Source organism: Brevundimonas bullata (assembly GCF_003350205.1).
Lineage (GTDB): Bacteria > Pseudomonadota > Alphaproteobacteria > Caulobacterales > Caulobacteraceae > Brevundimonas > Brevundimonas bullata.
Genome location: NZ_QLLC01000001.1, coordinates 1 through 55,820, shown reverse-complemented (window position 1 = coordinate 55,820; position 55,820 = coordinate 1). Strand labels below are relative to the sequence as shown.

At 67.9% G+C, this 55,820-nt stretch carries 53 protein-coding genes; 33 read left to right on the top strand and 20 right to left on the bottom strand.

The features are described 5' to 3' along the window. Window positions 1-21: 21 nt before the first annotated feature. A complete protein-coding gene (gene rpoD / locus DXK21_RS00260; protein WP_114815790.1) occupies window positions 22-1,959 on the top strand; it encodes an RNA polymerase sigma factor RpoD in 1,938 nt (645 codons plus the stop codon). A gap of 133 nt (window positions 1,960-2,092) precedes the next feature. On the opposite strand, the gene DXK21_RS00255 is transcribed toward rpoD, so the two are convergent. From DXK21_RS00255 to DXK21_RS00240, 4 genes are all read right to left on the bottom strand, one after another. Next, a complete protein-coding gene (locus tag DXK21_RS00255) occupies window positions 2,093-2,440 on the bottom strand; it encodes a DUF1428 domain-containing protein (protein ID WP_114815789.1) in 348 nt (115 codons plus the stop codon). A 34-nt stretch (window positions 2,441-2,474) separates the two neighbouring features. After that, complete coding sequence (locus DXK21_RS00250; protein ID WP_114815788.1) at window positions 2,475-2,822, bottom strand: DUF1428 domain-containing protein; 348 nt, start codon at window positions 2,820-2,822, stop codon at window positions 2,475-2,477. Window positions 2,823-2,955: 133 nt separating this feature from the next. After that, window positions 2,956-3,447, bottom strand: a complete 492-nt coding sequence (locus DXK21_RS00245) for a VOC family protein (protein WP_114815787.1) — start codon at window positions 3,445-3,447, stop codon at window positions 2,956-2,958. A gap of 3 nt (window positions 3,448-3,450) precedes the next feature. Continuing rightward, window positions 3,451-3,894 carry a VOC family protein gene (locus DXK21_RS00240; protein WP_114815786.1) on the bottom strand — a complete coding sequence of 148 codons (444 nt, stop codon included), beginning with the start codon at window positions 3,892-3,894 and terminating at the stop codon, window positions 3,451-3,453. A 59-nt stretch (window positions 3,895-3,953) separates the two neighbouring features. Between DXK21_RS00240 and DXK21_RS00235 the strand changes: the two genes are divergently transcribed. After that, window positions 3,954-4,643 (top strand): winged helix-turn-helix transcriptional regulator, encoded by a 690-nt coding sequence (locus tag DXK21_RS00235; RefSeq protein WP_114815785.1) that lies wholly within the window; start codon window positions 3,954-3,956, stop codon window positions 4,641-4,643. A 147-nt stretch (window positions 4,644-4,790) separates the two neighbouring features. Here the strand turns inward: DXK21_RS00235 and DXK21_RS00230 are convergent, their stop codons facing one another. Next, window positions 4,791-5,003 (bottom strand): flagellar hook protein FlgE, encoded by a 213-nt coding sequence (locus tag DXK21_RS00230; RefSeq protein ID WP_114815784.1) that lies wholly within the window; start codon window positions 5,001-5,003, stop codon window positions 4,791-4,793. Between the two features lie 223 nt (window positions 5,004-5,226). On the opposite strand from DXK21_RS00230, the gene DXK21_RS00225 reads away from it, so the two are divergent. Together DXK21_RS00225 and DXK21_RS00220 are read left to right on the top strand one after the other, a co-directional pair. Further along, window positions 5,227-7,179, top strand: a complete 1,953-nt coding sequence (locus tag DXK21_RS00225; protein ID WP_114815783.1) for a DEAD/DEAH box helicase — start codon at window positions 5,227-5,229, stop codon at window positions 7,177-7,179. A 50-nt stretch (window positions 7,180-7,229) separates the two neighbouring features. Continuing rightward, window positions 7,230-7,568 carry an Mpo1-like protein gene (locus DXK21_RS00220; protein ID WP_114815782.1) on the top strand — a complete coding sequence of 113 codons (339 nt, stop codon included), beginning with the start codon at window positions 7,230-7,232 and terminating at the stop codon, window positions 7,566-7,568. A 237-nt stretch (window positions 7,569-7,805) separates the two neighbouring features. Here DXK21_RS00220 and DXK21_RS00215 read toward each other — a convergent pair whose 3' ends face one another. After that, window positions 7,806-8,360, bottom strand: a complete 555-nt coding sequence (locus tag DXK21_RS00215) for a 3D domain-containing protein (protein WP_114815781.1) — start codon at window positions 8,358-8,360, stop codon at window positions 7,806-7,808. Window positions 8,361-8,762: 402 nt separating this feature from the next. Between DXK21_RS00215 and DXK21_RS00210 the strand changes: the two genes are divergently transcribed. The 4 genes from DXK21_RS00210 to DXK21_RS00195 all read left to right on the top strand — a co-directional run bounded on the left by DXK21_RS00210 (window position 8,763) and on the right by DXK21_RS00195 (window position 11,545). After that, the gene (locus DXK21_RS00210) at window positions 8,763-9,794 is read left to right on the top strand and encodes a phospholipase C/P1 nuclease family protein (RefSeq protein ID WP_114815780.1); all 1,032 of its coding nucleotides are present in this window, start codon (window positions 8,763-8,765) and stop codon (window positions 9,792-9,794) included. A 36-nt stretch (window positions 9,795-9,830) separates the two neighbouring features. Continuing rightward, complete coding sequence (locus DXK21_RS00205) at window positions 9,831-10,619, top strand: RNA methyltransferase (RefSeq protein ID WP_114815779.1); 789 nt, start codon at window positions 9,831-9,833, stop codon at window positions 10,617-10,619. Between the two features lie 154 nt (window positions 10,620-10,773). Next, window positions 10,774-11,076 (top strand): GIY-YIG nuclease family protein, encoded by a 303-nt coding sequence (locus tag DXK21_RS00200; protein ID WP_245944991.1) that lies wholly within the window; start codon window positions 10,774-10,776, stop codon window positions 11,074-11,076. Window positions 11,077-11,221: 145 nt separating this feature from the next. Further along, complete coding sequence (locus tag DXK21_RS00195; protein WP_114815778.1) at window positions 11,222-11,545, top strand: YnfA family protein; 324 nt, start codon at window positions 11,222-11,224, stop codon at window positions 11,543-11,545. On the opposite strand, the gene DXK21_RS00190 is transcribed toward DXK21_RS00195, so the two are convergent. Next, window positions 11,542-12,252: an NAD-dependent deacylase gene (locus tag DXK21_RS00190; protein WP_114815777.1), complete on the bottom strand. Its 711-nt coding sequence runs from the start codon at window positions 12,250-12,252 to the stop codon at window positions 11,542-11,544. The genes DXK21_RS00195 and DXK21_RS00190 overlap by 4 nt on opposite strands. A gap of 202 nt (window positions 12,253-12,454) precedes the next feature. Here DXK21_RS00190 and DXK21_RS00185 point away from each other — a divergent pair, with 202 nt between their 5' ends. The 8 genes from DXK21_RS00185 to DXK21_RS00150 all read left to right on the top strand — a co-directional run bounded on the left by DXK21_RS00185 (window position 12,455) and on the right by DXK21_RS00150 (window position 20,010). Beyond that, entirely contained in the window at window positions 12,455-13,561 is a 1,107-nt protein-coding gene (locus DXK21_RS00185; RefSeq protein ID WP_114815776.1) for an S-(hydroxymethyl)glutathione dehydrogenase/class III alcohol dehydrogenase, read from the top strand. A 16-nt stretch (window positions 13,562-13,577) separates the two neighbouring features. After that, window positions 13,578-14,042 carry a GFA family protein gene (locus DXK21_RS00180; RefSeq protein WP_114815775.1) on the top strand — a complete coding sequence of 155 codons (465 nt, stop codon included), beginning with the start codon at window positions 13,578-13,580 and terminating at the stop codon, window positions 14,040-14,042. 90 nt (window positions 14,043-14,132) lie between these two features. After that, window positions 14,133-14,519: a VOC family protein gene (locus tag DXK21_RS00175; protein WP_114815774.1), complete on the top strand. Its 387-nt coding sequence runs from the start codon at window positions 14,133-14,135 to the stop codon at window positions 14,517-14,519. A gap of 11 nt (window positions 14,520-14,530) precedes the next feature. Then, window positions 14,531-15,079, top strand: a complete 549-nt coding sequence (locus DXK21_RS00170) for a hypothetical protein (protein WP_114815773.1) — start codon at window positions 14,531-14,533, stop codon at window positions 15,077-15,079. A gap of 19 nt (window positions 15,080-15,098) precedes the next feature. After that, window positions 15,099-15,932: an S-formylglutathione hydrolase gene (gene fghA / locus DXK21_RS00165; RefSeq protein WP_114815772.1), complete on the top strand. Its 834-nt coding sequence runs from the start codon at window positions 15,099-15,101 to the stop codon at window positions 15,930-15,932. Between the two features lie 6 nt (window positions 15,933-15,938). Further along, window positions 15,939-16,184, top strand: a complete 246-nt coding sequence (locus tag DXK21_RS00160) for a hypothetical protein (RefSeq protein WP_114815771.1) — start codon at window positions 15,939-15,941, stop codon at window positions 16,182-16,184. Between the two features lie 113 nt (window positions 16,185-16,297). Next, complete coding sequence (locus DXK21_RS00155) at window positions 16,298-18,133, top strand: DUF885 domain-containing protein (RefSeq protein WP_114815770.1); 1,836 nt, start codon at window positions 16,298-16,300, stop codon at window positions 18,131-18,133. A gap of 86 nt (window positions 18,134-18,219) precedes the next feature. Further along, window positions 18,220-20,010, top strand: coding sequence for a DUF885 domain-containing protein (locus tag DXK21_RS00150; RefSeq protein ID WP_114815769.1), 1,791 nt, complete (start codon window positions 18,220-18,222; stop codon window positions 20,008-20,010). Window positions 20,011-20,066: 56 nt separating this feature from the next. Here the strand turns inward: DXK21_RS00150 and DXK21_RS00145 are convergent, their stop codons facing one another. Further along, window positions 20,067-21,221, bottom strand: a complete 1,155-nt coding sequence (locus DXK21_RS00145; protein WP_114815768.1) for a DUF1176 domain-containing protein — start codon at window positions 21,219-21,221, stop codon at window positions 20,067-20,069. A 140-nt stretch (window positions 21,222-21,361) separates the two neighbouring features. Here DXK21_RS00145 and DXK21_RS00140 point away from each other — a divergent pair, with 140 nt between their 5' ends. Beyond that, the gene (locus DXK21_RS00140) at window positions 21,362-22,582 is read left to right on the top strand and encodes an NADP-dependent isocitrate dehydrogenase (RefSeq protein WP_114815767.1); all 1,221 of its coding nucleotides are present in this window, start codon (window positions 21,362-21,364) and stop codon (window positions 22,580-22,582) included. A 343-nt stretch (window positions 22,583-22,925) separates the two neighbouring features. Next, entirely contained in the window at window positions 22,926-23,480 is a 555-nt protein-coding gene (locus tag DXK21_RS00135) for a DUF2939 domain-containing protein (protein ID WP_114815766.1), read from the top strand. A gap of 266 nt (window positions 23,481-23,746) precedes the next feature. On the opposite strand, the gene alaS is transcribed toward DXK21_RS00135, so the two are convergent. The 7 genes from alaS to DXK21_RS00100 all read right to left on the bottom strand — a co-directional run bounded on the left by alaS (window position 23,747) and on the right by DXK21_RS00100 (window position 34,729). Then, a complete protein-coding gene (gene alaS, locus DXK21_RS00130; protein ID WP_114815765.1) occupies window positions 23,747-26,392 on the bottom strand; it encodes an alanine--tRNA ligase in 2,646 nt (881 codons plus the stop codon). Between the two features lie 286 nt (window positions 26,393-26,678). Continuing rightward, a complete protein-coding gene (rraA, locus tag DXK21_RS00125; protein ID WP_114815764.1) occupies window positions 26,679-27,161 on the bottom strand; it encodes a ribonuclease E activity regulator RraA in 483 nt (160 codons plus the stop codon). Between the two features lie 376 nt (window positions 27,162-27,537). Then, complete coding sequence (gene recA, locus DXK21_RS00120) at window positions 27,538-28,617, bottom strand: recombinase RecA (protein ID WP_114815763.1); 1,080 nt, start codon at window positions 28,615-28,617, stop codon at window positions 27,538-27,540. 144 nt (window positions 28,618-28,761) lie between these two features. Continuing rightward, window positions 28,762-30,288, bottom strand: a complete 1,527-nt coding sequence (locus DXK21_RS00115; protein WP_114815762.1) for a CYTH and CHAD domain-containing protein — start codon at window positions 30,286-30,288, stop codon at window positions 28,762-28,764. Between the two features lie 240 nt (window positions 30,289-30,528). Further along, on the bottom strand, window positions 30,529-31,278 hold the full coding sequence (locus DXK21_RS00110; protein ID WP_114815761.1) for an SDR family NAD(P)-dependent oxidoreductase: 750 nt from the start codon (window positions 31,276-31,278) through the stop codon (window positions 30,529-30,531). 124 nt (window positions 31,279-31,402) lie between these two features. Then, complete coding sequence (acs, locus tag DXK21_RS00105) at window positions 31,403-33,343, bottom strand: acetate--CoA ligase (RefSeq protein WP_114815760.1); 1,941 nt, start codon at window positions 33,341-33,343, stop codon at window positions 31,403-31,405. A 27-nt stretch (window positions 33,344-33,370) separates the two neighbouring features. Beyond that, on the bottom strand, window positions 33,371-34,729 hold the full coding sequence (locus tag DXK21_RS00100; protein WP_114815759.1) for a DcaP family trimeric outer membrane transporter: 1,359 nt from the start codon (window positions 34,727-34,729) through the stop codon (window positions 33,371-33,373). A gap of 172 nt (window positions 34,730-34,901) precedes the next feature. On the opposite strand from DXK21_RS00100, the gene DXK21_RS00095 reads away from it, so the two are divergent. Beyond that, a complete protein-coding gene (locus DXK21_RS00095) occupies window positions 34,902-35,516 on the top strand; it encodes a response regulator transcription factor (protein WP_114815758.1) in 615 nt (204 codons plus the stop codon). 171 nt (window positions 35,517-35,687) lie between these two features. Here DXK21_RS00095 and DXK21_RS00090 read toward each other — a convergent pair whose 3' ends face one another. Both DXK21_RS00090 and DXK21_RS00085 read right to left on the bottom strand, forming a co-directional pair. Then, window positions 35,688-39,071 carry a hybrid sensor histidine kinase/response regulator gene (locus DXK21_RS00090; protein WP_245944990.1) on the bottom strand — a complete coding sequence of 1,128 codons (3,384 nt, stop codon included), beginning with the start codon at window positions 39,069-39,071 and terminating at the stop codon, window positions 35,688-35,690. A gap of 237 nt (window positions 39,072-39,308) precedes the next feature. Continuing rightward, entirely contained in the window at window positions 39,309-40,982 is a 1,674-nt protein-coding gene (locus tag DXK21_RS00085) for an MFS transporter (protein ID WP_114815757.1), read from the bottom strand. Between the two features lie 251 nt (window positions 40,983-41,233). Between DXK21_RS00085 and DXK21_RS16660 the strand changes: the two genes are divergently transcribed. Then, on the top strand, window positions 41,234-41,386 hold the full coding sequence (locus DXK21_RS16660; protein WP_170136940.1) for a hypothetical protein: 153 nt from the start codon (window positions 41,234-41,236) through the stop codon (window positions 41,384-41,386). Window positions 41,387-41,407: 21 nt separating this feature from the next. Here DXK21_RS16660 and DXK21_RS00080 read toward each other — a convergent pair whose 3' ends face one another. The 3 genes from DXK21_RS00080 to DXK21_RS00070 form a co-directional block, all read right to left on the bottom strand. Then, the gene (locus DXK21_RS00080; protein ID WP_114815756.1) at window positions 41,408-42,859 is read right to left on the bottom strand and encodes an NAD-dependent succinate-semialdehyde dehydrogenase; all 1,452 of its coding nucleotides are present in this window, start codon (window positions 42,857-42,859) and stop codon (window positions 41,408-41,410) included. A 66-nt stretch (window positions 42,860-42,925) separates the two neighbouring features. Further along, the gene (gene fixJ / locus DXK21_RS00075; RefSeq protein WP_114815755.1) at window positions 42,926-43,531 is read right to left on the bottom strand and encodes a response regulator FixJ; all 606 of its coding nucleotides are present in this window, start codon (window positions 43,529-43,531) and stop codon (window positions 42,926-42,928) included. After that, a complete protein-coding gene (locus DXK21_RS00070; RefSeq protein WP_245944988.1) occupies window positions 43,528-44,928 on the bottom strand; it encodes a sensor histidine kinase in 1,401 nt (466 codons plus the stop codon). Before DXK21_RS00070 ends, fixJ begins: the two co-directional genes overlap by 4 nt. A gap of 443 nt (window positions 44,929-45,371) precedes the next feature. Between DXK21_RS00070 and DXK21_RS00065 the strand changes: the two genes are divergently transcribed. The 13 genes from DXK21_RS00065 to DXK21_RS00005 are packed head-to-tail and all read left to right on the top strand — an operon-like array spanning window position 45,372 to window position 55,749. Next, on the top strand, window positions 45,372-46,094 hold the full coding sequence (locus DXK21_RS00065) for a TorF family putative porin (RefSeq protein WP_114815754.1): 723 nt from the start codon (window positions 45,372-45,374) through the stop codon (window positions 46,092-46,094). Window positions 46,095-46,128: 34 nt separating this feature from the next. Then, complete coding sequence (locus DXK21_RS00060) at window positions 46,129-48,069, top strand: methyl-accepting chemotaxis protein (protein ID WP_114815753.1); 1,941 nt, start codon at window positions 46,129-46,131, stop codon at window positions 48,067-48,069. Further along, window positions 48,069-48,350, top strand: a complete 282-nt coding sequence (locus DXK21_RS00055; RefSeq protein ID WP_114815752.1) for an STAS domain-containing protein — start codon at window positions 48,069-48,071, stop codon at window positions 48,348-48,350. Before DXK21_RS00060 ends, DXK21_RS00055 begins: the two co-directional genes overlap by 1 nt. Next, complete coding sequence (locus tag DXK21_RS00050; RefSeq protein ID WP_114815751.1) at window positions 48,347-48,712, top strand: response regulator; 366 nt, start codon at window positions 48,347-48,349, stop codon at window positions 48,710-48,712. The genes DXK21_RS00055 and DXK21_RS00050 overlap by 4 nt, the downstream gene beginning before the upstream one ends. 13 nt (window positions 48,713-48,725) lie before the next feature. Then, entirely contained in the window at window positions 48,726-51,026 is a 2,301-nt protein-coding gene (locus tag DXK21_RS00045) for a chemotaxis protein CheA (RefSeq protein ID WP_114815750.1), read from the top strand. 5 nt (window positions 51,027-51,031) lie between these two features. Continuing rightward, a complete protein-coding gene (locus DXK21_RS00040; RefSeq protein ID WP_114815749.1) occupies window positions 51,032-51,505 on the top strand; it encodes a chemotaxis protein CheW in 474 nt (157 codons plus the stop codon). Continuing rightward, the gene (locus DXK21_RS00035) at window positions 51,502-52,368 is read left to right on the top strand and encodes a CheR family methyltransferase (RefSeq protein ID WP_114815748.1); all 867 of its coding nucleotides are present in this window, start codon (window positions 51,502-51,504) and stop codon (window positions 52,366-52,368) included. Before DXK21_RS00040 ends, DXK21_RS00035 begins: the two co-directional genes overlap by 4 nt. Beyond that, entirely contained in the window at window positions 52,365-53,408 is a 1,044-nt protein-coding gene (locus tag DXK21_RS00030; protein WP_114815747.1) for a protein-glutamate methylesterase/protein-glutamine glutaminase, read from the top strand. The genes DXK21_RS00035 and DXK21_RS00030 overlap by 4 nt, the downstream gene beginning before the upstream one ends. 9 nt (window positions 53,409-53,417) lie before the next feature. Further along, window positions 53,418-53,807: a response regulator gene (locus tag DXK21_RS00025; RefSeq protein ID WP_114815746.1), complete on the top strand. Its 390-nt coding sequence runs from the start codon at window positions 53,418-53,420 to the stop codon at window positions 53,805-53,807. Next, window positions 53,804-54,349 (top strand): chemotaxis protein CheD, encoded by a 546-nt coding sequence (locus DXK21_RS00020; protein WP_114815745.1) that lies wholly within the window; start codon window positions 53,804-53,806, stop codon window positions 54,347-54,349. The genes DXK21_RS00025 and DXK21_RS00020 overlap by 4 nt, the downstream gene beginning before the upstream one ends. Continuing rightward, entirely contained in the window at window positions 54,349-54,705 is a 357-nt protein-coding gene (locus DXK21_RS00015) for a hypothetical protein (RefSeq protein WP_114815744.1), read from the top strand. Before DXK21_RS00020 ends, DXK21_RS00015 begins: the two co-directional genes overlap by 1 nt. Window positions 54,706-54,709: 4 nt before the next feature. Next, window positions 54,710-55,300: a response regulator gene (locus DXK21_RS00010; protein ID WP_114815743.1), complete on the top strand. Its 591-nt coding sequence runs from the start codon at window positions 54,710-54,712 to the stop codon at window positions 55,298-55,300. Next, window positions 55,297-55,749, top strand: coding sequence for a chemotaxis protein CheE (locus tag DXK21_RS00005; RefSeq protein WP_114815742.1), 453 nt, complete (start codon window positions 55,297-55,299; stop codon window positions 55,747-55,749). Before DXK21_RS00010 ends, DXK21_RS00005 begins: the two co-directional genes overlap by 4 nt. Window positions 55,750-55,820 lie beyond the last annotated feature (71 nt).

Sequence of the window (55,820 nt, the reverse complement as noted above, 5' to 3'; positions counted from 1 at the left end):
GCGGTCGTGGAGACTGACTGAATGAGCGCGCAGACCGAGACGCAGGATGCAGAAGCCAACACCGACGGGCCGCTGCTCGATCTGACGGACGCCGGCGTCAAGAAATTCATCAAGCAGGCCAAGGCGCGCGGCTATGTCACGATGGAGGAACTGAACAAGGTCCTCCCCAGCGAAGAAGTCACCCCCGACGCCATCGAAGACACGCTGGCCATGCTGTCGGAGATGGGCGTCAACGTCGTCGAGGCCGAGGAAGACGCCGCGGAATCGACCGGCACCGACGTGGCCGCCGCCGCCGAGACCTCGGTGGCCGAGGCCCCGGCCAAGGCCGCCTATGATCGCACTGACGACCCCGTGCGCATGTATCTGCGCGAGATGGGTTCGGTCGAACTGCTGAGCCGCGAGGGCGAAATCGCCATCGCCAAGCGGATCGAAGCCGGCCGCGACGCCATGATCTCGGGTCTGTGCGAAAGCGCCCTGACCTTCGAAGCCATCATGGTTTGGCGCGAAGAGCTGGCCAACAACCGCATCCTGCTGCGCGAAGTGATCGACCTGGACGCCACCTACGGCATCCTGAATCCGTCGTCGCTGCCGCACAATCAGCCGCCCGCCGCCCTGCCGGGCGCCGCCCCCGCTCCGAGCGAGGACAAGCCTGAGGGTGAAGACGACGACGAAGACGACTTCGACGACGGCGGCGGCATGTCCATCTCGGCTCTGGAAGCCGAACTGCGCGACGGCGTCATGGAAGTGCTGGACGCGATCGCTGCGGACTTCGGCGGCTTCCGCAAGTTGCAGGACAAGCTGGTCGAGGCCCGCCTGAAGGGCGAGGTGCTCAGCGCCAAGGACCACAAGGCCTATGAGACGCTGACGACGACGATCTCGGATCGTCTGAAGACGATGAAGCTGAACAACAACCGCATCGAGGCTCTGGTTGAGCAGCTTTACGCCATCAACAAGCGTCTGATCGGTCTGGAAGGGCGTCTGCTGCGCCTGGCCGACAGCTACGGCATCTCGCGTCCTGAGTTCCTCAAGGCCTACTTCGGCTCCGAGCTGGACCCCAACTGGGCCGAGCGCGTCAAGGAAATGGGCGTGCGCTGGACCAAGTTCAGCGACAATGAAGCCGCCCAGATCGCCAAGATCCGCACCGACATCGCCGCCGTGGCGACCGAGGCCGGTCTGCCGATCGACGACTATCGCCGCATCGTCCAGACGGTCCAGAAGGGCGAACGCGAAGCCCGTCAGGCCAAGAAGGAAATGGTCGAGGCCAACCTGCGCCTCGTCATCTCCATCGCCAAGAAATACACCAACCGCGGCCTGCAATTCCTGGACCTTATTCAGGAAGGCAACATCGGTCTGATGAAGGCGGTCGACAAGTTCGAGTACCGTCGCGGCTACAAGTTCTCGACCTACGCCACCTGGTGGATTCGTCAGGCCATCACCCGCTCGATCGCTGACCAGGCGCGGACCATCCGTATTCCGGTTCACATGATCGAGACGATCAACAAGATCGTCCGCACCAGCCGCCAGATGCTGCACGAGATCGGCCGCGAGCCGACCCCGGAAGAGCTGGCCGAGAAGCTGGCCATGCCGCTGGAGAAGGTCCGCAAGGTCCTGAAGATCGCCAAGGAGCCAATCAGCCTCGAAACGCCCATCGGCGACGAGGAAGACAGCCACCTGGGCGACTTCATCGAGGACAAGAACGCCGTCCTGCCCATCGACGCCGCCATCCAGTCGAACCTGCGCGAAACCACGACCCGCGTCCTGGCTTCTCTGACCCCGCGGGAAGAACGCGTCCTGCGGATGCGCTTCGGCATCGGCATGAACACCGACCACACCCTGGAAGAAGTCGGCCAGCAGTTCAGCGTGACCCGCGAACGCATCCGTCAGATCGAGGCCAAGGCCCTGCGCAAGCTGAAGCACCCGTCCAGAAGCCGGAAGCTGCGCTCGTTCCTAGATTCGTAAGCCTTCAGCCCTCGGGCTTGACCCGGGGGTGCGGTCCTTCCTGGACAGCTGATCAACGAAAACAAAGGGCGGCTCGCAAGAGCCGCCCTTTTTACTTTGTGCTTCTCGCCGCGCGACCGAGGCGGGGCGCGTCTCAGTTCTCGGCGACCAGTTCGAAGCCGGCGAAGATCATGCGCTTGCCGTCGAACGGCATGTCCATGCCGGCCATGCGTTCGTCCTGCATCAGGGCCTCCCAGGCGGCGTCGCGGGTCGCCTTGTCCGGCCAGGTGATCCAGCCGACGGCCACGCTTTCATCCGCTTGCAACTGAACGGCCTTCTTGAAGTCGGTCAGCTTGCCGTCAGGCACGTCTTCGCCCCAGGTTTCGGTGACGGCGGTCGCGCCCTTTTCTCGGAAGAACGGACTGGTCTTGGCTGAATGCTCCAGATAGGCGGCCTTGTTGGCGTTCGGCACCGGAATGACGGTGATATCGAGAAAGGGCATGGGGCCTCCTTGTTTGGGTGAGGGTAGGCGGCGGTCAGTTCTGGAAGACGGTTTCGAAGCCGCCCCACATCATGCGCTTGCCGTCGAAGGGCATGTCCATGTCGGCCATGGCGGGGTCCTTCTCCATCTTGGCCCAGGCGTCGTCGGCGGTCTTCTTGTCGGGCCAGATCAGCCAGGAGAAGACCACGACCTCGCCCTCTTCCAGCTTCACCGCCATGGGGAAGCTAGTGACCTTGCCGTCCGGCACGTCCACGCCCCAGTTCTCGACATGGGCCAGGGCGCCGTAGCCCTTGAACAGCGGCCAGGCGACGCGGGCGGACTCGATATAGCGCTCCTTGTTCTCGGCCTTCACCGGGGTCAGGAAGCCTGTGACATAGCTCATGGTCGTCTCCTCTTTGTTGTTGGCCCCTCTCGCTCGCTGATTGAGGGGCGGGGGCGGATGGTCGTTGAAGGCGCAGGCTTAGGCTTGGTGGAAAGCGACAGTTTTCTGTGGTCGGGCGACTTAGCTTGGCCGTTCACCCAGCCTTGTCAGCAGCGGCCTCCAGGGCTGCGATGTCGATCTTTTTCATGGTCATCATGGCCTCAAAGGCGGCCTTGGCGCGGGAGGGATCTGGGTCGTCGTAGAAGGCCATCAGGCGGCGCGGCGTGATCTGCCAGTTGACGCCCCAACGGTCCTTGCACCAGCCGCACTGGCTTTCCTGACCGCCGGCGCTGACGATGGCGTCCCACAGGCGGTCGGTTTCGGCCTGGTCGTCCGTCATGATCATGAAGGAGACGGCCTCGGTCTGGGGGAAGATCGGCCCGCCGTTCAGACCCATGTAGCGCCGCCCGGCCAGGGTGAACTCGACCACCAGTTCGGCGCCTTCGGGGTTGGACGGATTGTCGGCCGGGCTGGTCACGACCCGGTCGACGTGGCTGTCGGGCAGACCCAGCGAGACATAGAATTCCGCCGCCTTCTTCGCCTGGCCCAGATCATACCAGAGGCAGGGAATGATCTTGTCGGCCATGGCTCAGCCTCCGCCCACCTGGGCGGCGAAGGCTTCAGGGCCCTGGGCGGCGGCTTCGGGGTCCATCCACATGACTTCCCAGATATGGCCGTCGGGGTCGGCGTAGGCGCGGCTGTACATGAAGCCGTAGTCCTGGACCGCGATGGCGTCGGCCCGACCGCCCGCCTGGACCGCGCGGTCATGCACGGCGTCCACGGCCTCGCGGCTGTCTTCCGAGACGCAGATCAGCACCTGGGCCGTCTGGTGCGCGTCGGGAATGGCGCGGTCGGTGAAGCTGGCGAACTTCTCGTGGGTCAGCAGCATGGCGTGGATGGTGTCCGAAAACACCAGACAGGCGGCGGTGTCGTCCGAGAACATCGGGTTCTTGGTCGCGCCCACGGCCTCGTAGAAGGCGACCGACCGGGGCAGGTCCGTGACCGGCAGATTGACGAAAATCATCTTTGACATGGCCTTCTCCCTCTCTCTGATGATGCAAGTCTTGCGTCTCGATGTTATGTTAGTCAACCATGAAGTTAGAAAAAGTAACTAAAGAACCTGTCGGTCGGTCGCGCCGCTATCACGACGCCTGCGGCGCGGCGCACGGGCTCGACCTGATCGGCGAGCGCTGGGCGCTGCTGGTGATACGAGAACTCATGATGGGGCCGCGACGTTTCAGCGACCTGCGCAAAGACCTGTGCGGCCTGTCGGCCAACGTCCTGACGCAGCGGCTGGAGGGGCTGGAGGCATCAAGCATCGTCCAGCGCCGCAAGCTGCCGCCGCCCGCCTCGGTTCAGGTCTATGAGCTGACCGACTGGGGTTATGAGATCAAGCCGGTCTTCATGGTTCTGGGGCGCTGGGCCGCGCGCTCGCCGCAGCACGACCCGACCCTGCCGATCAGCGCGGTCTCGGTCATGCAGTCGTTCGAGACCATGTTCGATCCGGCGAGGGCGAGCGAGGCGGCCATGCGTCTGGGTTTTGCGATGGACGAGGATCGGATGGTCGTGACCGTGGCGGACGGCGTCATCACAACGCGGCGCGGCGCGGTTGAGGATGGCGACGTGGTGGTGCGTGCAGCCCCGCCGGTCGTCGCCGCCGCCGTCTACGGCAAGGTTCCTCTGGCGGCGCTGGAAGGCGAGGGGGCGATGACCATCGAGGGCGACCGCGACGTCTTCGCCCGCTTCATCGACTTCTTCCATCTGCCGGAAAAGGCGGGGTGACGTTGTGTTTATTGCGCCGTCATCTTCGGGCTTGACCCGAGGATCGAGCGTAGGGGCGTGCTCGTCCTTGCTGACGTTGCGCAGGCGGACAACCCGATCCTCGGGTCAAGCCCGAGGATGACGGTGGTTGGACGCTGGTGGCGAAGTCTAAACCAGCACGTCCAACAACGTGCCCATCATGTCGTCCGCCGTCCGCGCCACGGCGGCATTGGCCGAGAAGTCCTGCCTGGCGCGGATCTGCTCGACCGCCTCGACCGCCAGATTGTCCAACGAACCTTCAGCCGTGCGACGGGCGCTGGCCTCGAAACGGTTGGCGGCGTTCTGCATTCCGGCGGCGGCGATGCTCAGGGGCGGGATCATGGCGGGCTCCGTGCGAAAATCGAACTCTGCTGACGGTCAGGATCGTGGCTTTGCGGTCAATGTCGCCTGAACAAGCGTGGTGAACGGCGGTCTTTTTCCGGAAACACGCCGCATCGGGGCCAATATTGGTGTATAGAGGCGGTCTTCTCCTCGCCCGGCCGGCTGTTTGCCTTGGCCGGGCGCGGTCGTTTCGGCGGCCGCATTGCTCTTTTTCAGGTCGTATATGCCCTTTCCCGCGATCCACCCCGCGCTAGACCGCGCTCTCGTCAACAAGGGCTATGCTGAGCCCACGCCCGTCCAGGCGGCGGTTCTGGACGGCCACGGCGAGGCCGACATGCTGGTCTCGGCCCAGACCGGATCGGGCAAGACGGTGGCCTTCGGCCTGGCGGCGGCCTCGACCCTGCTGGGCGATAACGAAAGCTTCGGGCCTGCCGACGCGCCGCTGATGCTGGCGATCGCCCCGACGCGCGAACTGGCCTTGCAAGTCTCGGCCGAGCTGGAATGGCTGTACGGCCAGTCGGGCGCCAAGATCACCACCTGCGTCGGCGGCATGGACGCCCGCAAGGAAGCCCGCGCGCTGAACTTCGGCATCCACATCGTCGTCGGCACCCCCGGCCGCCTGAAGGACCACATCGACCGCGGCAACCTCGACCTGTCGGCGCTGAGAGTACTGGTGCTCGACGAGGCCGACGAGATGCTCGACATGGGCTTCCGCGAGGACCTGGAATACATCCTGGAGCAGTCGCCGCCCGAGCGCCGCACCCTGCTGTTCTCGGCCACCATCGCCCGCGACATCGCCTTGCTGGCCAAGCGCTATCAGCGCGACGCCGTGCGCATCGACACCGTCGACCGCAGCGCCCCGCACAGCGACATCGAATACCGCGCCCTGCGCATCGCTCCGAACGAGATCGAGCACGCCGTCGTCAACGTGCTGCGCTTCTATGAAGCGCCCGGCGCCCTGGTCTTCTGCTCGACCCGCGACAGCGTGCGTCACCTGCAGTCGTCGCTGCTGGAGCGCGGCTTCTCGACCGTCTCCCTGTCCGGCGAGATGGGCCAGCGCGAGCGCACCGACGCCCTGCAAGCCCTGCGCGACGGCCGCGCCCGCGTCTGCGTCGCCACCGACGTGGCCGCGCGCGGTCTGGACCTGCCCGACCTGGGCCTGGTGATCCACGCCGAACTGCCGATCAACAAGGCGACCATGCTGCACCGTTCGGGCCGTACCGGCCGCGCGGGCAAGAAGGGCGTCTCGATCCTGCTGGTGCCGCACACGCGCCGTCGCAAGGCCGAGATGCTGCTGAACTCGGCCGGCGTGGACGCCACCTGGGCCGGCGCGCCGACGGCCGAGGAAATCCTGGCCAAGGATGAAACCCGCCTGTTGGGCGGCGACATCTTCGAACAGGCCGTGACCGAAGAGGACATGGTGCTGGCGCGTCGCCTGATGAGCGAGCGCACCGCCGACGAAATCGCCGCCGCCCTGATCCGCGTGATCAAGAAGGACCTGCCGGCGCCGGAAGACCTGCTCGATCCGGGTGCGATCCATCAGCCTCGCGGACGCGACCGCAATGCCGCCGGCGGCGGCGGTGAGGACTTCTCGCCGACCCCGTGGCCGGGCGACCGCCTGCAGGCCGACGAAGTCGTCTGGTTCCGCATGGATGTGGGCCGCAACAAGAACGCCGACCCGAAATGGCTGATCCCGCTGATCTGCCGCGTCGGTCATATCACCAAGAAGGAAATCGGCGCTATCCGAACCTTCCCGGACGAGACCCGCTTCGAGATCGCCAAGACCCACGAAGGCCTGTTCCGCGACGCCCTGAAGAACAGCCCGCGCGACGACGTCACCATCACCCCGTCGGAAGCCCCGACGCCGGGCGGCGGCGGCGGCTTCAAGAAGCCCTTCAAGAAGCGCGATGACGACCGCGGCGGCGACCGTCCGCCCTTCGCCAAGAAGCCGTTCAACCGCGACGAACGCACCGGCGACGGCCCGCGCCCGGACTTCAAGAAGAAGCCCTACGCCCCGCGCACCGACGCCGAGCGCAGCGCGCCGCGCGCGGACGGCGACAAGCCTTACGCCAAGAAGCCCTTCGGCGCGAAGCCGGGCGGGTTCAAGCCCGGCGGAAAACCGGCCGGCGCCAAGCCGTTCAACAAGGCCGGCAAGCCCGGCAAGCGCTTCGACTAACCACTGATCTCTGACTTGCCCCCGGTCCGATCCGGGGGCAGGCTGCGGCCATGACCGCAGGCGATCCCCAGACTGGCCGCGACCCTGGAGAGCGATACGCCTCCTTTGCGGCCTTCTATCCCTATTACATCCAAGAACATTCCAACCGGACCTGCCGCCGCATCCATGTGGTCGGCACAGGGCTGGTGATCACCGCCTTTGCGGCCTTCTGCGTCACGCTGAACGCCTGGTGGCTGCTGGCCATGCCGCTGGTCGGCTACGGCTTCGCCTGGGTCGGGCATTTCTTCTTCGAGAAGAACCGACCGGCGACCTTTCAATATCCGCTGTGGAGCCTGATGGGCGACTTCCGCCTCTTCTTCGAGACGGTGAGCGGCAAGCGCCGGTTCTAACGCCTCTTTCCTCCCCATTTCATGGGGAGGGGGACCACGAAGTGGTGGAGGGGGCGGCGGTGTCTTTTGCCGTGTGGTTCAAAGTTCGCCCCGTCGCGCCGCCCCCTCCGTCACGTCGCCTTCGTCGACGCGCCACCTCCCCATTCGCTTCGCGAACAAGGAGGAAAGGTCTCGCCTAAACAAAAAGGCGACCGGATCGCTCCGGTCGCCTTTTTTGTCGGTAGGGCTGTGCGCCCGTTAGTTCGAGGCCGTTTCCCAGGCCGGGGGGCAGCCGTCGAAGTCGCCGGCGTCAGCGATGGTCAGGGTCTTCATGTTCAGGTTCATGGCCTGGCGCATCGAGCCGCGGCCGTGGCCGGTGTAGAGGTCGATCTTGGCGCCCTTGATCGCGCCGCCGGTGTCCGAGGCGTACCAGTAGCCGTCGTGGACCGTGCCGTCGCTCATGCGCAGGCCGACCGTTTCGCGGATGAACAGCTTGGTGCGGCGCGGGATGACGCGGGGGTCGACGGCGACCGTACGCATGGCGATGGGACGGCAACCGAGCGAATCATTGCCCGTCGCCCCGCCGCCGCCGGCATGATAGAGGCGCGCCGATGCGCGCCAGTCGGGATCGCCCGCCATCAGCTCGGCCTGTTCGGCGGAGAGGGCGGACGCATCGAGGGAACTTTCAGCCGCCGCGGCGGTTTCCATGGCAGCCGTCTCGATAGCGACAACGGCGTCATAGGGTTGAGGCTCTCCGGAACCGGAGAAGGCCATCGTCCAGAACATGGCAAGCGCAGCGGCTGTGTTCAGCATCGAACAAACTCAGGAAGCACCGGCCCCGACACGATCCGGCGACGGGTTTTTGACCGTCAATTGTGGCAAAAACGCGGCGAATGAGATCAGGCGCGGTCCTGCGTCACGATCATCGTTCGATTAGTCCACAGGTCAGAGAGCATATCTCTCAAATGTCACAGCATATGTGGCAGCAACGAAATCAGTATTCGATGCTTATGGCTTCTATACTGTGCGGATCAGCTGTCCGGTTAACACCTATGTCTGACCATGTAACACTTTATTGCGAAGAAAGACTGCGCGCGGGCCTAAGATAACGGCGGCGTGATCGCGCCGCCACGTCGTGGGCCGCATGGGTGGAGGCGGGGCCGGGAATGGGATAAGCGGTCGTTTCCCTTCGAAATTTTCCGCCGGTGTCCTTCGATGAAGCGTCAAGTCAAACGCCTGATGATCTCCGCCGCCGCCCTGATGCTGGTCGCGGCCCCCGCCGTTCAGGTCGACGCCTGGGGCAATACCGGCCACCGCCTGATCGGCGTCGCGGCCATGCGAGCCTTGAGCGACGACCTGCCGGCCTTCCTGCGGACCCCGGCCTCGATCGCCGACGTCGGCGAACTGGCGCGCGAGCCGGATCGCTGGAAGGGCGCCGGCCAGCCGCATGACCGTGAGCGCGACACGGCCCACTTCATCGACTTCGACGACAACGGCTTCGCCATGAACGCCAACGGCCCGTCCATCGACGCCCTGCCTCGGCTGAAGTCGGACTATGACGCGGCCCTGACCAAGGCGGGCCTCAGCGTCGACGACGCCGGCTATCTGCCCTACGCCATGATGGACGCCTATCAGAACCTGGGCCGCGACTTCGCCTACTGGCGCGTGCTGACCGCCGCCGAGGGACGCGAGACGGACCCCGGCAAGAAGGCCTGGTACCGCGCCGACCGTGAACGCCGCGAGGCCCTGATCCTGCGCGACATCGGCGTCCTGGCCCACTATGTCGGCGACGGCTCGCAGCCGCACCATATGTCGATCCACTTCAACGGCTGGGGCGATCACCCCAACCCCGAGGGGTTCACCAACTCGCGCCGCACCCATGCGATCTTCGAGGGCGAGTTCACCTCCCGCGTCGCCCGCCTGGACACGGTCGAGGCGGCGATGAGCCAGCCTCAGGTCTCCGGTCTGGACCTGCGCGCCCGCACCGCCGGCTATCTGAAGACGACGCTGGGCACGGTCATTCCCTTCTACCGTCTGGAGAAGGCGGGCGGCTTCCGCGACGCCGACCCGCGCGGCGCGGCCTTCGTCACCGAGCGCCTCGCGGCGGGCGCCTCGGAACTGCGCGACCTGATCATCCTCAGCTGGCGTGAAAGCGGCACGGCCGCCATCGGCTGGCCAGCCGTCAAGGTGGCCGAGGTCGAGGCCGGCACGGTCGACCCCTGGACCTCGATGATCGGCGAGGACTGACTTTCGCTGGATGGCACGGAGGGGTAGGGGACGGTCATGACTGAACTCACGCCCCCCGTCGTCATCCTCGACAAGTCCCAGATGGCCGAGAACATCGGCGCGGTCGCCCGCGTCATGGCCAATTTCGGCCTGTCGGAACTGCGGCTGGTCACGCCGCGCGACGGCTGGCCCCAGGAGCGGGCCTGGGCCACCGCCTCCGGCGCCGACTGGGTGCTGGAGGGCGTGCGCGTCTTCGACAGCGTGGCCGAGGCCGTTCATGACCTGAACACCGTCTTCGCCACCACCGCCCGCCCGCGCGAGACGCGCCAGCCGGTGCGCACGCCGCGCGAAAGCGCCCGAATCCTCTATGACGACACGGCCTCGGGGCTGAAGACCGGCCTGCTGTTCGGCGGCGAGCGCGCGGGTCTGGAGACCACCGACATCGCCCTGTGCGCCGGGATCACCACCATCCCCATCGACCCGCGCCATCACTCGTTGAACCTGGCCCAGGCCGTGGCCATCAACGCCTATGAGTGGCGCACCCTCATCCTCGACGCTCCCCCGCCGCGATTCAGGGAAGGCGATCCGCCCGCCTCGAACGAGCTGCTGGTCGGCATGTACGAACACTTCGAGGCCGAGCTGGACGCCGGCGGCTTCTTCCATCCGCCCGACAAGAAGCCCTCGATGAGCCAGAACCTGCGCGTCATGCTGGGCCGCGCGGCCTTCACCGAACAGGAAGTCGCCACCATGCGCGGCGCCATCCACGCCCTCGCCAAGGGCCGCGGCCGCGTCCTGGCCAAACTGGCCGAAAAGCGCGCGGCGGAAGAAGCAAAGAAGGGCGAGTAGCTTCCTTTATTCCGTCATCCTCGGGGCGGCGCAGCCGAACCCGGGGACCCAGACGTCGGCTGTATCGCCGCCTTGTCCTGTCGCCGCCCTGCGTGCTGAATGGCCTGGGTTCCGGGTTCGCTACGCGCCCCGGAATGACGGAGGGGTGGGGTCAGTGCGAAATCCAGATGCGATCATCGCCGCCTACATCATGGCCAACCGCCGTAACGGCGCGATCTATACCGGCGTCACTAGCGACCTTCATGCTCGCGTCTGGAAACACAGGCTGGGGACGTTCAAGGGCTTCACCGACGACTACGGCTGCAAAGGGTTGGTCTGGTTCGAGCCACAGCTCGGCATGACCGAAGCCATCGCGCGCGAAAAGCAGATCAAGAAATTGCGGCGTGCGTGGAAGCTGGAACTGATCGAAGCCGCCAACCCTGTCTGGGAAGACCTGGCGGCGGACTGGTATGACTGACTCCTCAATGCCGGCATCCCGGGGCGCGAAGCGAACCCGGGACCCAGGGGGTTGATATGACTGTGCCTTGTCCTGTCGTCGCGCCGCATGTTGAACGGTCTGGGTTCCGGGTTCGGCTGCGCCGCCCCGGAATGACGGAGATGAAATGAAGCTCGCCCTCATCTACCCGTTGGCCGCCCTGGCCGAGATCGGCGGTTGTTTCGCCTTCTGGGCCTGGTTGAAGCTGGATCGGTCGCCGGTCTGGCTGGTTCCGGGCGTGATCAGTCTGATCGCCTTCGCCTGGCTGCTGACCCTGGCGCCGGCCGAGGCGGCGGGGCGGGCGTTTGCGGCCTATGGGGGAGTCTATATCGTCGCATCGCTGGTCTGGATGGCGCTGGTCGAGAAGACGACGCCGGACCGCTGGGACCTGATCGGCGGCGCGGTTTGCCTGATCGGGGCCGGGGTGATCCTGTTCGGCCCGCGAGCCTAGAGGTCCGCGACGAAGGCAGGCACGGCCTCGGTGGCGGGGCCATAGACGCCCTCGTCGAACAGGCGCGCGCCTTGCGTCGGCTGCAGATTGATCTCCACCGTCCGGGCGCAGGCCATCCGCGCCAGTTGGACGAAGCCCGCCGCCGGATAGACGGCGCCCGAGGTGCCGATGGAGACGAAGAGGTCGCAGCGTTCCAACGCCGCCTCGATCCGCTCCATCGCCAGAGGCATCTCCCCGAACCAGACGATGTGCGGGCGCATTCGTCCCCGCGGATGATGCGGCGAGGCCTGCTCGGCCTCCAGATCGCCGGTCCAGTCACAGACCACGCCGGACGCGGTGCAGCGCGCCTTGTTCAGCTCGCCATGCATATGGATCAGCTCAAACCCCGAGGCGGGCGGCGTCTCGGCGTGCGCCCGGTCGTGCAGATCATCGACGTTCTGCGTCACCAGCAGGAAATCGCCGTCCCACCGCGCCGCCAGATCGGCCAGGGCGCGGTGCGCGGCGTTAGGCTGGACTGTCGCCAGGTGTCGTCGCCGCTGATTGTAGAAGTCCTGCACCAAGGCCGGGTTCGCCGCAAACCCCTCGGGCGTGGCCACCGCCTCGATGCGATGCCCCTCCCACAGGCCGTCGGAGGCGCGAAAGGTAGGCACGCCGGATTCCGCCGAGACGCCGGCGCCGGTCAGGATGACGAGGTTCTTGTGGATCATGGCGTCACCCTACGTCCTTCTCCCCTTGCGGGAGAAGGTGGCCCGCGCAGCGGGTCGGATGAGGGGGCTCGTTGACCGTTGACGTTTGCGGGGGTTGAAACTGGTCGCCGCCGGTGCGACCCCTCATCCGTCGGCCTGCGGCCGCCACCTTCTCCCGCAAGGGGAGAAGGGGAGAGACTGAAGAGACCAAGGAGCCCTCGCCATGAAAACCCGCGCCGCCGTCGCCTTCGAAGCCAAACGTCCGCTCGAGATCGTCGAGGTCGATCTGGAGGGCCCGCGCGCCGGCGAGGTGCTGATCGAGATCAAGGCGACGGGCGTTTGCCACACCGACGCCTATACGCTGGACGGTCTGGATTCGGAGGGCATCTTCCCCAGCATTCTGGGCCACGAGGGCGCGGGCGTGGTGGTCGAGGTCGGGCCTGGCGTGACCAGCCTGGCGGTCGGCGACCACGTCATCCCGCTCTACACGCCGGAATGCCGCCAGTGTAAGTCGTGCCTGAGCCGCAAGACCAACCTCTGCACCTCGATCCGCTCGACCCAGGGCAAGGGCCTGATGCCCGACGGCACCAGCCGCTTTTCCTACAAGGGTCAGGCCATCGCCCACTACATGGGCTGCTCGACCTTCTCGAACTACACGGTCCTGCCCGAGATCGCGGTGGCCAAGATCCGCAAGGACGCCCCCTTCGACAAGGCCTGCTACATCGGTTGCGGCGTGACGACGGGCGTGGGCGCCGTGGTCAATACGGCCAAGGTCGAGCCGGGCGCCAACGCCGTGGTCTTCGGCCTGGGCGGCATCGGCCTGAACGTCATTCAGGGGCTGAAGCTGGTCGGGGCTGACATGATCGTCGGCGTGGACATCAACCCGGACAAGGAAGAGTGGGGCCGCCGCTTCGGCATGACCCACTTCGTCAACCCGAAGGAGGTGTCCGACGTGGTGGCCCATCTGGTCGAACTGACCGACGGCGGCGCCGACTACACCTTCGACTGCACCGGCAGCACCGTGGTCATGCGTCAGGCGCTGGAAGCCTGCCACCGGGGCTGGGGCGAAAGCATCGTCATCGGCGTGGCCGAGGCGGGCAAGGAGATCTCGACCCGTCCGTTCCAGCTGGTCACCGGCCGCGTCTGGAAGGGCTCGGCCTTCGGCGGCGCGCGCGGTCGTACTGACACGCCCAAGATCGTCGACTGGTACATGGACGGCAAGATCGAGATCGACCCCATGATCACCCACACCCTGCCGCTGGAACGCATCAACGAGGCCTTCGACCTGATGCACGCGGGCGAGAGCATCCGTTCAGTGATCGTGTTCTAAAAGGAAGGGCTGGCCTATGAGTGACTGGAAGCTGCCGTGGACGGGCGCCTGCCTGTGCGGCCAGGTGCGCGTGCGAGTCACCGAGGCGCCGGTCTTCGCCTCGGCCTGTCATTGCCGGGCCTGCCAGAAGCTGACGGGCGGAGCCTATTCGCTCAGCCTGATGCTGCCGGCCTCGGGGCTGGAAGTGGAGGGCGAGACCGAGATCGGCGGCCTGCACAATCCTGTGCCGGAGCATCACTTCTGTCCGTCATGCAAGACCTGGCTGTTCACGCGCGGCATTGCGGGCGGGGCGTTCGTCAACCTGCGCCCCAGTCTGTTGGAGGATGCCTCCTGGGTCGTCCCCTATGCCGACACGGGCGTCGCCGATCGCCTGCCGGGGGTCCAGTCCGGCGCTCGCGTGGGCTATCCGGCGTTCCCGCCGGTCGAAGACTATGCCGGCTTGATGGAAGGCTATGCGCGCGACGGCGCCAAGCCGGCCTGAGCCGCCACGTAGTCAGTTGTCAAAAGAAACTATATTCGCTTAGCTTGCGGCGCCCGGCGAACCGGCCGGGCGCACCATCGGAGGAAGATCATGTTCACGCACGTCACCCTGGGCGCCAACGACATCGAGGCGTCGCAGAAATTCTATGACGCGGTGCTCGGGGCCCTGGGCCATCAGCCGGGCGCCTTCAGCGATCAGCCCCGTCCCGGCGTCTGGTACAGGACGCCGCGCGGCATGCTGGGCGTGGTCACGCCGCGCGACGGTCAGGCGGCCTGTCACGCCAACGGCGGCACCATCGGTTTCGCGGCGGCCAGCCCCGAGGCGGTCGTCGCCTTCGCCGAGGCCGGCGTAGCGGCGGGCGGCACGGCCATCGAGGACCCGGCGGGTCCGCGCGAAACCCCCTTCGGCAAGATGCACCTGGCCTATCTGCGCGATCCGTCGGGCAACAAGATCTGCGCCGTTCACCGGCCCGGCTGAGGACTGAAACGATGAAGACGGCGGCGATAGCGTCGATCATGGCCGGTCTGGCCGTCATGGGCCTCGCCGCCTGCAATCGCGAGCCTGCGCCCGTGGCGGCGGAGGCGCCCGCCGAGGCCTGGGTCGGCAAGGACGTGGTCCTCTATCTGCCCGACCCGGTCATGAAGGCGCGGGTCGAGGTCTCGGCCCTGTCGCCCTATGTCAATGCGGCGGCGATTGCTGCGGAGGGGGCTGTGCGGGCCGCGCCGGTCCAGCCGGGCGCCTCGGGCATGCTGCTGCTGATGGTCAAGCCGGGCGGGCGGGCCAGGGCCTGGGTCGTGACCGGTGAGCCGGCGCCCAGCGCGGAAACTGTCGCAGCCGTGGTCAGGGCGGTCGAGGCCGTGCCCGCGCCCGCCGTGCGCGAGGGGCCGATCCTGGTCGGCGTCGGCTTCGAGGCCTGGGGCGGCGGCGCGCCGCCCGCCGGGGCCAGCCCGCCGATACCGCGCGACTGGTACAGCTATTTCTCGAAGGACGGCGGCCAACTGGACGACGCCTTCATGGCCCGCGTCTGGCCCGACTGATCTTCAGGAGTCTGAGTTGATGGAAACCACCAAGACCCACGTCGTTCACGGCGGGACCCTGCGCTATCTGAAGCACGACAGCGCGACCACCGGCACGCCCATGACCCTGTCGGTCTTTGTGCCCGCGGGCGAGGGGCCGTTCCCGGTCCTGATCTGGCTGTCGGGCCTGACCTGCACCGAGGACAATTTCACCACCAAGGCCGGGGCCTACAAGGCCGCCGCCGAACACGGCGTCATCATCGTTGCGCCCGACACCTCGCCCCGAGGCGAAGGCGTGGCCGACGATCCGGCCTATGACCTGGGGCAGGGCGCGGGCTTCTATGTCGATGCGACCCAGGCGCCGTGGGCGCCGCACTTCCGCATGGAGAGCTACGTCACGGACGAACTGATCGCCCTGATCGACGCCGAATTCCCCACGACGAAGACCCGCTCGATCTTCGGTCACTCCATGGGCGGCCACGGGGCCCTGACCCTGGCCCTGCGCCACCCCGACCTGTTCCAATCGGTCTCGGCCTTTGCGCCGATTTCCTCGCCGACCCGCTGCGCCTGGGGCGAGAAGGCGTTTTCCGCCTATCTGGGCGAGGATCGCGCCGAATGGGCCAGACATGACGCGGCCTTGCTGATCGAGAACGGCGCCGCGCACGGCGTCTTCGACGACATCCTGGTGGATCAGGGCGACGCCGACCCCTTCCTGGCTGAGCAACTTAAACCCGAACTTCTGGTCGCGGCGGCCAAGGCGGCGGGACAGCGGCTTACCCTTCGGATGCAGCCGGGCTATGATCACTCCTACTTCTTCATGGCCAGCTTCGTGGATGACCACGTGGCCTTCCATGCGACCCGCCTGAAAGCCTGAGACTTCATGACTGACGCCGCCCCCAATTTCGACCACGTGGACTTCGACGAGATGTTCGCCGCCCTGTGCAGCGAGGTGGGCTTCTGCCTGCACGAAAAGGGTCAGAAGAAGGTGGTCGAGGCCCTGCCCAAGGGTCTGGACGCGGCGGTCAAGGCCGTGCTGGCCGCCGACGGCGTGGACGAACCCAATGCGCCGGGCGATCTGAAGAAGGCCGTGCGCGACTGCCTCAAGGCCCACATCCAGCCGGGCTGATTACGTCCAAGGCGGCGGATGGACGAAACGTCATCCGCCCACGACGGTGACGCCTTGCCGGGCGGCGTCGCTGCGCTAGCATCCCCTCCCATTGCTTTTGGGAGGAAGCCCCGATGATGGACCGTCGCCGCCTGTTGATGACCGCTGCGCTTGGAGGCGCATTCGCGACCTCCGGCGCCGCACGCGCCCTGGCCCAGGCCGCAGGGGCGCCCGCCGCCGCCGGGCCCGTCTCGGCCCAGTTCCTGGCCCTGCTGGACAAGATCGCGCAGGACATGTTCCTGTCCGACCCCGAATCCTTGACCATGCTGGGTATGGACCGAGGTGCGAAGGCCGATGCGCGCTTCAAGTTGGGCGACCGCTCCCAGGCCAAGATCGAAGCGGACAAGATCAAGTTCACTGAAAACATGAGGGCGTTGAAGGCCACGGATCGCGCCCGACTGACCGCCGAGGAGCAAACCTACTGCGACTCGCTGGAGTTCTTCGGCGACACGGCGATGGAGGGGTACAGGTTCCCCTATGGCGGCGGCATGTTCCCCTCGCCCTATACGGTCAGCCAGCTGGGCGGATCGTATCAGCAGATCCCCGACTTCCTCGACAGCCAGCACCGGATCGAGGCGGCGGACGACGCCGACGCCTATCTGTCGCGCCTGTCGGCCTTCGCCACAGCGCTCGACGATGAGCGGGCGCGGATGCAGGCCGACTTCGCCGCGGGGGCCGTGCCGCCCGACTTCGTCATCGACCGCACCCTGAGCCAGATGGCGGCCATCACCGGCACGGCTCCGGCGGACTCGGTGATGAGCCAGTCCCTCGCCCGCCGCACCGCCGAGAAGGCCATCCCCGGCGACTGGGCCGCGCGCGCCCAGGCCATCCTGACCGCGGACGTCTATCCGGCCATCCAGCGTCAGGCCGAGGCCCTGAAAGCGGTGCGTCCGGGCGCCACCCACGACGGCGGCGTCTGGCGCCTGCCGCAGGGCGAGGACTACTACCGCTTCGGCCTGAAATACTTCACCACCTCGTCGATGACGCCGGACGAGGTGCATCAGATGGGGCTGGAGCAGGTGGCCGAAATCTCGGCCCGCGCCGACGCCCTGCTGAAGGCGCAAGGCATGACGCAAGGCTCGGTCGGCGAGCGCATCGCCGCCTTGGGCAAGGACCCGCGCTTCGTCTATCCGAACACGGACGAGGCCAAGGACGAGCTGATCCAGGAACTCAACGTCCAGATGGTCGCCATGCAGGCGCGGATGCCCGACTACTTCGGCCGCCTGCCCAAGTCGCCGTGCGACATCAAGCGCGTGCCCAAGGCCATCGAGGCCGGGGCGCCGGGCGGTTATTATCAGTCGCCGGCCCTGGATGGTTCGCGACCGGGCGCCTACTACATCAACCTGCGCGACACGGCGGAATGGCCCAAGTGGACCCTGCCGACCCTGACCTATCACGAGGCGGTGCCGGGCCATCACTTCCAGATCGCCTTGCAGCAGGAGCAACCGGATACGCCGCTGCTGATGAAGGTCATGGGCTTCTCAGCCTATTCCGAGGGCTGGGGCCTGTACGCCGAGCAACTGGCGGACGAGATCGGCGCCTATGAGAACGATCCCTTCGGTCAGATCGGCTATCTGCAGTCGCTGATGTTCCGCGCCGCGCGTCTGGTCGTCGATTCCGGTCTGCACCACAAGCGCTGGAGCCGCGAACAGGGCATCCGCTACATGGTCGACACCTTGGGCGATCAGGAATCCAGCGTCGCCACCGAGGTCGAGCGCTACTGCGTCTGGCCGGGTCAGGCCTCCAGCTACAAGGTCGGTCACACCACCTGGGTCAAGCTGCGCGAAGACGCCAAGCGCCGTCTGGGCGACCGCTTCGACATCAAGGGCTTCCATGACACCGGCCTGAACCTGGGCGGGGTGCCGCTGACGGTGCTGGAGCGGACGATGAACGCCTGGACGCCGGCCTGAACCACCACACGGGCGCGCCGGCCCGACGACAGTTTGAGTGTGAGGGGGCGCGCGGCGTCGCGCCCTTCTCGTCGGGGAGTAAGACCATGATCGACCGCCGCCGCCTGTTGCTGACCGCCGCCGCCACGGCCGCCGTGGCGCCGTCTCTGGCCCAGGCCGCCGCCAGCGACGCGGATGCGCGGCTGAACGCCCTGCTGGACGGCTGGTTCGAGGCCGACGTGGACGAGGCGCCCGAGCGCGCCACCAACCTGGGTCTGGACAAGGGCGCGCGCGCCGGCCTGTCGTCCAAACTCAGCGAGGCCGGCCCCGAGGCCATCCGCAAGGACCGCGACAAGGCCATTAGCCGCTGGGCGACCTTGCGCGCCTTCGACCAGACCGGGCTGTCCGAAGCCGGCGCGCTGAACTACGCCATCGCCGCCTTCGGACGCGAGACCTCGGCCGAGACCGCGCGCTTCGCCTATGGCGCCGGGCCGGGCCGTCCGTCGCCCTATGTCGTGACCCAGCTGTCAGGCGCCTATTTCGAAACGCCGGACTTCATGGACAACCAGCACCGCATCGAGGATGCGGCGGGTGCCGACGCCTTCCTGTCGCGCCTGTCGGCCTTCGCCGGGGTGCTGGACGGCGAGACGGACAAGGTGCGCGAGGACGCTGGGCTGGGCGTCATCCCGCCGGACTTCATCATCGACCGCATGCTGCCTCAGGTCCGCACCCTGCGCGACACGCCCGCCGCCGACCTGGCGATGATCCAGTCGCTGGTCCGCAAGACCGCGGCCCTCAACCTGACCGGCTATGACGCCCGCGCCGCCGCCATCGTCGATCAGCAGATCAAGCCCGCCCTGGCCCGTCAGGTCGCCGCGCTGGAGGCCATCCGTCCGCAGGCGACGCACGACGCCGGGGTCTGGCGCCTGCCCGACGGCGAGGCCTTCTACGCCAATGGCCTGAAGTCCAATACGACCACGACCCTGAGCGCCGCCGAGATCCACAGGATGGGCCGCGAACAGGTGGCCGAGATCAGCGCCGAGATCGACGCCATCCTGAAATCCCAGGGCTATACGCAAGGCACGGTCGGCGAGCGGATTCAGGCCCTGAACAAGGACCCGGCCCAGCTCTTCCCCAACACAGACGCGGGCAAGGAAGAGCTGCTGGCCTGGCTGAACGAGCAGGTGGCGGCGCTGGAGCCGAAGCTGCCGACCGTCTTCGGCCGCCTGCCGAAATCCCACGTCGAAATCCGCCGCGTGCCGGTGTCGATCCAGTCGGGCGCGCCGGGCGGATACTACCACGGCCCGCCGCTGGATGGCTCGCGACCGGGCGCCTACTACATCAACCTGCGCGACAGCGGGAACTGGCCGAAGTTCGCCCTGCCGACCCTGACCTATCACGAGGCCTCGCCGGGCCACCACCTGCAGGTCGCCTTGCAGCGCGAGTCAGGCGAACTGCCGCAATGGCGCCGGGCGGGCGGCTTTTCGGCCTATAACGAGGGCTGGGCTCTGTATGCCGAGGCGGTCGCGGCCAACGACCTGAACGCCTATGCCGACAACCCGCTGGGGCGGGTCGGCTTCCTGATGTCCTACCTGTTCCGGGCCGTGCGGCTGGTGGTCGACACCGGCCTGCATTCCGAACGCTGGAGCCGCGAACAGGCGGTCGAATACATGGCGGCCTCGGGCGCCAAGCCGCTGGACGCCTCGAACAGCGAGATCAACCGCTACACCGTCTGGCCGGGCCAGGCCTGCGCCTACAAGGTTGGCCACACGGTCATCGCCCGGCTGCGGGCCGACGCCGAGGCCAGGCCCGGCTTCGACCTGCGCGCCTTCCACGACAGGGTGCTGATGAACGGCTCGCTGCCGCTGGCGGTGCTGGAAGCCCAGATGCGGGGCTGAGGGGCGGCTTTCTACTGAAGATCGGCCCGGATGTCCGTATCCGGGCCGTTTTCATGTCAGCGGCTGCGCCAGGTCGTCGGCCACTGGTCGGACGGCACGCCCCAGCATTCGCGCATCTCGCTCTCCGCCGCGAGGACGAAGGCGCGGCCGGTCCAGACCCAGAGGGAGTCGATGCCGCAGTCGCCGATGCCGCGCCCCTTGTTGAAACCGCGCAGGGTGCGGCTGCCGGGATCATACTCGCTGTCCACCACCTCGTCGTCGGGCGTGCGCGATGTGGGGAAGCTGAGCGCCTGCGGATCGGCGCCGTTCGGGCCGGTCACGAAATAGCGCATGCTGTAGTTGTAGGCCCCCGACGAGCAGGGCACGCCCCACAACTCCTGATCCGCCGACAGGCGGTCCACGGTGACGGCGGTCTGGAAGGTCGGGCTCTGGACGGTGTCTGCGCGGCACTGTTTCACGTCGGCCCGCGCCTCGAAGGCGGCGGACAGGACGGGCTTGGGCAGGTTGGTCTGGGCCACGGCGGGGGCGGGGCGCACCACCGGCAGGGCCGGGGCGGCGGGCACGGTGGAGGCTGGCTTCGATCCGCGCCGCACCAGGGCGGTGACGGTGCTCAGGCGGCCCTGACGCTCGTCGATCCACAGCAGGGCGGCGGCGGCCCCGGACAGGGAGATGGGCGTGCTCTCCACCCCTTGCGACAGGGTCATGCGGCGGCCTGATGCCAAGGCGTCCACGACCGGCAGGGCGTCGCCCTCGATCACCCCGGCGTAGGCCTGATCATTGGAGGGGTCGATTCCCTGCGCGGCGGGGAAGGCGCGGCCGTCGATCGTCAGGGTGAAGGGCCCGGCGCCGCCCTCTTCCTGATCACCCCAGAAGCCGGCGGAGAGGGCGGGGCGGGCGTCGGGTCCGGCATTCATGCTGACGCGCACCCAGCCGCCCTGACCGTCGGGCGCGGGACCGAAGGCGGAGCAGGCGTTGCCGTTGTCGCAGACGACCAGCCAGTCGCGGAACTTGCGCGTCTCGGTCTTGACCGTGGCCGCCGCGGGGTCGCGGGAGGCGGGCGCCGCTGCGACGGCGGTCGAGGCGGTCGGCTCTGTCGAAGCCCATTCCTGACAGGCCCCCAGGGCCAGGGCGGCGGACGCGGTAAGCAACAGGCTGCGAAGCATCATGGGCGGCGTTTCCGGCGACAGGAGCGGGACGCCATGAACGGTCAAGCCGGCCTCCGGTTCAAGTCGGATCGGGGCCTTTGCGCACAGGAAGGCGCTTGCGGCCCCTGACCCTTTGCGCCCGCGCCCGCGCCTCGCTATACCGCCCGCACGATATTCCTTCCCAGATTGAGAGACAGAGGCAGAGCATGGCCAAGATCAAGGTCGCCAACCCCATCGTGGACATCGACGGCGACGAAATGACCCGGATCATCTGGCAGATGATCAAGGACAAGCTGGTCTTCCCCTATCTGGACCTGGACCTCGACTACTACGACCTCAGCATGGAAAACCGCGACGCCACCGACGACCAGGTGACGATCGACGCGGCCCACGCGATCCAGAAGCACGGCGTCGGCGTCAAGTGCGCCACCATCACGCCTGACGAAGCCCGCGTGGCCGAGTTCGGCCTGAAGAAGATGTGGAAGTCGCCGAACGGCACCATCCGCAACATCCTGGGCGGCGTCGTCTTCCGCGAGCCGATCATCTGCTCCAACGTGCCGCGTCTGGTTCCGGGCTGGACCCAGCCCATCGTCGTCGGCCGCCACGCCTTCGGCGACCAGTACAAGGCCACGGACTTCCTGGTTCCTGGTCCGGGCAAGCTGACCATGAAGTGGGTCGGCGCCAACGGCGAAGAGCAGAACTACGAGGTCTTCGACTTCCCCTCGGCCGGCGTGGCCATGGGCATGTACAACCTGGACGACTCGATCACCGAGTTCGCTCGCGCCAGCTTCTCGTTCGGCCTGCAGCGCAACTATCCGGTCTATCTGTCGACCAAGAACACCATCCTGAAAGCCTATGACGGCCGCTTCAAGGACATCTTCCAGAAGGTGTTCGACGAAGAGTTCGCCGCCGAGTTCAAGGCCAAGGGCCTGACCTATGAGCACCGCCTGATCGACGACATGGTGGCTGCGGCCATCAAGTGGTCGGGCGGTTTCGTCTGGGCGTGCAAGAACTACGACGGCGACGTGCAGTCGGACATCGTGGCTCAGGGCTTCGGCTCGCTGGGCCTGATGACCTCGGTGCTGATGACGCCGGACGGCAAGGTGCTGGAATCGGAAGCCGCCCACGGCACCGTCACCCGCCACTACCGCCAGCATCAGAAGGGCGAGGCCACCTCGACCAACTCGATCGCCTCGATCTACGCCTGGACGCGCGGCTTCTCGCACCGCGCCAAGCTGGACGACAACGCCGACCTGGCCGAGTTCGCCGCCACCCTGGAACGCGTCGTGGTCGAGACCGTCGAAGCCGGCTTCATGACCAAGGACCTGGCCCTGCTGGTCGGCGACCAGCAGTCGTGGCTGACCACCGAGGGCTTCCTCGACAAGGTCTCCGAGAACCTGAAGAAGGCCCTGCCGAACATCGGCTAGCGGCGCTACCGTGCTCCGCGCTGCTTGAGCGCGTTACGCACCAAGAATGGGCCCGCTGGAGAAATCCCGCGGGCCTTTCTACTGGGCGCTGTCCATCCCAACCGCCGTCATCCTCGGACTTGATCCGAGGATCGGATTGTCCGCCTGCGCGACGGGGGTGAGGTTGAGTGCGACCTTGCGCTCGATCCTCGGGTCAAGTCCGAGGATGACGGCGGGAGGGGGCGCAATGACGCCAAGCATTAACGCCGCGCTTGAGCCCCCTCACGAACCATGCCCTTAATGTCCCTGGGTCGTGGTGCAACATGTCGCCTACCCGTCGCGTTCGTAAGGCAGGGGAGGGCCGATGAACCAGAAACTGATCATTCGACTGGGGGGCGCCGCCGTGGCGGTCTTCGTCCTGGCCTATGCCGCTTCGCCGCTGCTGGCCGCGCGGTCGCTGGTGCAGGCGGCCAAGACCGGAAACGAACAGGCGCTGGAGCGTCAGGTCGATTTTCCCGCCTTCCGCGCCAGTCTGAAAGACGAGCTGAGCGCCCGCATGGTCGCCGAAATGCGCGAGGACGACCGCCTGGGAGGTCTGTCGGGCTTGGGCATGCTGCTGGCTCCGACCCTGGTGTCGGGCGCGGTGGACGCCTTCGTCACGCCCCAGGCCATCGCGGTCATGGTGCAGGAAGGCCAGGGGCCCAAGCCCGACCAGGCCAAGCCCGAGGCAGGCCCGAAGCCGCAGAGCAAGCCCGAAAGCAAGAAGGTGCGACAGTCCTGGGGCTATCGCGACCTCGACACCTTCGCCGTCACCCTGACCCGCGACGACCAGCCGGACGAGCAGGTCTCCCTGCTGATGAAACGCCGCAACCTGTTCGGCTGGAAGCTGGCGGGGATTGATCTGAGCGCGCCGGAGTAACGCATTCTCTGCTCCCTTCCCCCTCGAGGGGGGAAGGGTCGGGGATGGGGGTGTGCACGCCGCCCTTTCCTTTCCTCCCTGTCGCGTAGCGATGGGGAGGTGGATCGACGCCGCAGGCGACGAGACGGAGGGGGCGGCTCGACGGCTGACGTTTGCGTCGCCCCCTCCACCGCTACGCGGTCCCCCTCCCCATGGAATGGGGAGGAAAGAAAAAGGCGGCGGACCCGAAAGCCCGCCGCCTGATTTCATTCAGCCTGTGAGGGCGATCAGCCCTTCAGCGCGGCCCGGATCGCCTCCAGACCGGCTTCGGCCTTCGACCCATCCGGGGCGCCGCCCTGGGCGAAGTCGGGCTTGCCGCCGGCGCCCTTGCCGCCCATGGCGATGACGGCGTCGCGGGCCAGGTCATCCGCGTTGACCTTACCGGCCATGTCCGGCGTGGCGGCGACGGTGATGGCCGCCTTGCCGTCGGTGACGCCGACCAGGGCGACGACGCCCGAGCCGAGCTGCTTCTTGAAGTCCTCGGCCACGCCGCGCAGGCCCTTGCCGTCCACCCCGTCCAGAACGCGGGCGATCAGCTTGACGCCGTTGATCTCTTCCGGGGCCGCATTAGCGCCCGCGCCGCCGCCCAGGGCCAGCTGCTTCTTCAGGTCGGCGACCTGCTTCTCCAGCGCCTTGCGTTCAGCGGTCAGGGCTTCGACACGGGCCGGGACGTCGGCGGTCTGGATCTTGAAGCTCTGGGCCAGCGAACGGGCGACATTGGCCTGTGCCAGCAGGAACTGACGCGCGGCCTCGCCGGTCAGGGCCTCGATGCGGCGGACGCCGGCGGCGACGCCGCCTTCCGACACGATCTTGAACAGGGCGATGTCGCCGGTGCGGGCCACGTGGGTGCCGCCGCACAGTTCGACCGAATAGGCGCCCTCGCCCGACAGGGCGTGACCCAGGGTCAGGACGCGGACTTCCTCGCCGTACTTCTCGCCGAACAGGGCGACGGCGCCGGCCTCGATGGCCTGTTCCGGCGCCATCAACTGGGTCGTGGCCGGGAGGTTCTGACGGATGACCGCGTTCACCTCGTCCTCAATGCGGGCGATCTCCTCGTCCGTCAGCGGGGCGTTGTGGCTGAAGTCGAAGCGCATGCGCTCGGCGTCGACCATCTGGCCCTTCTGGGCGACGTGGGGGCCGAGCACGTTCTTCAGCGCGGCGTGCAGCAGGTGGGCGGCGGAGTGGTTGGCGCGGGTGGTCGGGCGCGAGCCGACCTCGACCGTGGCGGCCACGGTCGCGCCGACCGTCAGGGCCGCTCCCTGGGCCACCTGGACCGTGTGAACGAAGAGGTCGGCGTGCTTCTTGGTGTCCAGCACCCGTCCTTCGCCGTTGGTCCAGACGAAGACGCCCTTGTCGCCGGCCTGACCGCCGCCTTCGGCGTAGAAGGGGGTCTGGTTCAGCACGACCTCGACCACTTCGCCGGCTTCGGCGGCGTCGACCGCCACGCCGTCCTTGAGGATGGCGACGACCTGGCCTTCGCCGGTTTCGCTGTCATAGCCGGTGAACTGGGTCACGCCGTGCTGGTCGCGCAGGGCCAGCCAGGCGCCGGCCGAGGCCGTCTGGCCTGAGCCGGTCCAGTGTTCGCGCGAACGGGCGCGCTGCTCGTCCATGGCGGATTCAAACCCGGCGACATTGACCGAGAAGCCGCGACGGCGGGCCTCGTCCTGCGTCAGGTCCAGCGGGAAGCCGTAGGTGTCGTAGAGGGTGAAGGCCGTCTGGCCGTCCAGCATGTCGCCGGCCTTGAAGCCGGTCGTAGCCTGATCGAACAGGTTCATGCCGCGGCCCAGGGTGGTGCGGAAGCGAATCTCTTCCTGCTTCAGCGTGTCCTCGATGAAGGCCTGGGCGCGGCCCAGTTCGGGATAGGCCTCGCCCATCTCCTGAACCAGGGTCGGCACCAGGCGGTGCATCAGCGGGTCGACGGCGCCCAGCAGGTGGGCGTGACGCATGGCGCGGCGCATGATGCGGCGCAGGACATAGCCCCGGCCTTCGTTCGACGGGGTCACGCCGTCGGCGATCAGGAAGGCGGTCGAGCGCAGGTGGTCGGCGATGACGCGGTGCGACGGGGCGCGCTCGCCCTCGGCCTTCGTGCTGGTCAGCTCTTCCGAGGCGCCGATCAGGCTCTTGAACAGATCGACTTCATAGTTGGAGTGGACGCCTTGCAGCACGGCGGCGATGCGCTCCAGACCCATGCCGGTGTCGACGCTGGGCTTGGGAAGGTCGCGAACGATCTGATCGTTCTCCTTCTCGTGCTGCATGAAGACGTTGTTCCAGATCTCCACGAAGCGGTCGCCGTCTTCATCGGGACTACCCGGAGGGCCGCCGAAGATGTGGTCGCCGTGGTCGTAGAAGATCTCGGTGCACGGCCCGCACGGCCCGTTGTCGCCCATGGCCCAGAAGTTGTCGGCGGTGGGGATGCGGATGATCTTGTCGTCCGAGAAGCCGGTGATCTTCTTCCAGATGTCGAAGGCTTCGTCGTCGGTGTGATAGACGGTGACGAGCAGACGGCTAGGATCAAGGCCGAACTCCTTGGTCAGCAGCCCCCAGGCGCTCTCGATGGCGTGGTCCTTGAAGTAGTCGCCGAACGAGAAATTGCCCAGCATTTCAAAGAAGGTGTGGTGACGCGCGGTATAGCCGACGTTGTCCAGGTCGTTGTGCTTGCCGCCGGCGCGAACGCACTTCTGCGACGAGGTCGCGCGCTTGTAGGGCGGGGTCGCGGCGCCGGTGAAATAGTCCTTGAACGGCACCATGCCCGCGTTGACGAACAGCAGGGTCGGGTCGTTCTGCGGCACCAGCGGAGCCGACTGCACCTTCTCGTGGCCGTCGGCCGCGAAGTAGTCGAGGAAGGTGGAGCGGATCTGTTTCAGGCTGGTCATGGCGTATCGCTCTAAGGAGTTCGGGCGCGCAGGGAGAATGTCGGAACCGGCGTCATATAGGGATTTTGCGCCGAGCGCATCACTGGCGCGTGATCGCGTGACAGGATCGGACGTCGGCGTTGCTTTTTCCTCCCCATTTCATGGGGAGGGGGACCACGAAGTGGTGGAGGGGGCGGCTCTGCCGTCTGACGATTTGAGCGCATTCGGCAAGGACGGCGTCGTCCCCTCCGTCACGTCGGCTGCGCCGCCGCGCTACCTCCCCATGAAATGGGGAGGAAAGGTATGGCTAGTCGTGCAGCCGCCGGGGCGCGACGATGACCCCGTCCGCGTCGGCGTAGAGCCAGTCGCCCGGCGTGAAGATGACGCCGCCGAAGGCCGTGGGGATGTCGATTTCGCCGATGGCGTCGCGGTCGGCGCGCAGGGGGATGGTCCCCACGGCCTTGACGCCGATCCCCATGCTGTCGATGACGGCGCTGTCGCGGATGGCGCCGTGGACGATGATCCCGGCCCAGCCGTTGTCGATGGCCAGTTTCGCCAGGTTGTCGCCGACCAGGGCGCGTTTCAGCGACCCGCCGCCGTTGACCACCAGAACCGCGCCCTGACCGGGCCGCTCCAGCGCCTGACGGACCAGGGCGTTGTCATCGAGGACGCTGAGGGTGCGGATCGGCCCGTGGAAGGCTGTGACCTGGCCGAAGCTGCGGAATGGGATGTGGCAGACTTTCACCACATCGGGATGGGCGTCGCACAGGTCGGCGGTGGCGAAGGTCATGAAAGGCTCCGGTTCTTCACGGCCGAGTTTGCCCGGTGGGGCGAGCCGAGAATAGCCGGGGCGATGAGAAAAGAGGGGCGGCGCGCTCCGATTTCTTTTCCGTCATTCCGGGGCGCGAAGCGAACCCGGAACCCAGGCGGCTGATATTTCGCCGACCATGCCATGGAGGCTGACGTCTGGGCCCCGGATCGTCCCTTCGGGCCGTCCGGGGTGACGGCAAAAGAGCGAGGCTCGAACAACCCACAAAAAGAGGCCCGCCCGATGCGGATCGGGCGGGCCTGCTCCGTCCGGCCCGAGCCCCGCGGGGTCGTTCGGCGGGTCGCGGGGGACGGCGGACGGAGAAGCTGGCGGAAGGGCTGGATCAGCCCCTCCAGTTTCACCCTTCCAGATCTTGACCTTCGTCAGGTTCCGGCGTGCCCAGGAGCTCGTCGGCGATCTTGTTGGTCGAGGCGCGCACGGCGGCCTCGATCGAGGCGGCCATGTCCGGGTTCTGTTTCAGGAACTCGCGCACGTTCTCGCGGCCCTGACCGATGCGGGTCGAGTCATAGCTGAACCAGCTGCCGGCCTTGTCGATGACCCCGGCCTTGACCCCCAGGTCGATGATCTCGCCCAGCTTGGAGATGCCTTCGCCGTACATGATGTCGAAGATGACCTCGCGGAACGGCGGGGCGACCTTGTTCTTGACCACCTTGACGCGGGTGGTGTTGCCGACGACCTCGTCGCGGTTCTTGATCGCGCCGGTGCGGCGGATGTCGAGGCGGACGGAGGCGTAGAACTTCAGCGCATTGCCGCCGGTCGTCGTTTCCGGCGAGCCGTACATGACGCCGATCTTGTGACGGATCTGGTTGATGAACAGGACGATGCAGTTCGACTTGGAGATCGAGGCCGTCAGCTTGCGCAGGGCCTGGCTCATCAGACGGGCTTGCAGGCCCGGCAGGCTGTCGCCCATTTCGCCTTCGATTTCGGCGCGCGGCGTCAGGGCTGCGACCGAGTCGACCACCACGATGTCCACGGCGCCCGAGCGCACCAGGGTGTCGACGATCTCCAGCGCCTGTTCGCCCGTGTCAGGCTGCGACACCAGCAGGTCGTCCAGGTTGACGCCCAGCTTCTGGGCGTAGCCGGGATCCAGAGCGTGTTCGGCGTCGACGAAGGCGGCGACGCCGCCGGCTTTCTGGATTTCGGCCACCGTGTGCAGGGCCAGGGTGGTCTTGCCCGAGGATTCAGGGCCGAACACCTCGATGACGCGGCCGCGCGGTAAACCGCCGATGCCGAGCGCCATGTCCAGGCCGAGCGAGCCAGTGGACACCGAGGGGATCACATCGGCGACCCCGCCCTTGCCCAGTTTCATTACAGAGCCCTTGCCGAAGGCGCGATCAATCTGCGCGATCGCCGCCTCAAGAGCGCGTTGCTTTTCGCCGTCTTCTTTACCCACGAGCTTCAATGCCGCCTGTGCCATTGGTTTTCTCTCCCTTGCCATGATTCCATTCTGGGCTTTGGGAGAGACCCGCCAGGACCCGCTCCCTCTGTGAGACGGACTATGTGCATGGTTTGTTCTGGTTCACAAGATGTTCTCATTTGCGCAATGAGAACAAATAGCGACCTACGACCGTTTTTGACGTTTCCTGCGTCTGTTCCAGAAGGGCTCGGCGTCGTGAAAACGCCGGCTGGCCTTGATGGCGGCGGTCAGAAGGGCGGCCTCGTCGCGCTCGCGCCGCCCGATGACGCGGCCGGCGGCGAAGGCGAGCGCGGCATCGTCCAGATGGGCTTCGCCGGGGATTCGGTCGCGGGCCACGGCCAGATCATTGAGCGCGCCCAGCGTGTCCTGCATCTGTTCCAGCGCCTGGAGGTAGCGGGCGCGGCGGCGACGGGCCGGAAACAGGTCGGCGAAGAACTCGGCGGCGTAGCGCAGGCGCTTGGCGCGGATGCGCAGGTGGTGGCGCGTGTCGGCGTCCTGATCGGCCAGGCTCCGGGCGCGCTTTTCCACCTGATGGTGCAGGTTGTCGAGCGCCTCGGCGGCGAACCGCGCCACGGGGTCGTCGGGCAGGGGCGCCGTCTCGATCCAGGCGGTCGTCTCCAGCATCAGCAGGCCGTAGCGCGGCGACTGTAAGGCGCTAAGGGCGCGGTCGTAGGCCTCGCCGCGCGCGGTCAGCAGGCGTCGCCCCAGCGGCGCCAAGCCGGGCGAGGGGGCGTCCTGCGCCGTCGGGTGGAAGACGTCGCGGATGAAGACGTCCAGATCGCGGGCGCCGTCGGTCTCGCCCGCCAGCCATTTCAGCTCGGTCTCGATGCGTTGGCGCTCAGGCTCGACCAGGAGGGGCTTGAAGACGCCGATGGCGGCGCGCAGTCGGCGCAGGCCCACGCGCAGCTGATGCACGGCCTCAGGGCGGCGCACGACCCGCAGCAGTTCGGCGTTGGCCGAGACCTGGGCCAGGCAGGCCATGGCGATGGTGCGGAAAGCGTCGCTGGTCGTGGCTTCGGACGACAGGGGCGTGGGCGCGGCGCGGCGGGGGCTGCGACTGCTCCCCTCGGCCAGGCGCCAGCCGCGTTCGGACTTGCTCTCGAACACCGGGACGATGGTCAGATCGCGCGCCAGACGGCGGGCCAGGGTGAAGAGGACGGCGGGGTCGCCGCGCTTCAGTTCCAGCTCCAACTCGTAGATGGGCTCGCGGCGGTCGCCCCCCTCCGGGTCTGGGGCTGACAGGTCGCCCGCGTCGAAGGCGGCTTCGATCAGGGCGCCGTTCAGCTCGACCATGCGGATGCGCCGCACCACCGTGGTGGCGAAGCGAGGCGACAGGTCGGCGCGGCGGCCCTTCAGCAGCCTGTGCGCGGGGGTGGCTTTCAGCGCGGCGAGGTCCAGGGCCTCGGAGGCGACGCGGACCTCCCACTCGTCGCGGGCGGTCTGGCCGGGGGCGGTCTGGCGTTTCAGCGTCTGGACGAAGCCGCCGGGCGTGGTCCGCACCCTCAGGCTGAATCCGGCCGCGCGCAGCACGCCGTCGGGGGTGTCGAAATAGACCGAGCGCAGGGACTGGCTGGTCTGCTCGCCTCGCAGCGCCGGGTGCCCCGACAGGCGCACGACCGCGCCCGGGCCGAGCCGGAACTTCAGTTCAGTTTCGGTTGCGCACGCGGCCATGAGCCTAATCTACGCCTCTCGCCGTCATCCCGGAAGCGGCGCAGCTGTGGGGCGCGCGCCGAGCACGCCCTTACTTTCGTCATCCTCCGGCGAGCGGAGCGAGATCGGGGGACCCAGCGGCGCCGAAGGCGATCTTTGCGGCAAGCGTGGAGCGTGGGATGTCGCCCTGACGGGCGCCGCTGGGTCCCCCGGTCGGCGCCGCTGCGCGGCTTGCCGGAGGATGACGAAAGAGGAAGGGGTTTAGCCCCGCGCCACCTGGAAGCCCGCGAACGATTGGCTGACGGGCATCAGTTCCAGCGCATTGATGTTCAGGTGCGGGGGCAGGGTCGCGACCCAGAACAGGGTTTCGGCGATGTCCCCACCGGTCATCGGCTTCGCGCCGTCATAGAGGGCGTCCGACGCCGCCTGGTCGCCGCTCGTGCGGACCAGGGTGAACTCGGTCTCGGTCATGCCGGGCTCGATGGAGGTGACGCGCACCCCGGTCCCGTGCAGGTCGGCGCGCAGGCCCAGCGAGAACTGGCGCACAAAGGCCTTGGTGCCGCCATAGGCGTTGCCGCCCTTGTAAGGATAGGTCGCGGCCACCGAGCTGATGTTCAGAATGGCGCCCTTGCGCGCGATCAGGCGCGGCAGCAGGCGCCGCGTGATCGTGACCAGTCCGGTGATGTTGGTGTCGATCATCTGACGCCACTGGTCCAGATCGGCGTCCTGGGCGGCGGCGGTGCCCAGCGCCAGCCCGGCGTTGTTGATCAGGACGTCGATGTCGCCAAAGCCCTCGGGCAGGGCGTCCAGGGCCGCGTCGATGGCGGCCTCGTCACGGATGTCGAAGACGAGGGGGTGGACCACGTCGGCGCCCAGCTCACTCACCAGTTCGTCCAGACGCTCGGCGCGACGGCCGGTGGCGATGATCTTCCAGCCGGCGGAGGCGAAGCGGCGCGCGGCAGCCTGGCCGATGCCCGCCGTGGCGCCGGTGATGAGGACGGTTCCGCTCATGGTCTGCTCCTGTTCGCTGTCGGGGCTGTCTAGCGCCGCTGCGGCCAGGGCTCAAACGACGAAACGGCCGACGCCCCCTTTCAGGAACGCCGGCCGCTTGCTCCGGGGAGAGCGGGGGTGGTCGTCAGGCGGCCCGGTTCTTCACCAGGTCGTCGACGACCGAAGGGTCAGCCAGGGTCGAGGTGTCGCCCAGCGCCCCCAGTTCGTTCTCGGCGATCTTTCTCAAAATACGCCGCATGATCTTGCCGGATCGGGTCTTGGGCAGGCCCGGCGCCCACTGGATCACGTCGGGGGCGGCGATGGGGCCGATCTCGTTGCGGACGTGGGCGACCAGCTCCTTGCGCAGGGCCTCGGTGGCCTCCACGCCGCGCACCAGGGTCACATAGGCGTAGATGCCCTGGCCCTTGATGTCGTGAGGGAAGCCGACGACCGCCGCCTCGGCCACGATGTCGTGCAGGACCAGGGCGCTCTCGACCTCGGCCGTGCCCATGCGGTGGCCCGAGACGTTGATGACGTCATCGACCCGGCCGGTGATCCAGTAGTAGCCGTCGGCGTCGCGGCGGCAGCCGTCGCCGGTGAAATACTTGCCCGGATAGGTCGAGAAATAGGTCTCGAAGAAGCGCTGGTGATCGCCATAGACCGTGCGCATCTGGCCGGGCCAGCTGTCGGTGATGACCAGGTTGCCCTCGGTCACGCCCTCCAGAACCCCGCCTTCGGCGTCCACGATCTCCAGTTCGACGCCGGGGAGGGGCTTGGTCGCCGAGCCGGGCTTGAGGTCCGTCGCGCCCGGCAGGGGGGAGACCAGAACGCCGCCGGTCTCGGTCTGCCACCAGGTGTCGACGATGGGCAGACGGCTGTCGCCGACGACCTCGTGATACCAGCGCCAGGCCTCGGGATTGATCGGCTCGCCGACCGAGCCCAGCAGGCGCAAGCTCTTGCGGCTGGTCGCCTTCACCGGCGCATCGCCGTCGCGCATCAGCGAGCGCAGGGCGGTGGGGGCGGTGTAGAAGATCTCGACCTGATGCTTGTCGATGACCTCCCAGAAGCGGCTGACGCTTGGATAGTTGGGCACGCCCTCGAACATCAGGGTCGTGGCTCCATTGGCCAGGGGGCCGTAGATTCCATATGAGTGCCCCGTCACCCAGCCCACGTCGGCGGTGCACCAGAAGACCTCGCCGGGACGATAGTCGAAGACCAGTTCGTGGGTGTAGCTGGCCCAGAACAGATAGCCGCCGGTGGTGTGCAGCACGCCCTTGGGTTTGCCGGTCGAACCCGAGGTGTAGAGGATGAACAGGGGGTCTTCCGCCTGCATCGGCTCGGGATGGCAGTGGGCGGTGACTTTCGCCGCCTCGGTCTCATAGTCCCGGTCGCGACCTTCGACGAAGCCCACGTCCGCGCCGGTGTGGCGGATCAGCAGGACGCCGTCGACGCCCGCGACCTTTTCCAGCGCCTTGTCGACATTGGCCTTCAGCGGGACCTTCTTGCCGCCGCGGCAGCCCTCGTCGGCGGTGATGACGAAGGTGGAGCCGCAGTCCTCGATGCGCCCGGCGATGCTGTCGGGCGAGAAGCCGCCGAAGATGACCGAGTGGACCGCGCCGATCCGCGCGCAGGCCAGCATGGCGTAGGCGGCCTCGGGGATCATGGGCAGATAGATGGTGACGCGGTCGCCTTTGCGGACGCCGTTGGCCTTGAGCACATTGGCCATGCGGCACACACGGTCATGAAGTTGGCCGTAGGTGACGTGCTCGCTGTCGGTCGGCTCGTCGCCTTCCCAGATGATGGCCGTGTCGTCAGCCCGGTGGGGCAGGTGGCGGTCGATGCAGTTGGCCGAGACGTTCAGCACCCCGTCCTCGAACCAGCGGATGCGGAAGTCGGCCTTGTTGAACGAGACGTCCTTGATCTTGGACGGGAAGGTCATCCACTCGAGGCGCCTGGCCTGTTCGCTCCAATAGGCGTCCGGCGTGTCGCGCGCAGCGATCCGGGCCGCTTCATAGCCGGCGCGGTCCATGTGGGCGCGGGCGGCCAGGTCGGCGGGGACGGGATAGATTTCCGGTTCAGTGGACACGCGCGCTTTCCTCCCAGTTTCTTGTTTTTAGAAGCCGTACTTGGCGAACAGGATCAGACGGGTCATGTCCCCGTCCAGCCCAGATTCCAGCTTGCGATCAGCGAACATCAGTTCGGCGCCGATATCAAACGCGGTCACGGGCGACCAGATCAGGTTGGCGTGCAGGCTCTGGGCCGAGCGGTTGGCGCTCGCTCCGGTCAGCAGGACGTCGTTGTCCACCCTCTGGGCCGACCAGATCAGGCTGGAGCGCCAGCCCGGCGTCCAGACGTGGCGATAGGCGGCGAACCCGGCGATCACGCCGATGGCGTCCAACTGGCCCGAGGCGTCCAGCACCGCGTCGTTGGAGAAGTTGAGGCCCAGATAGCGGCCCACGCCTTCGCCGCCTGACAGCATGAAGCGCAGGTCGTCTTGCGCCCCCACCTTGAGCTTGGCCGAGGCCGACAGGCCCCAGCCCGTCGCCGTGTCGTCGATGCTGGTCGCCGGGTTCTGATACTTCAGCTGACGCAGCAGGCCTGCGAACTGGACGTCGCCCCAGGGGCGGCTGATCGCATAGCGGGCCGTCAGGTCGGGCAGGCTGTTGTCGTCGGCGATGATGCGGGCGCCGCCGCCGAAGGGGGTGACGGTGGTCTCGGGGTTCTCGACCGCGATCGAGAAGGGGCCGCGTGTGTAACGGACCTGGGCCTGGCGCGCGAAGACCGTGCCCTCGGCGGCGCCGACGAAATCAGCGGACTCGGGCAGGACGGCGGTGTTCTGGAAGTTGGTCCACTCCTGACCGATCAGCCAGTTGTCGATGGTGACGAAGGCGCGGCGCAGGGCGGGGGTTGAGGCGCTGGTGATGCGCTGGTCGCCGGTTCCGGGCAGGCTCTGGAAGTCCATCTCCAGCCGCGTGCCGACCTTGTGGCCGCCGACCAGACCGTCGGTGGTCAGCCAGAAACGGGTCTGGCGGGCGTTGAAGTCCGTGGCCGTGTCCTCGTCCGCGCCGCCGACCGGGATGGAGCCGGGCAGGTGGTATTCGCGCAGGGCGTCGCCGTTGGCCGGGTCGCCGCCGGAATAGTTCGAGGCCATGGCGTCGACCTTGATGAAGCCGCCGAACTTGACCGTGTGATCGCCAATGCGGAAGCCTTCCTCGCGCGGGGCGGCGGGGGCCGAAACCGGCGTGGCGGCAGGACGAGCCTCCAGACGGATGATGTCCTGCGCCATGGCCTGCGACTGGGTCGTCTGCTGGGTTCGCGCGGCGGCGACCTCGGATTTCAGACTGTTCAGTTCGGCTTCGAGCAGGGCGATGCGCGCTTCGAGGGCCGCATTGGCGTCCTGGGCCAGGACGGCGCCGGGCGCAAACAGAAGCGCAGCCGCAGCCGCGCCGCCGAGCAGGCGGTATCTTCCCATGTCATTTCCTCCCGGGTGCGTCTGATGCGAACCTCGAGACCGCAGCATTCCGCGCGGGGGCGGTATGCGGCCATTAGCCATTGGTCTAGTTTCGACCAAAGTCGAGGCGCGGCATGGTGTCGTCACAGCGCGGCCTCGACCCGAAAAAGAACCGCGTGCGGGAAGGATTTTCATGGATCGCATCGTCGTCGCCGACGACCACCCTCTGTTTCGGGCGGCGTTGAGATCGGCCGTCGAAAAGGCCGCACCCGGCGCCGTGATTGCGGAATGCGCCAGTCTGGCCGAGGTTCAGGCGGCCTTGGCGGAAGCGCCGACCGATCTTCTGCTGCTGGACCTGAAGCTGTCGGACAGCGAGGGCATGGCGGGCCTCAGCCGCATCCGCGCCGACCACCCCGCCGTCCCGGTGGCCGTGGTCTCGGCCAGCGAGGAGCCGCCGACCGTGAGGCGGGCGCTCGCGCTCGGCGCCGCCGGCTTCATCCCCAAGTCCGCCGCCCTGCCGATCATGGTCGAGGCCATCGCCGCCATCCTGTCCGGCGACGGCTGGGCCCCCGACGTCGGCGCGCCCGGTCCTGATGAAGGCGATCTGGAAGCCCGCATCGCCAGCCTGACCCCGTCGCAATTACGCATTCTCGAAGGCCTGAGAGCCGGGCGGCTGAACAAGCAGATCGCCTTCGACCTCGGCGTCACCGAGGCCACCATCAAGGCCCACCTGACCAGCGTCTTCCGCAAACTGGGGGTGCATAACCGCACGCAGGCGGTGATTTTGGCCCAGTCGATCGACCTGTAACGCCGCCTCTTTCCTCCCCATTTCATGGGGAGGGGGACCACGTAGTGGTGGAGGGGGCGACGCGACGTCAGCTGTTCTGGCTCCTGACCGGACAGGGCACCGCCGCCCCCTCCGTCTCGTCCGCTGCGCGTCCGATCCACCTCCCCATCGCTGCGCGACAGGGAGGAAAAATCAACGCGACAGAAACGCCTTCAGCGCCGCCGGCTTGACCGGCTTGGGCAGCAGGGTCGCGCCCGCCGCCGTGGCCGTTTCCTTCAGTCCCTCGCGTGTGTCGGCGGTGACGAGGCCTATGCGGCGCAGGCCGCGCGCCCTCAGGGCGTCCACCACCGTCAGCCCGTCCGCCCCGTCGCCCAGGTGCAGGTCGACCAGGGCCGCGTCGAACGGCCCCTTGGCCGCGATCCCTTCGGCCACCGACCGCGCCGTGGTCGTCTGCGCCCCCCAGCGGCTCAGCAGGGCGGTCAGGGCGTCGAGGATGGCCGGTTCATTGTCCACGCACAGCACCCGCAACCCCGCCAGCGGCAGGCGGGCGTCGCTCTCGGCGAGGGGGGCGATCACGACCTGGGCGGCGGCGCGCGGCGCGCTGACGCGGAAGGTCGTGCCGCGTCCGACGCGGGACGCCATCGACAGCGGGTGGCGCAGCAGGTCCGACAGCTTCTGCACAATGGCCAGGCCGAGTCCGGCTCCCGGATCATCGACGGGGGCGCCGGGCAGGCGCACGAACTCGCCGAAGACGCTTTCGCGGTCGGCGTCCGGGATGCCGCGCCCGGTGTCGCACACCAGCATCTGCACCGTCTCGCCGTCGCGCCGCGCCCCGACCAGAACCCGGCCCCGGTCGGTGTAGCGGATGGCGTTGCCGACCAGGTTCTGAAGCATGGAGCGCAGCAGGTCGTGGTCGGAGGCGACCCACAGGCCCGACGGCACCACCGTCAAGCGCAGGCCCTTGGCGCGGGCCATGGGGGCGAACTCGCGGCGCAGTTCGGCGAACAGGGCGTCCAGCGACAAGGGAGCGACCGCGGGCTGGACCCCGCCCGCCTCCAGCTTGGACAGGTTCTGCAGGGCCGTCAGCAGGCGGTGGGCGCTGTCGATCGAGCGGTCGGCGTTGGTCGCCAGTCCGCGCCCCGGCGACCCCGGCGCCAGCGACGGCTCCTCTTTCAGCGCGGCGATGAACAGGCGCGCGGCGTGCAGGGGCTGCAACAGGTCGTGGCTGGCGGCGGCGAGGAAGCGGGTCTTGGAGGCGGTGGCGTCCTCGGCCAGACGCCGGGCTTCTTCGAGCCGTTCGGTGCGGTCGGCGACGCGGGCCTCCAGCCGTTCATTGGCCTCCTCCAGCTCGCGGGCGGCGCGGCGCAGGGCGGTGATGTCGGTATAGCTGGTGGCGTAGCCCCCGCCGGGGATGGGGGCGCCCGAGGAGCGCAGGATGCGCCCGTCCGGCTGCTCGCGCTCATGGTCGTGCGGGATGCGGCGCGACAGGGCCTCCAGCCGCCGCTCGATCCAGGCCTCGATGTCGCCAGGGTCGGTCTCCCCGCGCTCGGCGTTCAGACGATAGACGGCGGCGATGGGCAGGCCGATGTGGACGAAGCCGGCGGGCAGGCCGAACATCTCGACATAGCGCCGGTTCCAGGCGGTCAGGCGCAGGTCCTCGTCCACCACGCTGACGCCCTGGTCGATGTTGTCCAGGGTGGTCTGCAGCAGGTCGCGGTTGAACTGGACCGCCTGCGAGGCCTCGTCCAGCATCCGCACCACGTCCTCGGGCGCGCGGCCCCCGGCGGCCAGGGCGGCGGCGATGACGCGGCGGGCCGAGGCGGCCCCGATGGCGCCCGCCAGCATCCGTTCGGCGGCGCGGGCCAGGCCGGCGTCGGCGGGGTCGGCGTCGCGTAGGCGTATCTCGGTCTCGCGCGCCCAGGCGGCGAAGGCGCGCTCGGCCCGCTCGTCGCCGATGAAGCGGGCCGCCAAGGCCTTCAGATCGCCGACCGAGGCCCCGGCCAGGCCGCCGCGCCCCTCCATCCAGTCCGGCCCCAGCCGGTCGACAAAGGCGCGGGCCTGGACCCGGTCGATCAGGCGCGGCGCGCCCAGCTTGGACACGGCGATGAAGACCCCGAGGTTGAGCGCCAGGCTGAGGAAGACCCCCGCCGCAAACGGGTCTTCCAGCCCGATCATGGCCGGCACGTTCAGGCCGAAACCGGGCGCCAGCTGCGGCGCCGCCAGCATGACCAGCCAGACCGTCATCCCGACCGCCAGCCCCGCCAGCGCCCCGCGCGAGCGCCCGCCGCGCCACAGCACCGCGCCGAACAGGGCCGGGGCCAGCTGGGCCAGGGCCGCAAACGACACCAGCCCCATGGCCGCCAGCCCGCTGGATCGGTCCATGGCCTGATAATAGACCCAGGCCATCAGCAGCAGGGCCACGATGGCCACGCGGCGGATGTTCAGGATGGCGCGGGCCATGTCGCCCGCGCGCTCGCCGCGTCGGCGCCGTTCGGCGGCCAATAACGGCAAGACCAGATTGTTGGACACCATGGCCGACAGGGCCACGGCCTCGACGATGACCATGGCCGTCGCCGCCGAGAAGCCGCCGACGAAGACGATGGCCGTCAGGGCCGGCTGGCCGCTGTTCAGCGGCAGGGCCAGGACCAGCAGGTCGGGATTGACGTGGGGCGCGAACAGGCCGCCCGCCGCCACCAGGGGCAGGACCGCCAGACTGGTCAGCAGCAGATAGAGGGGAAAGATCCAGCGCGCGCGCTTGACCTGGGCCGGGTCGCCGCCCTCGACAAAGGCGACGTGAAACTGGCGCGGCAGGCAGAAGATGGCCAGGGTCGCCACCAGGACGATGGCCCAGAAGCGCCCGTCCAGATCGGGCCAGCGCGCCAGATCGCCCAGGCTGGCGGTGACATCCGCTGAGGCCGGGGCGTGGCGCAGCAGCACCAGGGCGAAGATCGCCACGGCCAGCAGGGCGGCCAGCTTGACGATGGACTCGATGCCGATGGCCTGGATCAGGCCGCGATTGTGCTCGGTCAGGTCGGGACGACGGGCGCCGAACAGGATGGCGAACCCGGCCAGCACCCCGGCCATGACCAGAACCGTCAGGCTCTCGGAGCCCGCCACCGGCGTCCCGGCGGTGATCATCTCGCCCGCCATCGACAGGGATTTCAGCTGCAGGGCGATGTAGGGCAGGGACCCCAGGATGGCGACGACAGCCACTGCGGCCCCGAGCGCCGGGCTCTTGCCGTAGCGCGAGGAGATAAAGTCGGCCATCGAGCCGACGTTCTCGCGCCGGGCCGCCGCCGCGATCCGCTTCCACAGCGGGAACAGCACCGTCACCCCCAGGGCCGGGCCGATATAGATGGGCAGGTATTCCCACGCCGACCGGGCCGCCGTCCCCACCGCCCCGTAATAGGTCCAGGAGGTGCAATAGATGGCCAGCGACAGGGCATAGAGCGACGGCCCCAAGGCTCCGCCGCGCGTCTTGATCGACGGGCGTTCGTACCACCAGGCGACCGCGAACAGGGTCGCCATATAGGCGGCCACCAGGGCCAGGGTCGCGAGGCTGAACATGACCGGCATGTGGGACGCAGCGGGGCTTCAGGACAAGGGAGAAAAGGGATCACAGCACCCTCTTCCGTCATCCCGGAAGCGGCGCAGCCGCTATCCGGGACCGCAAGAAGCCCTGCCCGTGGTGTTCTGGGCGGTCCCGGCTCTCCGCCCTCGCCTTCGCGAAGGCTGCGGCCGGGATGACGGGCCGATAAAAAAAGGGCGGCTCGACCGAAGCCGAACCGCCCGCAGGTTGGCGAACCTTATGGATCAGGCGTTCAGATCGACGTCCTTGCCTTCCTTGACGAAGAGGAAGCCCAGCACGACCGTCGCGACCGCCACCACGATCGGATACCAGAGGCCGTAGTAGATATTGCCTGTGGCCGCGACCATGGCGAAGGCCGTGGTCGGCAGGAAGCCGCCGAACCAGCCGTTGCCGATGTGATAGGGCAGGGACATCGAGGTGTAGCGGATATTGGTCGGGAACATCTCGACCAGGGCCGCCGCGATCGGCCCGTAGACCATGGTCACGTAGAAGCCGAGGATAAAGAGGATCAGCACCACCATCGGCTTGTTGACCAAGGCGCTGTCGGCCTTGGCGGGATAGCCGGCGGTGGTCAGGGCCTCGCCCAGACCCGCATCCCAGGTCTTCTTCTGGGCGGCGAAGTCAGCGGTGGTCATGGCGTCGCCGCGGAAGCTGGGGATGACCGACTGATCGCCGATGCGGACCTCGGCCACCGTGCCTGCGGGCGCGGCGACATTGGTGTAGGTCACGCCGGCCTTGGCCAGATAGGACTTGGCCACGTCGCAGGAGTGGTTGAACACCGTCTTGCCCACGGGGTCGAACTGCAGGTGGCAGTCGGCGGGATCGGCATAGACCGTGACGGGAGCCGAGGCGGCGGCGGCGGCCAGACGCGGGTTGGCGGCTTCCGTCAGGGCGTTGAACAGCGGGAAGTAGGTGATCGCCGCCAGCAGGCAGCCGGCCAGGATGATCGGCTTGCGTCCCACCTTGTCCGACAGCCAGCCCCAGAAGATGAAGAAGGGCGAGGCCAGCAGCAGGGCGACGGCCAGCAGGACGTAGACCAGGGTGGCGTCGACCCGCAGCACCCGTTCCAGGAAGAACAGGGCGTAGAACTGACCCGTGTACCAGATGACCGCCTGACCGGCCGTCAGACCGACGAGGGCGATCAGCACCAGCTTCAGGTTCGGCCACTTCATGAAGCTGTCCTTCAGCGGGGTCTTGGAGCCCTTGCCTTCGGCCTTCATGCGCTTGAACGAGGGGCTCTCGGCCAGCTTCAGACGGATCCACAGCGACACGCCCAGCAACAGGATCGAGACCAGGAAGGGAATGCGCCAGCCCCATGCGGCGAAGGCTTCTTCGCCGACGGCGTAGCGGACGCCCAGAATGACGAACAGGCTGAGCACCAGGCCCGCCGTCGCCGTGATCTGGATGAAGGAGGTGTAGAAGCCGCGCTTGCCGTGCGGGGCGTGCTCGGCGACGTAGGTGGCGGCGCCGCCGTATTCACCGCCCAGCGCTAGGCCCTGGATCAGGCGCATCAGCACCAGGATGATCGGCGCGGCGATGCCGATGGCCGCATAGGGCGGCAACAGACCGACCACGAAGGTCGACAGGCCCATCAGCAGCATGGTGACGAGGAAGGTGTTCTTGCGTCCCCACAGGTCGCCCAGCCGCCCGAAGACGATGGCGCCGAAAGGACGGACCGCAAAGCCGGCGGCGAAGGCCATCAGGGCGAAGATATAGCCGGTGGTCTCGTTCACGCCCGAGAAGAACTGGGTGGTGATGATCGCGGCCAGCGAGCCGTAGAGATAGAAGTCGTACCATTCGATGACGGTGCCGACGGACGACGCCAGAATCACGAGCCGGTCGTTCTTGTCGACCGTGTGTTCCACGCCCTCCGCCGCATCCATGGTGCGGTCGGTCATGGGCAGTCCCTTCCTGTAGGGTCGCGTTTCGCGACCGTTTCCTCGCGATCCTGTTGCCGGATCGTCGAGGGTGAGACTGACAGCAGGGCGACGGATTTGCAGAGAGCGACTTTGGTCGAACGGCGGCGCCTGTCGCGCGGGCGAGGCGCAAATATCGCCTCGGGCGCCGTTTCACGGTTGTCGCAGCGGGCGACTGGGACCAAATGAAGGTTTGACGTCGCCGTTTGGCGGCCCGGCGCGAGAGGACATCAATGGCCCGTAAGCCCAACTATAGTTTCGAACGGCAAGAGCGCGAGCGCGCCGACGCCAAGAAGGCGGAAGCCAAGGCTGCTGCGAAAGCCGCCAAGAAGGCCGCCAAGGCCGGCGGCGAAGCCGAAGACGACACGGAACCGTCCGAGGACTGACGTCCGGCGGTGCGGCGGGCCTTACAGGCCCATGCAGACGTATTTCAGCTCGAGGTAGTCCTCGATGCCGTGGCGCGAGCCTTCGCGACCCAGGCCGGATTGCTTGATCCCGCCAAAGGGCGCGACCTCGGTGGAGATCAGGCCGGTGTTCACGCCGATCATGCCGGTCTCCATCGCCTCGGCCACGCGCCAGATGCGGCCCATGTCGCGCGCGTAGAAGTATCCGGCCAGACCGAAGTCGGTGTCGTTGGCCAGGGCGATCCCTTCTTCTTCCGTCTCGAAACGGACGACGCCCGAGACGGGACCGAAGGTCTCCTCGCGGCACATCTTCATGTCCTGGGTCACGCCGGACAGAACCGTCGGCTGGAAGAAGGTCATGCCCTGGGCGTGACGCGCCCCGCCGGTCAGCAGGGTCGCCCCCTTGGCCAGGGCGTCGGCGACGTGGTCCTCGACCTTCTTCACGGCCTTCTCGTCGATCAGGGGACCGATCTGCACGCCCTCGTCCAGGCCGTTTCCGACCTTCAGAGCCTGGGTGGCCTGGGTCAGCTTGGCGACGAATTCGTCGTGGACGGCGGCCTGGACGTAGAAGCGGTTGGTGCAGACGCAGGTCTGGCCCGCGTTGCGGTATTTCGAGGCCACGGCCCCCGCCACGGCGGCGTCCACGTCGGCGTCGTCGAAGACCAGGAAGGGGGCGTTGCCGCCCAGCTCCAGGCTCATCTTCTTGATGGTTTCGGACGACTGCTTCATCAGCAGGCGGCCGATCTCGGTCGAGCCGGTGAAGCTGATCTTGCGCACCGTCGGGTTGGACGTCAGCTCGCCGCCAATGGCCGAGGCCGAGCCGGTGACGACGTTGAACAGGCCGGGCGGCAGACCCGCTTCCTCCGCCAGAACCGCCAGGGCCAGGGCCGACAGCGGGGTCTGGCTGGCCGGCTTCAGCACCACGGCGCAGCCGGCGGCCAGGGCCGGGCCGACCTTGCGGGTAATCATGGCGGCGGGGAAGTTCCACGGCGTGATCGCCCCCACCACCCCGACCGGCTGGCGCAGGGTCATCAGCCGCTTGCCCGCATCGTGGCTGGGGATGACGTCGCCATAGGTGCGCTTGCCCTCCTCGGCGAACCATTCGATGAAGCTGGCGGCGTAGGCGATCTCGCCCCTGGCCTCGGTCAGGCTCTTGCCCTGCTCGCGGGTCATCAGGCGGCCCAGGGCCTCCTGTTCCGACATCATCAGATCGAACCAGCGGCGAAGGACGCGCGCCCGTTCGCCCGCCGTCTTCGTCGCCCAGGGCTTCATCGCGGCCTCGGCGGCGGCGACGGCGCGGCGGGTCTCGGCGGCGCCCATGTCCGGCGCGACGGCCAGAACCTCGCCCGTCGCCGGGTCCGTCACCTCGAAGGTCGCGCCGTCGTCGGCCCCTACCCAGGCCCCGTCGATGAAGGCGAGGTTGCGGATCAGGCGGTCGTCAGCGGGAGAGGGCATGGGCAGGCTCCGTTCAGGTCGCGGCGATAACGCTCCGAAGCGCGTCTGGCTGCAAGCCTTATGGGATCAGCCGAGGATCAGCCCCATGCGGACCAGGGCCGACAGGCTGTCGGCCTCCATCTTGGTCATGACCTTGGCGCGGAAGACCTCGACGGTGCGCGGGCTGATGTCCAGCTCCAGCGCGATGGCCTTGTTGGAATGGCCGTGGATCAGGGCGTCGAAGACCTGACGCTCGCGCGGGGTCAACCGGGTCAGCCTCAGTTCGGCGGCGGCGCGGGTCGCCTGCTCATGGTCGACGTCGTTCAGCTGGCTCAGACAGCCGCGCACGGTCTCGATCAGACGACCCGGCTCGAACGGCTTTTCGATGAAGTCGATGACGCCGGCCTTCATCATCTGCACGGCCATCGGCACGTCGGCATGGCCGGTGATGACGATGACAGGCCAGGCATGACCGCGCATCTGGGCCAGGCGGCGGACCACCTCTCCGCCCTCCATGTCGGGCATCCGCACGTCGGTGATGACGCAGGCGGTGGCGTCCTCGGGCAGGTTCTTGAAGAAGTCGACCCCGCTGGCGAAACCGCGGGCGCGGATGCCCTCGCTGCGCAACAGGACCAGAAGGGAATCGCGGACGCCGGGGTCGTCGTCGATGATGAATACGGAATGGAGGCTCATGCGTTCTCGACGCTCGGTTCTCGGTTCAGGGTGAACGAGAAGGCCGCGCCCCCCAGCGCGCTTCTCGAGACTTGCAGCCGACCGCCGTGACTTTCGACGATGGTGCGGGTGACGGACAGGCCCAGGCCCATGCCGCCGGACTTGGTGGTGGTCATGGGCTGGAAGATGCGGTCGATCTGATCCTCGGCGATGCCGGGTCCATTGTCTTCGACGCTGATGCTGTAATGGGTGTCCGACAGGACGCGGCCGATGATGACGACCTCGGGCGCCGTATGGTCGCCGACGGCCTCGACCGCATTGCGGGTCAGGTTGACCATGGCCTGCTGGAACTGGATGCGTTCCGCTTGAACCCGGTCGTCACCGGCTTCCATGTCCAGGCGGATGGTCACGCCCTTGCTGGACCCGATCATCGTCAGGATGGGGCCCAGATCCTCGACCATGGAGGATGCGCGCTCGCTGTTCAGGCGACGGGCCTCAGGCGACAGGAGCTCGCGCATCCGCCGGATGATCTGGCCGGCCCGCAGCAACTGGCCCTTGGCCAGGGCCGTGGTGCGCAGGGCGCTGTCGCCCAGGGGGCCGGCCCGTTCCATGTCCATCTGGCTGGCGTGCAGATAGGTGGCGGCGGCGCTGAGCGGCTGGTTCAGTTCATGGGCCAGGGTGGCGGCCATCTCGCCCAGCGAGTTCAGGCGCCAGACCTTGTTCAGCTGGGCGTGCAGTTCGCGCGCCTGGGCGTCGGCGGCGTGCCAGCGGCTGAGGTCGGTCAGGCACAGGGCGATCAGTTCGCCGCCCGTTGATCCCGGCACGATTCCGTACTGGATGCTGAGAGGGAAGGTCGCTCCGTCCGGGCGCAGGCCGGTCCAGTGGCCGTCCTTGGCCTCCAGCGGACCGCCGGGCGCGCCGGAGCCGACGATGGCGTTGATGTCGAAGCCGGGGGCCAGCTCGATGAAGGGGCGTCCGCGCGCGGCCTTCTCGGTCAGGGCGAACAGGTCGGCGGCGGCGGGGTTCAGGCGCCGGATGTCGCCGTTGGCCTCCAGCGTCACCACCGGCACCGAGGCCAGGGCGGTGTTGAGCATGGCGTCCTTGGCCGCCAACTGCCGGGTCAGGTCGCGGGTCCGGCTGTCCAGCGCCCTGAACCCCCAGCAAATCTCGGCGATCAGCCATGTGACGCCGGCGAACAGCGCGGCGTTGGTCAGGGCGTCCGCCAGGCTTTCGCGGGGCAGAAGGATCATGTTGACGGCGATGGACAGGGCGATGGCCAGGGCCGTGGCCGGGCGGCGCGCCAGCAGGGCCGTGACCACGACGGCAGGCACCAAGGGCAGGTAATAGAACTGGCCCAGGCCCTCCAGCAGGCTTCTGAAACCCATGGCCCCGCCCACGGCGACGACCGCCAGCAGCACGCCGCTCCAGCGTCGGCGCGATATCGCGGTCGCAAAAGACAGGATGCTTTGCATCGCCGATGGGATGGGAGAACTCCTCACGCTTCTGGGTCGCCGGACGATGAAGCTGTGGAAGCGAAATCTACAGAATCTTGCCGAGAGGCGCCTTCTATACACTGGTCGAGTATTGCGCAAATCCGGGGTTAACCATGACCTTCTGCGGTCACGCTTAAAACTTAATTGATATCGCGGTTCTGTATATAGGCAAAAAAATGGCCATTACTGTAAAGATGGTTTTCGGCTGTTAACGATGAAGTTTCTGTGGATTTCAGCGTCAACGAAGCCTTAACCACGCCGACTGGCGTCCTAGCAAAACTGACGGTGTGCGGAGTTCTACGTAGTCTCTGATTTACAAAAATCTACGCTTGTTCGGTCAGATAGACCTCATAGTCACTGAGGTAGAAATGCTCGAACAGCGTAGCCCAGGGCGCCAGAACGGCGCCGCCATTGTCCCGCTCATCGCCGGCCTCGCCGTGGCGCTGGGCGCCGGCGCCGCACAGGCGCACTCCATTGCAGCCACTGACTTCAGCGCCCAGGTGGGCGTCGCCAGCGAATATGTCGGCAAAGGCCTGGGCAAGAGCGCCGGGGACCCCAGCGTCAACGGCTCGGTCGAGGTCTCCAGCGGCGACTTCTACGCCAGCGTCTTCGCCTCCACCGCCAAGTTGTCGCAAGGCTCGGACGCCGAGATCGTCAGCGTCATCGGTTGGCGCCCCGAGGCGGCCGGCGCCAAGTTCGATCTGTCGGTGGTGAACCGCGACCTGCCGGGCACCCGCGCCGGTGTCGACGCCAACTACTGGGAATATCAGGCCGACGCCTCGCGCAAGCTGGGCCCGGTCAACACCCGCCTTCGCGTCAACTATACGCCCGACGGTTTCGCCGCGACCAGGGAGGCCTGGTGGGTCGAGCTCCAGGGCACGGTTTCGGTCGGACCGAAGACCAAGGCCTCGGTCGCCATCGCCGACCGCACCGCTGACGGCGGCGCCGAATACGCCGCCTGGAATGTCGGCGTGAAGCACAAGCTGACCGAGAAACTGGCTCTGGATGTCCGCTGGTACGACACCGACAGCCACGCCCTGGGCGAGAACTACGACGGCCGCCTGGTGGGCGCGCTGACGTTCGCGCTCTGAGCCGACTGAACAGAAATCTGGGGGGGAATAGACCATGGGCATGTTGAGCGATCTGAAGATCGAAAGAAAACTGATGGCGGCCTTTGCGGTCGTCATCGCCGCCATCGCCGTCATGGGCGTGACGGTCTTCGTGCAGGTGAACGCCATGGAGACGGCGCGGATGGACCGCGCCCGCGCCTCGGCGGTGCAGCGCGAGGCCGAGACCGCGCAATTCTACCTGGCGCGTCAGGAAAGCAGCTATCGCGGCTTCCTGCTCTCGCGCGACGCCTACTATCTGGAGCGCCTGACCGCGCACCGCGAGAACTTCAACAAGAGCCTGGACCGGATCGCCCAGCTGGATTCGACCAGCGGCGATGAAGTCCGCGCGGCGCGCGTCGCCGCCGACGAATGGGCCAAGAACGTCGTCGAAGCCGGACGCGCTCTGGCCGCCAATCCGGCGACCTATGCCGAGGCCGTGGCCATGGTGGGTCGCGAAGGCTCGGCGGATAAATACATCAGCCCGGCCGAGGACGCCCTGGGTTCGCTTATCGCTGAGAAGACCGAACAGGGCCGCGTCTTCGGCGATGTTCAGGTTCAGGTGGCCAAGTCGGCGCGCATGGTGCTGATCGCCGGCGTCATCGTCGCCCTCATCATCGCCGCCGCCATGGCCTTCCTGCTGACCAACCTGCTCGGCAAGCCCCTGCTGGCCATGACGTCGGCCATGCGTCGCCTGGCCGGCGGCGACACCTCGATCATTGTCCCCGCCATGGGCCGCAAGGACGAGGTCGGCCAGATGGCCTCGGCCGTGACGGCCTTCAAGGACGCCGCCATCGCCAACGCCCGTCTGGAAGCCGATGCCGTGGCCCAGCGCGCCGCCGCCGAGGAAGAGCGGGCCCGCGTCGAGGCCGAGAAGGCCCGGTCCGCCGAGGAAGACCGCGTCGCCATCACGGCTCTGGGCGAAGGCCTGAACGCCATGGCCCAGGGCGATCTGACCCACCGCATGATGGTTCAGGTCGCGCCCAAGGCCGAGCAGTTGAAGGCCAACTTCAACGCCGCCATTTCACAGCTGGAGCAGGCTGTGTCGGTGGTGGTCTCCAACGTCGCCGCCATCCGCTCCGGCGCCGGCGAGATCAGTCAGGCGTCTGACGACCTGTCGCGCCGCACCGAGCAGCAGGCGGCTTCGCTGGAAGAAACCGCCGCCGCCCTGGACGAGATCACCGCCACGGTGAACAAGACCGCCGACGGCGCCCGTCAGGCCTCGGGCGTGGTGCAGCAGGCCCGCGGCGACGCCGAGACCAGCGGCAATGTGGTGCGCGACGCCGTCGCCGCCATGAACGCCATCGAGCGCTCCTCGACCGAGATCGGCAACATCATCGGCGTCATCGACGAGATCGCCTTCCAGACCAATCTGCTGGCGCTGAACGCCGGCGTCGAGGCCGCGCGTGCGGGTGATGCGGGTCGCGGTTTCGCCGTCGTGGCCTCGGAAGTCCGGGCCCTGGCCCAGCGTTCGGCGGAAGCGGCCAAAGAGATCAAGACCCTGATCTCGGCCTCTGGCCAGCAGGTCGGCGCCGGCGTCACCCTGGTCGGTCAGACGGGCGAGGCCCTGCAACGCATCGTCAGCCGCGTGGCAGAGATCGACGGCCTGGTCTCGGAAATCTCGGCCTCGGCCCAGGAGCAGGCCACCGGCCTGCAACAGGTCAACACCGCCGTGAACCAGATGGATCAGGTGACGCAGCAGAACGCGGCGATGGTCGAGCAGTCGACCGCCGCCAGCCACTCCCTGGCCCAGGAAGCCGATATCCTGGCCTCGTCGGTCGCCCGCTTCCGCACGGGTCAGGTCGCCGCTCCGGTCGCCACGCACAGGTCGGCGCCCGCCGCCGCCCCGGCCCGCGCCGCACAGCCGGTGGCCCAGACCGTCGCCGCCCTCAAGACCGTCGGTCGCGGCGGCGCCGCCCTCAAGACCCAGCCCGTCGAAGACGGTTGGGAGGAGTTCTGATGTCGAGCCTGATCACTCTTCCGGCCGTGCTTGATCTGCGCGCCGCCGAGCCCTTGAAGGCGCAGATCCTGGCCGTGCGCGGTCAGGAAGCCTTGCTGGACGTCTCGGCGGTCGAGAGGCTCGGCGGCCTCTGCCTTCAGGTCCTGCTGTCGGCGATCGCCACATGGCGCGCCGATGGTCAGGCCTTGACCTTCATCAATGTTTCCGAGGCCTTCGCCTCGCAATGGAGCGCTTTCGGCGCCTCCGCCGCGGACCTCGCTCCGCAAGGACAACTCGCGTGACCAAGACCATCCTGACCGTCGATGATTCCCGCACCATGCGGGACATGCTGATGCTGGCGCTCAAGGGCGCCGGTTATCGGGTGGTTCAGGCCGAGGACGGCGTCCACGGTCTGGAGGTGCTGCGGGCCGAAAACCCCGACATCGTCATCACCGACATCAACATGCCCCGCATGGATGGCTTCGGCTTCATCGAGGGCATGCGCGCCGACCCGGACCACAAGGCCACGCCGGTCCTGGTCCTGACCACCGAGAGCGACGCCGCCAAGAAGCAACGCGCCCGCGAGGCCGGGGCCACCGGCTGGATCGTCAAACCCTTCGACCCGGCCAAGCTGGTCGACGCCGTCCGTCGCGTCGCGGCCTGAGGACACCAGACTTATGAGCGACGATCCGTTCGAGGCCATCAAGGTCACATTCTTCCAGGAGTGCAGCGAACTGCTGGGCGACCTGGAAACCAACCTGCTGGCGCTGGAGACCGGCGAGGGCGACATCGAGACGATCAACGCCGTCTTCCGCGCCGTCCACTCGGTCAAGGGCGGGGCAGGGGCCTTCGGTCTGGAAGACCTGGTCCGCTTCGCCCACGTCTTCGAGACCCTGATGGACGAGCTGCGCTCAGGCCGTAAGGAATGCGACGACGTCACGGTCAAGACCCTGCTGCGCGCCTCCGACGTCCTGGCCGACCACATCGCCGCCGCCCAGGGGACCGGCGCGCCGGTCGACGCCGCGCGTTCGGCCGGTCTGGTGGCTGAGCTGGAAGTCCTGACCCACGGTCAGGCCACGCCCGCCGTCGCTGCCGCGCCCGTCGTCGCCGACGAGGATGATTTCGGCTTCAAGCCCCTGACGCTGGACCTGGCCGATTTCGGCGCCCCCGCCGAACTGCCGTCGCTGGATCTGCCCGCCCTCGACCTGCCTTCGCTCGATCTGCCGGACCTGGCCGCGCCCTCGGCCGCCGCCCTGACCGCGGGCTGGCGCATCGTCTTCCGTCCGCATCCGCGCCTCTACGCCAGCGCCAACGATGTCAGCCTGCTGCTGCGCGAACTGACCCGTTTGGGCCAGACTTCGGTCGAGCTGGACGCCAGCGGCCTGCCGTCGCTGGAAGCGCTGGACGCCGAAGACGCCCATCTGATCTGGACCATCGTCCTGACCGGCGACGTCACCGAAGCCGCCGTCCGCGACGTCTTCGACTTCGTCGAGATGGACTGCGACCTGAGCATCACGGCCCTGGACGGAGGATCGCCCTCGGCCGAAACCGCCCTGCCGCCGCTGCCGGTGCTGGACGCCGCGCCTGCCGAGCCCGCGTTCGACCTGGCCGCCCTGCTGGCCCAGGCCAAGGCGCCGGTCGAAGCCGCGCCCGTCGCCGCGCCTGCGCCGGTCGCCGCCGCGCCCAAGCCGGTCGCGCCCGCCGCTCCGGCTCCTGCCGCCCCATCCCCCGTCGCCTCGGCCCCGGCCGCTGCGCCCTCAGCCCCCGCCGCCGTCGCTCCGGTGACGATCCGCGTCGATCTCGACCGCGTCGATCGCTTGATCAATGTGGTCGGCGAGCTGGTCATCCAGCAGGCCATGCTGGCCCAGCGCGTCATGGAGAGCGGCCTGGCCCGGTCGTCCGACATCGCCCTGGGTCTGGAAGACCTCGAACTGCTGACGCGCGACATTCAGGACAGCGTCATGGCCATCCGCGCCCAGCCGGTGAAGTCGGTGTTCCAGCGCATGCCGCGCCTGGTGCGCGAAGTCGCCGAGATGACGGGCAAGCGCGTGCGTCTGGTCACGTCGGGCGAAGACACCGAGGTCGACAAGACCGTGGTCGAACGCCTGGCCGAGCCGATCACCCACATGCTGCGCAACGCCATCGACCACGGGCTGGAAAGCCCGGAGGAGCGCGAAGCCGCCGGCAAGCCCGCCGAGGGCACGGTCCGTCTGGCCGCCCTGCACCGCTCGGGCCGGATCGTCATCGAGATCGCCGACGACGGCAAGGGCATCAACCGCCCCCGCGTGCGCGGCATCGCCGTGGATCGCGGCCTGATCGCCGAGGACGCCGTCCTGACCGACGACGAGGTCGACAATCTGATCTTCCTGCCCGGCTTCTCGACCGCCGAGACCATCACCGACGTCTCGGGCCGCGGCGTCGGCATGGACGTGGTGCGTCGTTCGATCCAGGCCCTGGGCGGGCGCATCTCGATCAGTTCCAACCCAGGCAAGGGCTCGACCTTCACCCTCAGCCTGCCGCTGACCCTGGCCGTGCTGGACGGCATGGTGGTGTCCGCCGCCGGCCAGACCCTGGTGGCCCCCCTGTCGGCCATCGTCGAGAGCCTGACGCCGCGCATCGAGGACGTCCACTACGTCGGCGGCCATGACGCCGTCATCCGCTTCCGCGAGGAGTTCGTCCCCATGGTGGACGTGGGCCGCGTCATGGGCTTCCGCGACGACGCCACGACACTTACGGGCGGGGTGGTCATGATCGTGGAGACCGAGGCCGGCTCGCGCGCCGCCCTGCTGGTCGACGCCATCAACGGCCAGCGCCAGGTCGTGATCAAGAGCCTGGAAACCCACTACCGCCAGGTCGACGGCGTCTCCGCCGCGACCATTCTGGGCGACGGCAGCGTCGCCCTGATCCTCGATATCGACGCCCTGGTCATCGCCGGGCACCGCAAATCCAACCGCCCCGAACTGAAGATGGCGAGCTGAACACCATGACCGAAGTCACCTCCAACGTCGCCGGCGCCGACCGGGAACTGATCGCCTTCCGCATCGGCGAGCAGGAATTCTGCGTCGACATCATGAACGTCCGCGAGATCCGCGGCTGGACCCCGGCGACGCCCCTGCCGCGCTCGCCCTCCTACATGAAGGGCGTGATCAACCTGCGCGGCATCGTCCTGCCGATCATCGACCTGGGCGCCCGCTTCGGCCTGGCCACGGCGGAGCCGACCGCTCGCCACGTCATCATGGTGGCCCATATCGGCAGCCGTCTGGTCGGCCTGCTGGTCGACGCCGTGTCCGACATCGTGCAGCTGACGGACTCGACCATCCAGCCGACGCCCGACGTCGCCAGCGACCACGTCAAGACCTTCGTCCAGGGCATCTTCGCCGTCGAGGGCGGCCGCATGATCAGCCTGATCGACCTCAACCACGTCCTGCCGGCTGAAAGCGAAGCCGAAGCCGCATGACGACCGCCACTGGGCGCACGTCCCTGGTCGAAGGCGAGTTCGTCTTCACGGCCGAGGACTTCCGCCACATCGCCCAGACCCTGCACGCCCACGCCGGCATCGCCCTGAGCGAGGGCAAGGCAGCCCTGGTCTATTCCCGCCTGGCCAAGCGCCTGCGCGTGCTGGGTCTGCGCAGCTTCCGCGACTACTGCGCCCTGATCGAGGGCGTGGAGGGCGTCGACGAGCGTCAGGCCATGACCGCGGCCCTGACCACCAACGTCACCCGCTTCTATCGCGAGCCGCACCACTTCGATCACCTGCGCGATCAGGTCATGCCGGAACTGGCGGCGCGGGCGCGGGCCGGCGGGCGCGTGCGCCTGTGGTCGGCGGCCTGTTCCAACGGCCAGGAGCCCTATTCCATGGCCCTGACCGTGCTCGACGTCCTGCCGGAAGCCGCCGATCTGGACGTGCGCATCCTGGCCACCGACATCGACCCCAACATGGTCGCCGAGGGCGCGGCGGGGATCTATTCCGACGAACTGCTGTCGCCGGTGCCGGCGTCTGGCCGCAAGCATTTCACCCCGGTCCCCGGTTCGCCGGGTCAGTTCAGCGCCGACGCGACCCTGCGTCGCCTGGTGTCCTTCCGCGAGCTGAACCTGATCGGCGACTGGCCGATGAAGGGCAGGTTCGACGTCATCTTCTGCCGCAACGTGGTCATCTATTTCGACGACGCGACCCAGGAGATGGTCTGGAGCCGCTTCACCCCGCTGATGGCCCCCGGCGCCGTTCTCTACATCGGTCACTCGGAACGCGTCAGCGGCCCGGCGACGGCTCAGCTGCAGACCTGCGGCCTGACCGCCTACAAGCTGGGAGGCCGGGCATGAGCCAGAATCCCGTCCGCGTCCTGATCGTCGACGACAGCGCCACCATGCGCAGCCTGATCAGCGCCGTCCTGCGCCGCGACCCCGAGATCGCCGTGGTCGGCACGGCGGCCGATCCGCTGGAGGCCCGCGCCGCCATCAAGGAGCTGAACCCCGACGTCATCACCCTGGACGTCGAGATGCCCAATATGAACGGGCTGGAATTCCTCGAAAAGATCATGCGGCTGCGGCCCATGCCGGTGGTCATGGTCTCGACCCTGACCCAGGCGGGCACCGACGTCACCCTGGCGGCGCTGGAGATCGGCGCGGTCGATGCGGTGGCCAAGCCCGCGCCCGGCGTTTCGGCCCAGGAGGCCTTCGGCGACCTGGCCGAAAAGGTGAAGATCGCCGCCCGCTCGCGTGTTCGCCCGCTGGAAACGCGCGAGGCCAAGGCGGTGGACGGCGCCTATCGCGCCGACCCCAACCACATCCTGGCCATCGGCGCCTCGACCGGCGGGGTCGAGGCTCTGCTGAACATCCTGTCGGCCTTCCCGGCCAACTGCCCGGCGACGGTGGTGACGCAGCACATGCCCGCCACCTTCACCAAGAGCTTCGCCGCCCGTCTGGACAAGATGTCGGGCGCCACCGTCACCGAGGCCGTGGACGGCGCGCCGCTGAAGGCGGGCCACGTCTATATCGCCCCCGGCGGCGAGGCCCATCTTGAGGTCGCCAACGGCCGCTGCCGTCTGGTCGTGGCCGATACGGTCAACGGCCACCGCCCGTCCGTGGACGTCCTGTTCAACGCGGTCGCCCGCCAGGGCCGCCCGATGACCGGAGTCATCCTGACCGGGATGGGCAAGGACGGGGCCAAGGGCCTGCTGGCCATGCGTCGGGCCGGGGCTCGCACCCTGGGCCAGGACGAGCAGTCCTGCGTCGTCTACGGCATGCCGCGCGCCGCCTTCGAGCTGGGCGCCGTCGAGCGCCAGCTGTCTCTCCCCCGTCTCGCCCCCGCCATCCTCGACCTGTGCGCCGCCGGCGCCCACGCCTCCAAGCCTGTTGCGTAAGGACTGCCTATGCCTGCCGCCTCCGCCCTCAATGTTCTGGTTGTCGACGACCAGCTGACCATGCGCTCCCTGATCCGCAACAGCCTGCAACAGATCGGCGTGCGCGAAATCTCCGAAGCCGCCGACGGCGAGCTGGGTCTGCGCGCCGCCATCACCAAGCCGGTGCACCTGATCATTTCCGACTTCAACATGCCGAACCTCGACGGCCTCGGCCTGCTGCGCGCCATCCGCGCCCACCCGCCGACCTCCAAGACCGCCTTCATCATGCTGACCGGCCGCGCCGACCGTGAACTGGTGCAGCGCGCCGTGCAGTTCGGCGTGAACAACTATCTGGTCAAACCCTTCACCACCGCCCAGCTGAAAGAGAAGCTGGAAGGCGTCTTCGGCCCGCTGACGTGAACGCCGCACGCGATCAGCAGACGACCGAAAGGCGCGTCCATGTCGGCCAGGGCGAGCATCTTGTGACGTCCGATCGCGACGTCGTGCTCTCCACTGTGCTCGGCAGCTGCGTCGCCATGTGCCTGCGCGATCCCGTGGCCGGGGTCGGCGGCATGAACCACTTCCTGCTGCCCGAAGGCGCAGGGGCGGGGACCGACGCGGGGCGTCGCTACGGCGCCTACGCCATGGAGCTGCTGATCAACGACGTGCTGAAGGCGGGCGGTCGTCGCGACCGTCTGGAGGCCAAGCTGTTCGGCGGCGGCCGCATGTTCGACTCGCTCAAGGATGTCGGCGCCTCCAACGCCGACTTCGCCGAACGCTTTCTGGCCGACGAAGGCATACCCGTCGTCGGCGCCAGCCTCCGGGGCGCCGGGGGGCGTCGACTGCATTACTGGCCGGTGACGGGCCGGGCGCTGCAACGCGCGGTCACGGACGCGGTCGCCCCGCGCCCGACGCCGCCGCGCCTGCCGCCGGTCGAGTCCGGCGCGCTGGAGCTTTTCTGATGAGCCACCCCAATACCAAGGGCCTGCTGGCCGCCGTCTCGGCCGAACTGGCCGACATCCGCGCCGGGATCGACGAGGCCGGCGATCTGGTGTCCGAACTGGTCAAGGGCGCGCCGCCGGAGCAACGCCTGACCTACCTGACGCGGATGCAGGCCTTTGACGTCCTGAGCCAGCGGGTCGACGCCCTGTCGGGGCTGGCCGGCGCCCTGGCCGCCGATCAGCCGATGGATACGGCCCTGGCCGCCCTGCCTCTGGCCGAGATGGCCGACCGCCTGCGCGAACTGTCGTTCCGGGGCAGACCCCTGTCTGAAACCGCCCCCGCCGCCGTCTCCGGCGACCTGCTGCTGTTCGACTGATCCGATGAGCGCGACCGACCGCGTCAATCTGGAGCAATCCACCGTCCTGCTGATCGACGACAATCCGCAGGCGCTGGATATGCTCAGCTCGGTCTTTCACGGCTTCGGCGTCAAGGAGCAGATCAAGTGCGCCTCGGCGGTCGAGGCGGTGCGGATCATCCAGAACCGCGCCGTCGATCTGATCGTCATCGACTGTTCCGACCCGGCGATGGACAGCTACGCCTTCGCCCGCTGGTTGCGGCGCGAGACCCCGGCGCCGCTGCGCTTCATTCCCGTCATCCTGCTGACCGGCCATGCTTCGCAATCCAAGGTGCGCGAGGGGCGCGACTGCGGCGTCAGCTTCGTCATCACCAAACCCCTGACCCCGGCGGTGCTGCTGAAGCGGATCGTCTGGCTGGCGGGCGACGAGCGCGAGTTCGTCGAGAGCGAGAACTACGTCGGACCCGACCGCCGCGTCCGCAACTTCGGCCCGCCGCTGGGCATTCCCGGCCGTCGTCAGGGCGACCTGTCGACCCACGTCGGCGCCGCCGTCGAGGCCAATATGGACCAGTCCGACATCGATATGTTGCTTAAACCCCAGAGGGTCGCGCTATGACCGAAGCTCGCACCCTGAAGATCAAGACCACCCTAGCCCGCCAGATGGCCCAGCCGGGCGGTCGCACCGTCGCCGACATTGAGCGCCGCGCCAACGAGCGTCTGGACCGCCACCGCGACGACGTCATGATCACGGTCGCCGGAACCATCACCGAGCTGGAACTGGTCGCCGCCGCCGCCGCTCCGGGCAGCGAGCCCCAGGTCTATCAACTGGCCTCGTCGCTGCTGGACACGGCGGGCTTCTTCGACACCGGCCCCTTGTATGACGCCGGTTACAGCCTGTGCGACGTGGCCGACCGGATGCAGACCAACAACGCCTGGAGCTGGCCCTCGGTCGGCGTCCACGTCCAGGCCATGCGCCTGATCCTGACGGCGGGCTGCAAGACCGACGCGACCAGCGACGCCCTGCTGGCCGGCCTGCGGTCGGTGGCGGCGAAGACGCGCACCTAAGCCCTTCTCCCCTTGTGGAACCGTTGCATTATTCGCGGATCGTGATTCCCTGTCTCTGACGGGGAGATTGC

Bases quoted from the DNA above. Each gene is read 5' to 3' on its own strand.
- DXK21_RS00080 (WP_114815756.1), bottom strand. From the start codon at position 42,859: ATGCCCTCTCCCGCTGACGACCGCCTGATCCGCAACCTCGCCTTCATC.
- DXK21_RS00065 (WP_114815754.1), top strand. From the start codon at position 45,372: ATGCTCGAACAGCGTAGCCCAGGGCGCCAGAACGGCGCCGCCATTGTC.
- DXK21_RS00245 (WP_114815787.1), bottom strand. From the start codon at position 3,447: ATGGCCGACAAGATCATTCCCTGCCTCTGGTATGATCTGGGCCAGGCG.
- DXK21_RS00025 (WP_114815746.1), top strand. From the start codon at position 53,418: ATGCCTGCCGCCTCCGCCCTCAATGTTCTGGTTGTCGACGACCAGCTG.
- DXK21_RS00150 (WP_114815769.1), top strand. From the start codon at position 18,220: ATGATCGACCGCCGCCGCCTGTTGCTGACCGCCGCCGCCACGGCCGCC.
- DXK21_RS00225 (WP_114815783.1), top strand. From the start codon at position 5,227: ATGCCCTTTCCCGCGATCCACCCCGCGCTAGACCGCGCTCTCGTCAAC.
- rraA (WP_114815764.1), bottom strand. From the start codon at position 27,161: ATGACCTTCGCCACCGCCGACCTGTGCGACGCCCATCCCGATGTGGTG.
- DXK21_RS00085 (WP_114815757.1), bottom strand. From the start codon at position 40,982: ATGACCGACCGCACCATGGATGCGGCGGAGGGCGTGGAACACACGGTC.
- DXK21_RS00100 (WP_114815759.1), bottom strand. From the start codon at position 34,729: ATGGGAAGATACCGCCTGCTCGGCGGCGCGGCTGCGGCTGCGCTTCTG.
- DXK21_RS00185 (WP_114815776.1), top strand. From the start codon at position 12,455: ATGAAAACCCGCGCCGCCGTCGCCTTCGAAGCCAAACGTCCGCTCGAG.
- DXK21_RS00115 (WP_114815762.1), bottom strand. From the start codon at position 30,288: ATGGCCGCGTGCGCAACCGAAACTGAACTGAAGTTCCGGCTCGGCCCG.
- DXK21_RS00035 (WP_114815748.1), top strand. From the start codon at position 51,502: ATGACGACCGCCACTGGGCGCACGTCCCTGGTCGAAGGCGAGTTCGTC.
- DXK21_RS00015 (WP_114815744.1), top strand. From the start codon at position 54,349: ATGAGCCACCCCAATACCAAGGGCCTGCTGGCCGCCGTCTCGGCCGAA.
- DXK21_RS00040 (WP_114815749.1), top strand. From the start codon at position 51,032: ATGACCGAAGTCACCTCCAACGTCGCCGGCGCCGACCGGGAACTGATC.
- DXK21_RS00255 (WP_114815789.1), bottom strand. From the start codon at position 2,440: ATGCCCTTTCTCGATATCACCGTCATTCCGGTGCCGAACGCCAACAAG.
- DXK21_RS00215 (WP_114815781.1), bottom strand. From the start codon at position 8,360: ATGCTGAACACAGCCGCTGCGCTTGCCATGTTCTGGACGATGGCCTTC.
- alaS (WP_114815765.1), bottom strand. From the start codon at position 26,392: ATGACCAGCCTGAAACAGATCCGCTCCACCTTCCTCGACTACTTCGCG.
- DXK21_RS00190 (WP_114815777.1), bottom strand. From the start codon at position 12,252: ATGATCCACAAGAACCTCGTCATCCTGACCGGCGCCGGCGTCTCGGCG.
- DXK21_RS00210 (WP_114815780.1), top strand. From the start codon at position 8,763: ATGAAGCGTCAAGTCAAACGCCTGATGATCTCCGCCGCCGCCCTGATG.
- DXK21_RS00090 (WP_245944990.1), bottom strand. From the start codon at position 39,071: ATGCCGGTCATGTTCAGCCTCGCGACCCTGGCCCTGGTGGCCGCCTAT.
- DXK21_RS00220 (WP_114815782.1), top strand. From the start codon at position 7,230: ATGACCGCAGGCGATCCCCAGACTGGCCGCGACCCTGGAGAGCGATAC.
- DXK21_RS00195 (WP_114815778.1), top strand. From the start codon at position 11,222: ATGAAGCTCGCCCTCATCTACCCGTTGGCCGCCCTGGCCGAGATCGGC.
- DXK21_RS00140 (WP_114815767.1), top strand. From the start codon at position 21,362: ATGGCCAAGATCAAGGTCGCCAACCCCATCGTGGACATCGACGGCGAC.
- DXK21_RS00030 (WP_114815747.1), top strand. From the start codon at position 52,365: ATGAGCCAGAATCCCGTCCGCGTCCTGATCGTCGACGACAGCGCCACC.
- DXK21_RS00240 (WP_114815786.1), bottom strand. From the start codon at position 3,894: ATGTCAAAGATGATTTTCGTCAATCTGCCGGTCACGGACCTGCCCCGG.
- DXK21_RS00205 (WP_114815779.1), top strand. From the start codon at position 9,831: ATGACTGAACTCACGCCCCCCGTCGTCATCCTCGACAAGTCCCAGATG.
- fghA (WP_114815772.1), top strand. From the start codon at position 15,099: ATGGAAACCACCAAGACCCACGTCGTTCACGGCGGGACCCTGCGCTAT.
- DXK21_RS00045 (WP_114815750.1), top strand. From the start codon at position 48,726: ATGAGCGACGATCCGTTCGAGGCCATCAAGGTCACATTCTTCCAGGAG.
- DXK21_RS00010 (WP_114815743.1), top strand. From the start codon at position 54,710: ATGAGCGCGACCGACCGCGTCAATCTGGAGCAATCCACCGTCCTGCTG.
- fixJ (WP_114815755.1), bottom strand. From the start codon at position 43,531: ATGAGCCTCCATTCCGTATTCATCATCGACGACGACCCCGGCGTCCGC.
- DXK21_RS00180 (WP_114815775.1), top strand. From the start codon at position 13,578: ATGAGTGACTGGAAGCTGCCGTGGACGGGCGCCTGCCTGTGCGGCCAG.
- DXK21_RS00155 (WP_114815770.1), top strand. From the start codon at position 16,298: ATGATGGACCGTCGCCGCCTGTTGATGACCGCTGCGCTTGGAGGCGCA.
- DXK21_RS00250 (WP_114815788.1), bottom strand. From the start codon at position 2,822: ATGAGCTATGTCACAGGCTTCCTGACCCCGGTGAAGGCCGAGAACAAG.
- DXK21_RS00235 (WP_114815785.1), top strand. From the start codon at position 3,954: ATGAAGTTAGAAAAAGTAACTAAAGAACCTGTCGGTCGGTCGCGCCGC.
- DXK21_RS00170 (WP_114815773.1), top strand. From the start codon at position 14,531: ATGAAGACGGCGGCGATAGCGTCGATCATGGCCGGTCTGGCCGTCATG.
- DXK21_RS00110 (WP_114815761.1), bottom strand. From the start codon at position 31,278: ATGAGCGGAACCGTCCTCATCACCGGCGCCACGGCGGGCATCGGCCAG.
- recA (WP_114815763.1), bottom strand. From the start codon at position 28,617: ATGGCACAGGCGGCATTGAAGCTCGTGGGTAAAGAAGACGGCGAAAAG.
- DXK21_RS00230 (WP_114815784.1), bottom strand. From the start codon at position 5,003: ATGATCCCGCCCCTGAGCATCGCCGCCGCCGGAATGCAGAACGCCGCC.
- DXK21_RS00175 (WP_114815774.1), top strand. From the start codon at position 14,133: ATGTTCACGCACGTCACCCTGGGCGCCAACGACATCGAGGCGTCGCAG.
- DXK21_RS00055 (WP_114815752.1), top strand. From the start codon at position 48,069: ATGTCGAGCCTGATCACTCTTCCGGCCGTGCTTGATCTGCGCGCCGCC.
- rpoD (WP_114815790.1), top strand. From the start codon at position 22: ATGAGCGCGCAGACCGAGACGCAGGATGCAGAAGCCAACACCGACGGG.
- DXK21_RS16660 (WP_170136940.1), top strand. From the start codon at position 41,234: ATGGCCCGTAAGCCCAACTATAGTTTCGAACGGCAAGAGCGCGAGCGC.
- DXK21_RS00060 (WP_114815753.1), top strand. From the start codon at position 46,129: ATGGGCATGTTGAGCGATCTGAAGATCGAAAGAAAACTGATGGCGGCC.
- DXK21_RS00135 (WP_114815766.1), top strand. From the start codon at position 22,926: ATGAACCAGAAACTGATCATTCGACTGGGGGGCGCCGCCGTGGCGGTC.
- DXK21_RS00160 (WP_114815771.1), top strand. From the start codon at position 15,939: ATGACTGACGCCGCCCCCAATTTCGACCACGTGGACTTCGACGAGATG.
- DXK21_RS00095 (WP_114815758.1), top strand. From the start codon at position 34,902: ATGGATCGCATCGTCGTCGCCGACGACCACCCTCTGTTTCGGGCGGCG.
- DXK21_RS00005 (WP_114815742.1), top strand. From the start codon at position 55,297: ATGACCGAAGCTCGCACCCTGAAGATCAAGACCACCCTAGCCCGCCAG.